This is a genomic window from Pseudomonas simiae (assembly GCF_900111895.1).
GTDB classification, from domain to species: domain Bacteria; phylum Pseudomonadota; class Gammaproteobacteria; order Pseudomonadales; family Pseudomonadaceae; genus Aquipseudomonas; species Aquipseudomonas simiae.
The window spans coordinates 1-55,074 of record NZ_FOKB01000016.1 but is presented as its reverse complement, the minus strand read 5'-3'; the positions used below and the strand labels follow the sequence as shown (position 1 = coordinate 55,074).

At 60.5% G+C, this 55,074-nt stretch carries 57 protein-coding genes and 1 pseudogene (1 of these 58 only partly in view); 36 read left to right on the top strand and 22 right to left on the bottom strand.

The genetic code is table 11. The features are described 5' to 3' along the window. The 4 genes from BMZ57_RS28655 to BMZ57_RS28640 form a co-directional block, all read right to left on the bottom strand. Positions 1-30, bottom strand: the beginning of a protein-coding gene (locus BMZ57_RS28655) for a sigma-70 family RNA polymerase sigma factor (protein WP_010209776.1). The gene continues 483 nt to the left of window position 1, outside the view; 30 of the gene's 513 nt are visible here — the first part of the coding sequence; it begins with the start codon at positions 28-30; the stop codon falls past the left edge of the window. Positions 31-282: 252 nt separating this feature from the next. Further along, positions 283-708: a GNAT family N-acetyltransferase gene (locus tag BMZ57_RS28650; RefSeq protein ID WP_010209779.1), complete on the bottom strand. Its 426-nt coding sequence runs from the start codon at positions 706-708 to the stop codon at positions 283-285. A gap of 2 nt (positions 709-710) precedes the next feature. Then, on the bottom strand, positions 711-1,202 hold the full coding sequence (locus BMZ57_RS28645) for a GNAT family N-acetyltransferase (RefSeq protein WP_010209781.1): 492 nt from the start codon (positions 1,200-1,202) through the stop codon (positions 711-713). 207 nt (positions 1,203-1,409) lie between these two features. Then, positions 1,410-2,012: a LuxR C-terminal-related transcriptional regulator gene (locus BMZ57_RS28640; protein WP_010209782.1), complete on the bottom strand. Its 603-nt coding sequence runs from the start codon at positions 2,010-2,012 to the stop codon at positions 1,410-1,412. 116 nt (positions 2,013-2,128) lie between these two features. Between BMZ57_RS28640 and BMZ57_RS28635 the strand changes: the two genes are divergently transcribed. Further along, positions 2,129-3,742, top strand: a complete 1,614-nt coding sequence (locus BMZ57_RS28635; RefSeq protein ID WP_021492309.1) for a hybrid sensor histidine kinase/response regulator — start codon at positions 2,129-2,131, stop codon at positions 3,740-3,742. On the opposite strand, the gene BMZ57_RS28630 is transcribed toward BMZ57_RS28635, so the two are convergent. The 3 genes from BMZ57_RS28630 to BMZ57_RS28620 form a co-directional block, all read right to left on the bottom strand. Beyond that, the gene (locus BMZ57_RS28630; protein ID WP_010209787.1) at positions 3,732-4,067 is read right to left on the bottom strand and encodes a hypothetical protein; all 336 of its coding nucleotides are present in this window, start codon (positions 4,065-4,067) and stop codon (positions 3,732-3,734) included. The genes BMZ57_RS28635 and BMZ57_RS28630 overlap by 11 nt on opposite strands. 387 nt (positions 4,068-4,454) lie before the next feature. After that, entirely contained in the window at positions 4,455-5,660 is a 1,206-nt protein-coding gene (gene chrA / locus BMZ57_RS28625; protein WP_069673421.1) for a chromate efflux transporter, read from the bottom strand. A 214-nt stretch (positions 5,661-5,874) separates the two neighbouring features. Beyond that, entirely contained in the window at positions 5,875-6,801 is a 927-nt protein-coding gene (locus BMZ57_RS28620; RefSeq protein WP_021492307.1) for a universal stress protein, read from the bottom strand. A gap of 255 nt (positions 6,802-7,056) precedes the next feature. On the opposite strand from BMZ57_RS28620, the gene BMZ57_RS28615 reads away from it, so the two are divergent. After that, the gene (locus tag BMZ57_RS28615) at positions 7,057-8,130 is read left to right on the top strand and encodes an NAD(P)-dependent alcohol dehydrogenase (RefSeq protein WP_010209790.1); all 1,074 of its coding nucleotides are present in this window, start codon (positions 7,057-7,059) and stop codon (positions 8,128-8,130) included. A 76-nt stretch (positions 8,131-8,206) separates the two neighbouring features. Continuing rightward, positions 8,207-9,445, top strand: coding sequence for an MgtC/SapB family protein (locus tag BMZ57_RS28610; protein WP_069673422.1), 1,239 nt, complete (start codon positions 8,207-8,209; stop codon positions 9,443-9,445). On the opposite strand, the gene BMZ57_RS28605 is transcribed toward BMZ57_RS28610, so the two are convergent. After that, entirely contained in the window at positions 9,387-10,346 is a 960-nt protein-coding gene (locus BMZ57_RS28605; RefSeq protein ID WP_010209792.1) for a GGDEF domain-containing protein, read from the bottom strand. The genes BMZ57_RS28610 and BMZ57_RS28605 overlap by 59 nt on opposite strands. 200 nt (positions 10,347-10,546) lie before the next feature. Between BMZ57_RS28605 and BMZ57_RS28600 the strand changes: the two genes are divergently transcribed. After that, entirely contained in the window at positions 10,547-11,461 is a 915-nt protein-coding gene (locus tag BMZ57_RS28600; protein ID WP_045791972.1) for a universal stress protein, read from the top strand. Between the two features lie 111 nt (positions 11,462-11,572). On the opposite strand, the gene BMZ57_RS28595 is transcribed toward BMZ57_RS28600, so the two are convergent. Both BMZ57_RS28595 and fnr read right to left on the bottom strand, forming a co-directional pair. Then, complete coding sequence (locus BMZ57_RS28595; RefSeq protein ID WP_021492304.1) at positions 11,573-12,136, bottom strand: GNAT family N-acetyltransferase; 564 nt, start codon at positions 12,134-12,136, stop codon at positions 11,573-11,575. Between the two features lie 239 nt (positions 12,137-12,375). Next, positions 12,376-13,122: a fumarate/nitrate reduction transcriptional regulator Fnr gene (gene fnr, locus BMZ57_RS28590; protein ID WP_069673423.1), complete on the bottom strand. Its 747-nt coding sequence runs from the start codon at positions 13,120-13,122 to the stop codon at positions 12,376-12,378. A gap of 319 nt (positions 13,123-13,441) precedes the next feature. Between fnr and BMZ57_RS28585 the strand changes: the two genes are divergently transcribed. Beyond that, positions 13,442-14,344, top strand: coding sequence for a universal stress protein (locus tag BMZ57_RS28585; protein WP_069673424.1), 903 nt, complete (start codon positions 13,442-13,444; stop codon positions 14,342-14,344). A gap of 36 nt (positions 14,345-14,380) precedes the next feature. Here the strand turns inward: BMZ57_RS28585 and BMZ57_RS28580 are convergent, their stop codons facing one another. Next, positions 14,381-14,890: an HIT family protein gene (locus BMZ57_RS28580; protein WP_069673425.1), complete on the bottom strand. Its 510-nt coding sequence runs from the start codon at positions 14,888-14,890 to the stop codon at positions 14,381-14,383. 125 nt (positions 14,891-15,015) lie between these two features. Here BMZ57_RS28580 and BMZ57_RS28575 point away from each other — a divergent pair, with 125 nt between their 5' ends. Next, entirely contained in the window at positions 15,016-15,345 is a 330-nt protein-coding gene (locus BMZ57_RS28575) for a DHCW motif cupin fold protein (protein WP_021492301.1), read from the top strand. A gap of 71 nt (positions 15,346-15,416) precedes the next feature. Here BMZ57_RS28575 and BMZ57_RS28570 read toward each other — a convergent pair whose 3' ends face one another. Further along, positions 15,417-15,884, bottom strand: coding sequence for a copper chaperone PCu(A)C (locus BMZ57_RS28570; protein ID WP_010209803.1), 468 nt, complete (start codon positions 15,882-15,884; stop codon positions 15,417-15,419). Continuing rightward, a complete protein-coding gene (locus tag BMZ57_RS28565; RefSeq protein WP_010209804.1) occupies positions 15,884-16,492 on the bottom strand; it encodes an SCO family protein in 609 nt (202 codons plus the stop codon). Before BMZ57_RS28565 ends, BMZ57_RS28570 begins: the two co-directional genes overlap by 1 nt. 164 nt (positions 16,493-16,656) lie before the next feature. Between BMZ57_RS28565 and BMZ57_RS28560 the strand changes: the two genes are divergently transcribed. The 11 genes from BMZ57_RS28560 (at position 16,657) to ubiT (ending at position 25,938) form a co-directional block, all read left to right on the top strand. Then, positions 16,657-17,040, top strand: a complete 384-nt coding sequence (locus tag BMZ57_RS28560; protein WP_021492300.1) for a DUF2946 domain-containing protein — start codon at positions 16,657-16,659, stop codon at positions 17,038-17,040. A 62-nt stretch (positions 17,041-17,102) separates the two neighbouring features. Next, on the top strand, positions 17,103-17,648 hold the full coding sequence (locus BMZ57_RS28555; RefSeq protein ID WP_010209806.1) for a putative natural product biosynthesis protein: 546 nt from the start codon (positions 17,103-17,105) through the stop codon (positions 17,646-17,648). Between the two features lie 195 nt (positions 17,649-17,843). Then, positions 17,844-19,160: an OprD family porin gene (locus BMZ57_RS28550; RefSeq protein ID WP_010209807.1), complete on the top strand. Its 1,317-nt coding sequence runs from the start codon at positions 17,844-17,846 to the stop codon at positions 19,158-19,160. Positions 19,161-19,235: 75 nt separating this feature from the next. Continuing rightward, on the top strand, positions 19,236-19,679 hold the full coding sequence (locus tag BMZ57_RS28545) for a membrane protein (protein ID WP_010209808.1): 444 nt from the start codon (positions 19,236-19,238) through the stop codon (positions 19,677-19,679). A gap of 43 nt (positions 19,680-19,722) precedes the next feature. Beyond that, positions 19,723-20,898, top strand: coding sequence for an NnrS family protein (locus tag BMZ57_RS28540; protein ID WP_069673426.1), 1,176 nt, complete (start codon positions 19,723-19,725; stop codon positions 20,896-20,898). Positions 20,899-21,068: 170 nt separating this feature from the next. Then, entirely contained in the window at positions 21,069-21,716 is a 648-nt protein-coding gene (gene pdxH / locus BMZ57_RS28535) for a pyridoxamine 5'-phosphate oxidase (RefSeq protein WP_010209810.1), read from the top strand. 83 nt (positions 21,717-21,799) lie between these two features. Continuing rightward, positions 21,800-22,354 (top strand): molybdenum cofactor biosynthesis protein B, encoded by a 555-nt coding sequence (gene moaB / locus BMZ57_RS28530; RefSeq protein ID WP_021492296.1) that lies wholly within the window; start codon positions 21,800-21,802, stop codon positions 22,352-22,354. Then, positions 22,351-23,577: a molybdopterin molybdotransferase MoeA gene (locus tag BMZ57_RS28525; protein ID WP_021492295.1), complete on the top strand. Its 1,227-nt coding sequence runs from the start codon at positions 22,351-22,353 to the stop codon at positions 23,575-23,577. The genes moaB and BMZ57_RS28525 overlap by 4 nt, the downstream gene beginning before the upstream one ends. A gap of 9 nt (positions 23,578-23,586) precedes the next feature. Next, the gene (ubiU, locus tag BMZ57_RS28520) at positions 23,587-24,582 is read left to right on the top strand and encodes a ubiquinone anaerobic biosynthesis protein UbiU (RefSeq protein WP_021492294.1); all 996 of its coding nucleotides are present in this window, start codon (positions 23,587-23,589) and stop codon (positions 24,580-24,582) included. A gap of 10 nt (positions 24,583-24,592) precedes the next feature. Continuing rightward, entirely contained in the window at positions 24,593-25,483 is an 891-nt protein-coding gene (locus BMZ57_RS28515; RefSeq protein WP_010209815.1) for a U32 family peptidase, read from the top strand. Next, complete coding sequence (ubiT, locus tag BMZ57_RS28510) at positions 25,477-25,938, top strand: ubiquinone anaerobic biosynthesis accessory factor UbiT (protein WP_010209816.1); 462 nt, start codon at positions 25,477-25,479, stop codon at positions 25,936-25,938. Before BMZ57_RS28515 ends, ubiT begins: the two co-directional genes overlap by 7 nt. 73 nt (positions 25,939-26,011) lie before the next feature. On the opposite strand, the gene narL is transcribed toward ubiT, so the two are convergent. Together narL and BMZ57_RS28500 are read right to left on the bottom strand one after the other, a co-directional pair. Next, positions 26,012-26,659, bottom strand: coding sequence for a two-component system response regulator NarL (gene narL, locus BMZ57_RS28505; protein WP_010209820.1), 648 nt, complete (start codon positions 26,657-26,659; stop codon positions 26,012-26,014). After that, positions 26,656-28,458 (bottom strand): HAMP domain-containing protein, encoded by a 1,803-nt coding sequence (locus BMZ57_RS28500; protein ID WP_069673427.1) that lies wholly within the window; start codon positions 28,456-28,458, stop codon positions 26,656-26,658. The genes narL and BMZ57_RS28500 overlap by 4 nt, the downstream gene beginning before the upstream one ends. Positions 28,459-28,766: 308 nt before the next feature. On the opposite strand from BMZ57_RS28500, the gene BMZ57_RS28495 reads away from it, so the two are divergent. The 12 genes and pseudogenes from BMZ57_RS28495 to BMZ57_RS28435 all read left to right on the top strand — a co-directional run bounded on the left by BMZ57_RS28495 (position 28,767) and on the right by BMZ57_RS28435 (position 45,172). After that, positions 28,767-30,017, top strand: coding sequence for an MFS transporter (locus BMZ57_RS28495; RefSeq protein WP_069673428.1), 1,251 nt, complete (start codon positions 28,767-28,769; stop codon positions 30,015-30,017). A 2-nt stretch (positions 30,018-30,019) separates the two neighbouring features. Next, entirely contained in the window at positions 30,020-31,417 is a 1,398-nt protein-coding gene (locus BMZ57_RS28490) for a NarK family nitrate/nitrite MFS transporter (RefSeq protein ID WP_069673429.1), read from the top strand. A gap of 57 nt (positions 31,418-31,474) precedes the next feature. Continuing rightward, complete coding sequence (locus BMZ57_RS28485; RefSeq protein WP_069673430.1) at positions 31,475-35,248, top strand: nitrate reductase subunit alpha; 3,774 nt, start codon at positions 31,475-31,477, stop codon at positions 35,246-35,248. 1 nt (position 35,249) lies between these two features. Continuing rightward, positions 35,250-36,788, top strand: coding sequence for a nitrate reductase subunit beta (narH, locus tag BMZ57_RS28480; RefSeq protein WP_010209830.1), 1,539 nt, complete (start codon positions 35,250-35,252; stop codon positions 36,786-36,788). A gap of 3 nt (positions 36,789-36,791) precedes the next feature. Further along, positions 36,792-37,547, top strand: coding sequence for a nitrate reductase molybdenum cofactor assembly chaperone (gene narJ / locus BMZ57_RS28475; RefSeq protein ID WP_010209831.1), 756 nt, complete (start codon positions 36,792-36,794; stop codon positions 37,545-37,547). Then, entirely contained in the window at positions 37,540-38,220 is a 681-nt protein-coding gene (gene narI / locus BMZ57_RS28470) for a respiratory nitrate reductase subunit gamma (protein ID WP_010209832.1), read from the top strand. Before narJ ends, narI begins: the two co-directional genes overlap by 8 nt. Before the next feature lie 10 nt (positions 38,221-38,230). Continuing rightward, positions 38,231-39,046 (top strand): peptidylprolyl isomerase, encoded by an 816-nt coding sequence (locus BMZ57_RS28465; RefSeq protein ID WP_010209833.1) that lies wholly within the window; start codon positions 38,231-38,233, stop codon positions 39,044-39,046. Position 39,047: 1 nt separating this feature from the next. Next, positions 39,048-40,034, top strand: a complete 987-nt coding sequence (gene moaA, locus BMZ57_RS28460; protein WP_069673431.1) for a GTP 3',8-cyclase MoaA — start codon at positions 39,048-39,050, stop codon at positions 40,032-40,034. A 175-nt stretch (positions 40,035-40,209) separates the two neighbouring features. After that, a pseudogene (locus tag BMZ57_RS28455) lies at positions 40,210-42,417 on the top strand (ribonucleoside triphosphate reductase). Next, positions 42,414-43,109, top strand: coding sequence for an anaerobic ribonucleoside-triphosphate reductase activating protein (locus tag BMZ57_RS28445; RefSeq protein WP_021492289.1), 696 nt, complete (start codon positions 42,414-42,416; stop codon positions 43,107-43,109). The pseudogene BMZ57_RS28455 and the gene BMZ57_RS28445 overlap by 4 nt, the downstream one beginning before the upstream one ends. A gap of 70 nt (positions 43,110-43,179) precedes the next feature. Then, the gene (locus BMZ57_RS28440) at positions 43,180-44,799 is read left to right on the top strand and encodes a methyl-accepting chemotaxis protein (protein ID WP_021492288.1); all 1,620 of its coding nucleotides are present in this window, start codon (positions 43,180-43,182) and stop codon (positions 44,797-44,799) included. Between the two features lie 163 nt (positions 44,800-44,962). Continuing rightward, positions 44,963-45,172 carry a DUF3079 domain-containing protein gene (locus BMZ57_RS28435; RefSeq protein ID WP_042572200.1) on the top strand — a complete coding sequence of 70 codons (210 nt, stop codon included), beginning with the start codon at positions 44,963-44,965 and terminating at the stop codon, positions 45,170-45,172. Here the strand turns inward: BMZ57_RS28435 and BMZ57_RS29660 are convergent. Together BMZ57_RS29660 and BMZ57_RS28425 are read right to left on the bottom strand one after the other, a co-directional pair. Beyond that, positions 45,161-45,439 (bottom strand): hypothetical protein, encoded by a 279-nt coding sequence (locus tag BMZ57_RS29660; RefSeq protein ID WP_031290936.1) that lies wholly within the window; start codon positions 45,437-45,439, stop codon positions 45,161-45,163. The genes BMZ57_RS28435 and BMZ57_RS29660 overlap by 12 nt on opposite strands. A 65-nt stretch (positions 45,440-45,504) precedes the next feature. Continuing rightward, the gene (locus BMZ57_RS28425) at positions 45,505-45,981 is read right to left on the bottom strand and encodes a PA2171 family ribosome-binding persister protein (protein ID WP_010209845.1); all 477 of its coding nucleotides are present in this window, start codon (positions 45,979-45,981) and stop codon (positions 45,505-45,507) included. Between the two features lie 266 nt (positions 45,982-46,247). On the opposite strand from BMZ57_RS28425, the gene BMZ57_RS28420 reads away from it, so the two are divergent. Beyond that, positions 46,248-46,454: a PLDc N-terminal domain-containing protein gene (locus BMZ57_RS28420; RefSeq protein ID WP_010209848.1), complete on the top strand. Its 207-nt coding sequence runs from the start codon at positions 46,248-46,250 to the stop codon at positions 46,452-46,454. 62 nt (positions 46,455-46,516) lie between these two features. Here BMZ57_RS28420 and BMZ57_RS28415 read toward each other — a convergent pair whose 3' ends face one another. Further along, positions 46,517-47,077: a type 1 glutamine amidotransferase domain-containing protein gene (locus BMZ57_RS28415; protein ID WP_069673432.1), complete on the bottom strand. Its 561-nt coding sequence runs from the start codon at positions 47,075-47,077 to the stop codon at positions 46,517-46,519. A gap of 199 nt (positions 47,078-47,276) precedes the next feature. Here BMZ57_RS28415 and BMZ57_RS28410 point away from each other — a divergent pair, with 199 nt between their 5' ends. The 3 genes from BMZ57_RS28410 to BMZ57_RS28400 are packed head-to-tail and all read left to right on the top strand — an operon-like array spanning position 47,277 to position 48,657. After that, positions 47,277-47,489 (top strand): hypothetical protein, encoded by a 213-nt coding sequence (locus tag BMZ57_RS28410; protein WP_010209852.1) that lies wholly within the window; start codon positions 47,277-47,279, stop codon positions 47,487-47,489. A 2-nt stretch (positions 47,490-47,491) separates the two neighbouring features. Beyond that, positions 47,492-47,923: a DNA methylase gene (locus BMZ57_RS28405; protein ID WP_069673433.1), complete on the top strand. Its 432-nt coding sequence runs from the start codon at positions 47,492-47,494 to the stop codon at positions 47,921-47,923. Beyond that, on the top strand, positions 47,920-48,657 hold the full coding sequence (locus BMZ57_RS28400; RefSeq protein ID WP_010209856.1) for a DUF72 domain-containing protein: 738 nt from the start codon (positions 47,920-47,922) through the stop codon (positions 48,655-48,657). The genes BMZ57_RS28405 and BMZ57_RS28400 overlap by 4 nt, the downstream gene beginning before the upstream one ends. On the opposite strand, the gene BMZ57_RS28395 is transcribed toward BMZ57_RS28400, so the two are convergent. After that, positions 48,622-49,407 carry a DeoR/GlpR family DNA-binding transcription regulator gene (locus BMZ57_RS28395; RefSeq protein WP_021492284.1) on the bottom strand — a complete coding sequence of 262 codons (786 nt, stop codon included), beginning with the start codon at positions 49,405-49,407 and terminating at the stop codon, positions 48,622-48,624. The two genes, BMZ57_RS28400 and BMZ57_RS28395, sit on opposite strands and share 36 nt — an antisense overlap. A 121-nt stretch (positions 49,408-49,528) precedes the next feature. Between BMZ57_RS28395 and BMZ57_RS28390 the strand changes: the two genes are divergently transcribed. Continuing rightward, positions 49,529-50,689, top strand: a complete 1,161-nt coding sequence (locus BMZ57_RS28390; RefSeq protein WP_010209859.1) for an alpha-hydroxy acid oxidase — start codon at positions 49,529-49,531, stop codon at positions 50,687-50,689. 191 nt (positions 50,690-50,880) lie between these two features. On the opposite strand, the gene BMZ57_RS28385 is transcribed toward BMZ57_RS28390, so the two are convergent. Further along, positions 50,881-51,807 (bottom strand): alpha/beta hydrolase, encoded by a 927-nt coding sequence (locus tag BMZ57_RS28385; protein ID WP_010209861.1) that lies wholly within the window; start codon positions 51,805-51,807, stop codon positions 50,881-50,883. A gap of 163 nt (positions 51,808-51,970) precedes the next feature. Here BMZ57_RS28385 and BMZ57_RS28380 point away from each other — a divergent pair, with 163 nt between their 5' ends. Next, positions 51,971-52,828 carry an SDR family NAD(P)-dependent oxidoreductase gene (locus BMZ57_RS28380; protein ID WP_010209863.1) on the top strand — a complete coding sequence of 286 codons (858 nt, stop codon included), beginning with the start codon at positions 51,971-51,973 and terminating at the stop codon, positions 52,826-52,828. A gap of 11 nt (positions 52,829-52,839) precedes the next feature. Then, positions 52,840-53,427, top strand: a complete 588-nt coding sequence (locus BMZ57_RS28375; RefSeq protein ID WP_010209865.1) for an NUDIX domain-containing protein — start codon at positions 52,840-52,842, stop codon at positions 53,425-53,427. Between the two features lie 196 nt (positions 53,428-53,623). Here BMZ57_RS28375 and BMZ57_RS28370 read toward each other — a convergent pair whose 3' ends face one another. Together BMZ57_RS28370 and BMZ57_RS28365 are read right to left on the bottom strand one after the other, a co-directional pair. Next, complete coding sequence (locus BMZ57_RS28370; RefSeq protein WP_010209867.1) at positions 53,624-54,013, bottom strand: hypothetical protein; 390 nt, start codon at positions 54,011-54,013, stop codon at positions 53,624-53,626. A 3-nt stretch (positions 54,014-54,016) separates the two neighbouring features. Further along, a partial coding sequence (locus BMZ57_RS28365) for an RHS repeat-associated core domain-containing protein (protein WP_175497159.1) occupies positions 54,017-55,074 on the bottom strand: 1,058 nt, incomplete at its 5' end.

Below are 55,074 nucleotides of genomic sequence, written 5' to 3'. Positions count from 1 at the left end.
GCCGTAGAGGTGGGTAAAAGAAGTCGACACACTGCCCGTCCAGCTCAAAAAAGCATGCAAATAAGAATTGGTCGCGATTAAAGCAAAGCGTCGGGCTGCGTGCAAATGATTAAAACCGCTCAGCCAAGCCAATGATGCCCTTTGAAGGCGCGAGCTTGCTCGCGAAGAACGTGAGAGATGACGCAGCGCTATCGGGCTGCCCGGGGTGGCCTATTGGTTATTCGCGAGCAAGCGCGCTTACCAAAAAACAATCCGCGCTGCTATTGCCGCTGCAAGCGGCAGTCACAGCGGTTTAGACAGAAACACCCGGCTGCTGCCTTCAGGTGCGCAGGGCACTTCACCGAATTTCAGCCACCCGTGCTTCTCGTAGAACCCTGGCGCCTGGAAGCTCAGGGTGTAGAGCACCGCATTGCGACAACCCCGCCGCCGGGCTTCGTTTTCGAAGGCTTGCAACAGTTGGCTGCCCAGGCCCGACCCCCGCAGGTGTTCGGGCAGGTGGAAGAGGTCGAGAAAGGCCATGCCTAGCGTGGTTTTACCGGTGATGCCGCCGACGATCTGCTGGGTGGCAGGGTCTTTGATCAGCACCGTCAGCGGCTGGCGATCGTTGTAGCCCGTGATGCTTTCGTTGAACGCCGCCAGGCCGCTGCCGAGGAGGCGCTCGACTTCGGGGTTGGGCTGGTCGCTGATTTCAATCAACGGTATGTCCATCGTCAGAGCGCCCTGACCATTTCATGCCACGCCATTCCTCCGTGATCCGATGGCGAAGGGCGCACATAGTCATAACCCATGCGCTCGTACAACGGCACGTGCTGTTCTTTGCACATCAAGTGAATCGTCTGTTTGCCCATCCCGCGCATACGCTGCACGAACTCAGTCATCAACGCCTTGGAATAACCCTTGCCCTGATGCGCCGGGTCGACCACCACCGACATGATCACGACGTTTGGCGCCTCGGCGCAGTGGCCTACCAACTCCTTGAACGCCTCGTCCGACATCACCACCTCATGGGCGCACCCACAGTTGATGAAACCCACCACTTCGCCCTCGGCTTCCAGGATCAAAAAACCTTGCGGGTATTGCGCAATACGCGTGGCGATCTTCTCCAGCGTCGCGGCTTCGTCGCCTTCGTAGGCGCTGATTTCGATGTCAAAGCAACGCGCGGCATCGGCGGGGAGGGCGGTGCGGAAGGTGAGGGCGGGCATGGTATTTCCTGAGGCATTGAGCGAAAGGCCCCATCATAGAGAAACATCCTGTGCCTGGCACTGAAACGCTCTCTCCCAATACTCGATAAGCTGAAGGCGATACCCTGCTGGCCGGTTTCGGCGCAAATCCATCCGGTGTGCCAGCGCTCGGCAATACGGCCGCGCTCCAGTACCGCTGCGCAGGGTGAGGCGTGCTTCCCGCTCCCCCTAGAACTCCCCGGAATACTTCACCGCTGCTGCCGCCCGCGACGGCACATCCAGCGTGCGCAACAACGACGACACATGGATGCGCACCGTAAACGGCGAGATTTCCAGGGCCTTGGCGATTTCTTTGTTGGTCTTGCCCTGCGCGATCAGGCGCAGCACGTCCTGCTGACGGGCGGTGAGGGCGTAGGTGTCCAGTGGCAGCAAACCGGAAGGGGCAAACTTGACCAGCACTTCGCCTTCGCGGATAGCCAGCAGCGCCTGGCCGATCTCGTCGGGGGCGATGTTCTTGCCGATGAAGCCGTCCGCGCCCAGGGCCATCACCTGATCGATCAATGCCGGGTCATCCACCATCGACACCACGATCAGTGTAGTGCGCCGCAGTTGCTGGCGCAGTTCGACCAGTTGGCTCATGCAGGTCAGGCCGGGAAAGCGCAGATCGAGGATCAGCGTATCGACCTCGCCGCCTTCATGGATCAGTGCGAGCACCCCGTCAAGGTCCCCGGCTTCCTGCACCACGGCGTCCGGCAACAAGCGCTGCACCGTGCGCAGCATGGCTTCACGAAACATCGGATGGTCATCAGCGATGATGATGCGACTGCTCATGTGGGTGCTCCTTCCTGGGGCAAGGGTGTGCAATTGCATGCTACCTTACCACCGCGCCCAGGGCCTGCCTGTGGTGTGTGAAGGAATTGATCACTGCCGCACAAGGACGTAACCCCATGAGTCTTGAGACCAACTCCGAACTCGACCAAGCCAACCTGCGCATCGTGGTGGCCAGCATTGCGATTGTCTACATCGGTGCATTGGGCTTCCTGCCCGGACAGTCGGTGGACACCTACCTGCCGGTGATCCTGTATATCTTTCTGTTCCTGCTGGCCTCCATCGTGTTGCGCCAGGTGATCGCCCGATGGCCCGGACATTACCCGGCGCGGCGGATCTTCGGCATGCTTCACGACTACACCGGCACCTCGTTCGGCATGGTGGTCGGTGGTGAGGCGGCATTGCCGCTGTATGCGGTGATGGTGTGGGTCAACCTCGGCAACGGCATGCGTTACGGCTCGCGTTACCTGGCGATTGCCACGGCGTTGGCGCTGCTGGCACTGCTGATTGTGTATCGATTGACGCCGGTGTGGCAGGCACAACCCTTCATGGTGCTGATGCTGATGATCACCAGCACGGTGATCCCGGTGTATGCGCACATTCTGCTGGAGCGCACGCGCAAGGCGTCGGAGCAAGCCATCGCCGCCAACCTGGAGAAATCCCGTTTTCTCGCTCAGGCCAGCCACGACCTGCGCCAACCCATCCATTCCATCGGCCTGTTCACTGCCTGCCTGCGCGAAGCCCGGCTGGGCGACGAAGAACGGAGGCTGGTGGACAATATCGACCGCTCCCTGCTCAACGTGTCGCAACTGTTCCGTTCGATTCTCGACCTCTACACCCTCGACAACGGCCGCCTGATGCCCAAATACCAGGCGGTGCACCTGGGCGAGTTCCTCGCCGACCTGGTACGCCAGAACGCCGAAGCTGCGCGCTGGGCCGGCGTGGAGCTGCGCCTGCGGCCGTGCGCGCACTGGGTGCTGGTCGACCCGGCGCTGCTGGCGACCATGGTGCAGAACGTGCTGTCCAATTGCTTCAAATATGGCGCGCATCGTCCGGTGCTGATCGGCGTGCGCGTTCGCGACGGCGGCTTGGCGGTGGAGATTCATGACCGGGGGCGGGGAATTGCCGAGGAGCATCTGTCAAAGGTCTTCGAGGAGTTTTATCGGGTACGCCACCTGCGTGACAAAGACGTCGAAGGCGTGGGCCTCGGGCTGTCCATCGTCAAGCGCCTGGGGCAATTGATGGGCGTGCAAGTGAGCCTGCGCTCCCGGGTTGGCCATGGCACCTCCGTGTGCCTGTATGGCCTCACTTTGGCCACTGCACCGCGGACTACGGCACCGCGTGACGACACGCGCCAGGCCGGGTTGCTCACGGGTTTGAAGGTGTGCCTGGTGGAGGATGACCACAACGTGCTGCTCGCCACCCAGGCGCTGCTGGAGCGCTGGGGGTGCGAGGTGCAGGCGGAGTCGTCTGGGCGTGACCTGGTCAGCGACTGCGACATCATCGTCGCCGACTATGACCTGGGTAATCATGCCACCGGTATCGAATGCATCGACGCCCTGCGCGCGCAACGTGGCTGGGCGGTCCCGGCGCTGATCCTCACCGGGCACGATGTGGAGAAAATCCAGGCCGCGTTGCACGACCGTCAGATCGCCATTCTCTCCAAACCCGTACGCCCCGCTGAACTGCGTGGCAGCCTGCGGGACCTGAGCCAGGAGTCCGTTACTGGGTGAAGCCCTGCAGTGGGTTGCCGCGTGCGCCTTTGGGCTGGCAGTAGGCGGCAGGCTTCATCAGGCCAAAGCTTGCGACCGCAAACGCGCCGCCGCTGGCACCGCTGGGCACCGAGCAGTTGTACTCGCCAGACGCCGCGGTGGCCACGTAGTAGGTGGTCATCGAGTCGCTGCGTACGTTGGAGATACGCTTGACCGGCTCGCCCAGGTTGGTTTCCGACAGGGTCTTGAGGTGGTCTTCAGTAGGCTTGATGTTGCTGCAGCCGGCCACGCCGATGATCAAGGCACCCAACAGGGTCAGGCGAGTAACAGAGGATTGCAGTTTCATGGTGATTCTTCCTTGGGGTTGTTATGGTTTTTCCAGCGCACAACACGCCCACGCGCAAGAAATGCACGGTGCCGGAGGAGCGTTGGAAGTGTCGGGGAATATAGCGCCGCAGGGGGGAGGGGTCGATTAGCACAGGTGTACTAATGGCACGATGACTTCATGGAAATCGCGTGAAGGGCTGAAGATAAAACCGGCCACTCCAAAGGATGCCCAGGTAGCGTTCGCTACCCGTTTGCAAGCCGTTCGCACTTCCGGCAGGCGCTTCCTGACATGGATCTCACGTCGCAGCCGTAAGAAAGCGTTTTCACCGTTAAATGATAAAGCCGTCCCGGATGGCTTTCGGTTCAACAGAATCGGCCAATAGCGCAGTTCAGCATGAGTTTTTGCTTATAAAGCGATACTCAACAGCCCGCCCATGACGCCGCTGCCGAGTACCACCAGCCACGGCGCAACTTTCCAGAACATCAACGCAACCAGCGCCACAAGGGCCAGGGCAAAGTCCTGCGGGGCGTGAATCGCACTCGTCCATACCGGCTGATAAAGCGCCGCGAGCAACACACCGACAACCGCCGCATTGATGCCCATCAGCGCCGCTTGCGTGCGGATGTTGTGCCGCAGATGCTCCCAGAACGGCAAGGCGCCCAGGACCAACAGGAAAGAAGGCGCAAATATCGCCAGCAGGCAAACCAGGCCCCCAAGCCAACCGTTGGGCGCTTGGTTCATCGACGCGCCGAGAAATGCAGCGAAGGCGAATAGCGGCCCAGGGATGGCTTGCGCGGCGCCATAGCCCGCCAGGAATGCATCGTTGCCGACCCAGCCAGTAGGTACGACTTCAGCCTGCAACAGCGGCAGTACCACATGTCCGCCACCGAAGACCAGCGAGCCAGCGCGGTAGAACGCATCCACCCTCGACAACATTTGACTTGGAAACCACGTTGCCAGGAGCGGCAGCCCGAGCAACAGAGCACAGAACAGAACCAGCCAAAACATGCCGGCACGACGCCGGATGCGAATGGGCAGCGGATCACGGGCTTCGCTCGGCTCGGGCTTGAAGAGGCACAAGCCAATGATCGCACCCATCGCTATGACCCCGACTTGCCCCAACGCGGAGGGTACGAGCAGCACGAAGCAGGTTGCTGCTGTCATGATGGATCTACGCGGTGTATCGGGACACAGATTGCGCGCCATCCCCCATACCGCCTGCGCGACCACCGCCACGGCTACCACCTTTAACCCGTGCAATACGCCAACGGGTATGACATCGCCATAACGGGCTATGCCCAACGCAAAGAGGATCAGGGCAATCGCGGAAGGTAAAGTGAACCCCATCCACGCCGCCAGCGCGCCACCGTAGCCTGAGCGAGAAAGCCCAAGCGCGATGCCGACCTGACTGCTTGCAGGCCCTGGTAGAAACTGGCAAAGGGCGACCAGATCCGCATAACTGCGCTCGCTGAGCCACTGTCGACGCACCACGAACTCGTCTCGGAAGTAGCCCAGGTGGGCGATTGGGCCACCGAAAGAGGTCAGGCCCAGGCGCAGGAAAATTAGGAAAACTGTCCAGTGGCGGCGGTCAGTCTGGCGGGTGTCGGTCATGTTGATTGATTCATCATCGGCCTATTCAACAGACATTAATCGAAAATTGTTAACGAAAGACAATACTCAAGCTGCGCGCATCACAGGATGCAGAGGCCTGCTGAGTCTTCACCGAGCGGATTGAGCCCGAACGTGGCACGAGTGATGCGACGGATGAACTCGCTAACAGAGCAGCAAAGGCCAACGACAGACCGAAAGACCACTCCATTCATTTTCAGTCGGCGACGTCTTCCGGCGAAACCACCCAAACACTGCAAGGCATTTTGTATAACAGGTGTTCCACGGTGCTGCCGATCAACTGACCGATCCCTCGATGGACGACGCGTCCCATGACAATAACGTCAATGTCATAAGCATCCGCATAGCTGGAAAGCACCTTGGCCGGGTTACCCATGATCATGTGCTGGTTTTCCGCCGGGATGTTATTGCGCTTGGCCAGCTCATGGAAAGCATCGCTTTGTGCATCGAACAGCGCCTTGGCGGCGCTTGGAGAGAAGAACGCGGAGGCATTGTTGAAACCGAACTCGGCGGCGCTGATCGAGGACAGGTCGTGGGCGTAAATAACGTCCAGCTCAGCATTACAGTTGCTCGCCAGTTTTGCCGCTTCGTGCAGAATTCTGTCGTTAAGGCCTTCGTAGTGGTCATTGCGATGGAACGGGTCGACCGCAGCAACGATTCGCCGTGGAAGGGCGTGGTGCAGATGACTGACAAAGTGCAGGGGCACCGGGCATTCGCGTAGCAGATGAATATCCAACGGAGTGAACATCAGGCGTGACAGGACTGACTCGTGCTCCAGAGCTTTCACCAGTGCTGTCATGGGTTGTTCCCGGAGGTGGATGAGAATCTCTTGCAGGGGGCTTTGCACCCACACCACTTCAGTGGTCACGTGCACGCCGAGCTTGCGCAAGGGGCGGGCCTGATCCTCTAGCCATTGGTGGTGGCGCTCGACATATCCCAAGCGCATCTGTTCCAGAGCTTGCTCATTGACCAGGCCAGCAGTCGCCAGCCCCTCCAGATAGTCGAATGCCACGATGTGCAAGGCGGCGTCCGACGCCTTGGCCAGAGCGGCAGCGCGCTCGAAGGCCGGGCTGTTTTTCATGAGGGGCGAAACAACCAGCATGAAACGTGATTGCGCAGACATGGCAAATCTCCCATTGGTAATCGCTCAAACGCTCGCCAGTCGAACGTCCGGGCAGTGAGCCTTGCGCCTAGGGTGGCGCTGGCTACGCCAACGGGCTTGATTTTTGTCAAAGAGACGAGTGAGAGCGCCAAACGATCTGCGGCAGGCGCTTTGATTCTCTGATTGTTGACCATTATCAATCTGCGGTTGGTCGCCCTGGCGCAGTCTCGGGTGAGTGCAGCACTCACGAACTCGATCTGCGTAGGAGAACCGATGATGGCCACCATGAAAGCCGCAATATTCGTTGAGAAGAACCGCATCGTGCTCGAGGACAAACCGATCCCCGAGGTCGGCCCGCTGGATGCTTTGATTCGCATCACCACCACGACCATCTGCGGCACCGATGTGCATATCCTTCGCGGCGAGTACCCGGTGGCCAAAGGCTTGACCATCGGTCACGAGCCAGTGGGCATCATCGAACGGCTGGGTTCGCAGGTGCGCGGTTTCGTCGAGGGACAACGGGTCATCGCTGGGGCAATTACCCCAAGTGGCCAGAGTTATGCCTGCCTGTGCGGCTGCGCCTCACAGGATGGCCCCGACACCCGGCACGGATTTCGCGCCACGGGTGGCTGGAAATTCGGCAATATCATCGACGGCTGCCAAGCCGAATACGTGTTGGTACCAGATGCACTCGCCAATTTGTGCCCAATCCCCGATGGTTTGAGCGATGAACAGGTGCTGATGTGCCCGGACATCATGTCCACCGGGTTCTCTGGGGCGGAGCGCGGTGAGATCAATATCGGTGACACAGTCGCCGTATTTGCCCTCGGGCCGATCGGTCTGTGTGCCGTGGCCGGTGCACGACTTAAAGGGGCCACCACCATCATCGGCGTCGATGCCGTGGCGCAGCGCATGAGCGTCGCCCGTCAGTTGGGCGCGACCCACGTGGTGAATTTCAAGGAGGCAAATGTGGTCGAGCAAATCATGGCCCTGACCGATGGCCGGGGAGTCGATGTCTCGATCGAGGCTCTGGGCACCCAAGGTACGTTTGAGTCGGCATTGCGCGTGCTGCGCCCCGGCGGCCGGTTATCCAGCCTGGGGGTGTACTCCAGCGACCTGCGCATCCCGCTCGATGCCTTTGCCGCCGGCCTCGGTGATTACAGCATCGTGACGACGCTGTGCCCCGGTGGCAAAGAGCGGATGCGCCGGTTGATGGCAGTGGTGCAAAGCGGTGCCGTCGATTTGTCGCCGCTGGTGACTCACCATTTCAAGCTCGATGACATCGAGGCGGCCTATGAGCTGTTTGCCAATCAGCGTGACGGTGTGATGAAAGTGGCGATAACGCCTTGAGAACGTCTTTCGCAGGTGTTCATGAACTTCGAGATCACGCACTCACAACCCGCTCATTACTGGGATCAGGGCCACCATGATTGAAACCATTGGCATGGCGGGGGCGGCCGCCGCGCTGGGGATCGGCATGTTGATCGGTCTGGAGCGCGAGCGCCACAAAGGGACCGGAGATACCCGCGACTCCGCCGGATTGCGGACCTTCGCGATCACCGCACTGCTGGGATATGCGGCGATGCAGGTGGGAGGGGCGTTGCTGGTCGGGATGGTCGCGATCAGTCTAACCGCGCTGGCGACTGTCGCCTATTGGCGAAGTCTGAGTGACGACCCCGGCGTGACTAGCGAAGTGGCTTTGCTCACCGTGCTGATCCTGGGCGCGCTGTGCAGTACCGCTCCCGAACTGGCCGTCGCTATGGGTGTGGTGGCGGCGGGGCTGCTGACGTATCGGGAGACACTGCATCATTTCGCCAAAAGCCAGTTGACCGAGCCTGAGATGCGCGATGGACTCGTCTTGCTGATTACGGCGCTGGTGGTGCTGCCATTGCTGCCGGATCGTTACATCGGCCCTTATGCAGCCCTCAATTTGCGCACCGTCTGCAGCTTGACTGTTTTGTTGATGCTGGTGGGCGCCGCGGGGCATATTGCGGTGCGTACGCTGGGAACTCGCTACGGCTACGCTATCAGTGCGATCGCCTCCGGATTCGCCTCCAGTACCGTGACCATCGCCTCGATGGGACATCGCGTCGCCACGGAGCCTGGCAATATCCGCGCCCTGAGTGCTGCGGCGATATTGTCCAATTTGGCCACCGTGATTCAGGTCGGGCTGATTTTTGGCCTGGTTGATCCCGCACTGTTGCGCAGCATATGGGGGCCATTGGCCTGCGGATTTGCTGTTACGGGGTTATATGGCGCATGCCTGATGTTTCCCGTCCAGAGCGGGGGCGCCAACGGGCCGATCAAGGTGGGGGGCGCATTCGATCTCAAGCTTGCCTTGATTGTGACGTTGAGCATGACCGGTATCACCCTGGTTTCATCAGCCATGCTGAGCCACTTCGGTCAGGTCGGGATAATGTTGACTGCGACCTTGACCGGTTTTGCCGACGCGCATTCCTCCACAGCGTCCATCGCCTCCCTCGCCAAGGCCGGCTTGTTGCCGTTCGATGCCATCGTCGGCCCTGCGCTGGTTGCTGTCAGCAGCAACTCTTTGAGCAAGTGCCTGATGGCCTGGGTCAGCGGTGGCAGACGATTTGCCGCCTATGTTATCCCGGGCCAGGTGTTGCTGACGCTGGCCATGTGGGCGGGCACCTTGCTGCATTGAGTTCGGCCGGTATGTCCAGAACGCTGAAACGGCAACCGTTGCCACCGTTTCTCTTGGCCTGGTACATCGCGCTGTCGGCTTGGGCGAGCAGATCATCCACACTGCTTCCATCGCCGTGAAACAGGCTGATACCGATGCTTATAGCGGTTTCGATCCGATGATTGTCCACCATGAAAGGCTGATGGATAGCGGCGACCAATTTGTTCGCCAAGGGCTCAAGTTGGTCAATCTGGTCCACGCCGGAGATCAGGATCGCGAACTCGTCACCGCTCAGGCGGGCGACCACGTCGGAGCGGCGCACTGACTGGCCCAGGCGTTCAGCCACCGCGACCAACAGCCTGTCCCCGCAAGCGTGGCCGAGGGTGTCGTTGATGGATTTGAAGTGATCCAGATCGATAAACATCAGCGCCAATGGCTGCTTGTATTTGATCGCACCATTGATTGCCTGGTTGAGCAGGTTCAGGAACAGCAAGCGGTTGGGCAACCCCGTCAGAGCGTCGTGGAATGCCAGTTGCTGCATGGCGGCGCGCTCTTCGTCTATGAGACTGAAGTTGTGCAGGATGGCGATGAAGTGCGTCACCACACCGTCCTGGTCGAGCACCGGCGTGATGATCTGATTGACGGTGCAGGTGCCTCCGTCCTTGCGCCTCTCGACCATTTCGCCTTGCCAGCTCAGCCCCGCCATAATCGTCATCCACAAATTGCGATAGAACGTAGTGCTTTGTCTGCCTGAAGACAGCAGATGCGGGGTCTTGCCCACCAGCTCTTGCTTGGAATAGCCGCTCATCAGGCAGAATGCTTTGTTGAGCCACACGATGCTGCCACTGCGTTCGGTGATTAGCACCGGGTTTGTTGCAGCGTCCAATGCCCTTACCAACACTTGCTGGTCATTTTCGATCATTGCCTATTCTCTCTGCAGACACAGGACGCTTTGGTTCAGGCTATGAGGGTGCGAGGGGGTACTTGTTGATCAATATCAACTTTATTCGGGGCGATGTTCACCCTTACGACTGGCATACCTGACAAATATCAAACAGCTGAAGCCTGTAACGCTCAACCTTGAGCAATAGCCATCCAGATGGCCCCGTCCCGAGGTGCCCCATGTCACAGATCCAGCGTTTATTATTGATTGCCCCTCCAGCCATGATCCGCACTCCAGCCTTTGAGCGTGCCACGGCTCTGGCTCGGGCGATGCAACTGCCGTTGCACATCGTCGCGTTTGATTATCTGCAGGCACTAGCGGTGGCAGGCCTATTTGCCCCCGAACAGATGGGTGTAGCGCGGGAAGGGTATTTGCAAACTCATCGACAGTGGCTTTCGGAACAGGCCGAGCTGATGAGCAAACATGGCGTTGCAGTCTCCAGTGAGGTGGTGTGGGTACAGCATCCTTATGAAGAAATCCTGCATTTCGTCAGCGAGCTGCCGTTGGCACTGATCATCAAGGATGCTCACGAAGAGTCGGCGTTGAAACGGATATTTTTCACCCCGCTGGACTGGCAGTTGCTGCGTGATTGTCCAGTGCCGGTGCATCTAGTGATCAATGACCTGCATGCTCGACCTCGCCAGATCCTGGCTATTGTCGATGTCCTGCGCAGTGAAGAGCAGGATCAGGTATTCAACGATCAGATTATCGATGCCGCCGTGAAGCTGGCCGAGCAATGTGGTGCCACATTGGAGTTGGTGCATGTCTATGACTGGATGGCGGTGTATGCGACGGACATGGGCGTTGGTGCGTTACCGCTGGCCACGGGTCTCTATGAGGCGTTGGGCAGCGCAGAGCGTGAGGCGTTTGCGGCGCTAGCCGAGCGCCATCATGTGGCACCGCAGAACCGTCACTTTATCGAAGGTGCGGCGGTTCCAGGCATTTGTGAGTTCGCGACTAAACACGCTACGGACGTGATCGTCATGGGGACGGTGCAGCACCATGGCTTGAGTAAACTGTTAGGCACAACCGCCGAACAGCTCTTGCATAGGGCGCCTTGCAGCGTATGGGCGATCAAACCGTCGCGCGACTGATACGTGGCCCAGCCGGCAGGGCAGGCCGGCACTCCACGCCTACGGCGTGTCCCCTACCTTTAATGACGCGGCGCCCTTGAGCAAAGGCGCGCGTTATCGCGGGGCAACTGTTTACAGGTGAAGACGATGGATAACCTGAGATGAGTTGTCGGGGTCGCTAGACGTGTCGAACCCCAAGCTTCTTGCCAGGTCACGCATCGGCGTATTGCTTGCCGCGTCAATCGAGTACATCTGGGTGAAAGCGTTGCGACGCGCCGCCTTGATCAAATGCGTCATCAGATGCGTGCCCAAACCCAGATGCTTCCACTCATCAGCAACGGTGACTGCGCATTCACATACATGTTCTCCGGTGGCGGCATACCGACTGATACCGATCTCGGTAAGCTTGCCGTTATCGTGAGTCAGTGCGATGTAGGCCATGCGCTGGTCGTTGTCAGTGTCCATCAACTGATCCAGCATCGCTTTGCTCGGCTCATTGATCTGGGCAAGAAATCGCATATGCCGCGACTCGGGAGACAGGCGCTTGATAAACGCATACTCACGCTCGCGGTCTTCATCCGTGAGCGGCCGTATCAGCACATGGCGGCCGTCTTTAAGGGGTTCGATCCAATGGTGGCCGGCCACTTTGGCGTAGACATCAACGGCGCGTTCATTGTGTTCTTTGACGGTTTGCATGAAAAACCTCCATCCAGTTCAGATCGGCGCGCCGTGATTACCGCGCGGGTCATACCTTTCTACGTCGATGGGGCAGCCTGATTCTGATCTGGATCAGAAACCCGTGAGGCCGGTGCTCAATCGTGAGGTACTTATTCAAACTGTCGTCGTGATGACAGTCGGGGGAATGCGCCTGATTGCAACGTTTTCCACGGCGCTGGCTGCCGCGCGTACGCGATGGGGCGCCAAGTGTGCGGGCGTTAGAGGACGGTCGGACGATTGCAGCCTGATACCAGTTGTTTAAGGCCCTCCATGTCCTGAATCTTGACGTTCCGGCCGGCAATATCCAGCAGGTTCAGGTCTCGCAGGTGCGCGATACCCCGGCAGATGGTCTCCAGGCGTAGTCCTAAGTAGGAACCGATTTCCTCTCGGCGCATTTTCAGAACAAAGTCCTTGGGGGAATAACCGCGAATGCTCAAACGTTGTGAAAGGTTGAGCAGGAAGGCCGCTAGGCGCTCGTCCGAGTTCATGTTGCCCATGAGCATCAGCATTGTCTGGTCACGCACGATTTCCCGGCTCAACAGGCGGTTGAGGTTGTGTTGCAGCGACGGCAGGCTCTGCGAGAGTTTTTCCAGTTGCGCAAAGTGGATGGGGCACACTTCGCTGTCTTCCAGGGCAAACGCGCTGCACGCATGTATGTCGGCACTGATAGCGTCCAGGCCCAGCATCTCGCCAGGTATCTGAAAGCCGGTGACCTGCTCACGACCGTCGACTGACACCATGCTGGTCTTGAATGAACCAACTCGCACGGCGTAAAGCGAGCGCAAGGGGTCGCCGGTGCGGTACAACGCCGTACCTTTTTTGATCTTGAAGCGCTGGACGATCAGTTTGTCCAAGCGCTTCACTTCATCGCCCGATAGCCCTATTGGCAGACAAAGCTCTAGAACACTGCACTGTGAGCAGGCTGATTTGAGGCTCTGGACTTGTAACGGACGGGTTCCAGTCATCGGGTCTCGCTCCGCCAGGTATCTCCTGAGCATAGCGGGGGGGCGTGTGGGTCCGCACTTAATTTGCCCTTTTTCAGGTTAAAGGTGACGAGTGGAGAAGAACGCTATTCGAACGAATAGTCCTGCCGTTCCATGCTCCCCAAATTGATGGGTGCATCTGAACCGGCAGCGCGCCTTGCTGGCGGCCCGTTATTTACTTGATAAAGATCAGAGTCTGCCGTGGGCCGAATCCGATACTGCAGTCACAGCGCCGCCTGCAGTCCGAACAGGATGTCGGGTTTGCAGTTGGGTACAACGCTGTTGTCAGGAGATCGCGGTGATGCAGAAACTTAAACGTATTTTATTGATCGTACCGACCGAAATGACCCGTACTCCAGCATTCGACCGCGCGCAGGCGCTGGCCTGCGCCACCGGAGCGTCGTTGCACATGGTTGCGTTCGATTACGTCCAAGCCTTGGCGGTAGCAGGCTTGTTCGACCATGAAGCCATGACGCGTGCCCGAGAGGGTTATTTGCAAGTGCATCGGCATTGGTTGGAGCAGCAGGCGCGCCTTGCGGGAGGACAGGTGACCAGTGAGGTCGTCTGGGCTAAAGCAAGCCCTGGCCATGTACTCGATTATGTGAACGACTTCCATGCAGATCTCGTGGTCAAGGATATTCACCACGTGCCTGCACTGGGGCGGGCCTTTCACCAGCCACTGGACTGGCGGTTACTGCGCGAGTGTGAAGCGCACTTTCATCTGGTGACCGAAGCCAGGCACCCCAACCCTCTGAAAATACTCGTTGCCATCGACCTGTCCCACCTTGAAGAGTTGACTCAAGGTGTCAATGAGCAAGTGCTTGAACTGGCGTCGACGCTGGCAGCCTCCTGCGGTGCCAGGTTGCACCTGCTCAGTATCAGCAACTGGTCGGTTGTGGGAGACACATCGACGAGTGTGTCCACGCTGAGTCTGAATGAAAGCCTTAGGGACGCGGTCAATGACGCGCAGGAGGAGGCGTTCGAGGTGCTTGCGTCACGCTACGGGATTGACGGCCACCGCCGTCACCTGCTGACGGGCGTCCCCCACGCGGTCATTGAGCGGTTCGCCCTGCAGAATGAATTCGATATCGTGGTGCTAGGCGCCAGCCATGCTCGTGGCGGCGACATGTTCATCGGCAGCACAGCCGAGCGCTTACTCAATCACCCGCCGTGCAGCCTGTTGGTTGTGCAACCGTTAGCCTGAGCATGCACGTGCGTCAAATTTCGTTGCATCGACGCTTTATCGCCGTTCTCTGCCGCTCATGTCTCGACTAAAAGCGGCGCGCAATCGCGCTATCACGTGCAGGACTGACTCTCCTTGAACCTGCGGTGGTGCCGCGCTTTCTCCAAACTCACGCCATACAAACAGCGTCAATTCGGCCCCGTCGGTCAATGTCTGCGTCAGTTGCTGTGTGCCAAAACCTTGCAGCAACCGATAACGCTCATCTTGCCAGAACGCGTCCTCCACCCAGTCGTACACCGGAATGAAATGAAAGTGCAGCGCAAATCCCGGCATGTGCCCATAACGGCTGATATACAGCCATTTCGGTTTGAGCTGCGCCTCCATCACTCGCTGGGTTTTTGCCAGCAGCCCACCCAACTCGGCCAGCGCCGCTTCCGGCATGTCGGCCAGGGAGTGAATCGGCGCCTTGGCGCCTAGCATCAGGTAGCCGGGCAAGGATGAAGCTAGGTGATGGTTGAGCAGCCAGTGTTCGGTTTCGTGAAGGACATAGGCGGGGTCGATCTGCATAAGCGAATCCCTGTTAGCGATGCGGGGAGGATACCTGTATCCCTGAAAAGTGATGGATCTGTGCCTATCGCCCGCGGGTCCAGATGGATAGCCTCAAGCCCCGCTAATCAACCACCGAGCCCACCATGGACCTCACTGCCGTCCCCTTTGGCACCACTGACTGGACCACGGTCGAATCCGTGACTTACCCAGGCATTACCGGCAACGCTTTATGGCGCACCTGCCACTTCGGAACCACCCGCGTGCGCATGGTTGAGTACACCCCCGGCTACTTGGCTGATCACTGGTGCTGGAGAGGGCATATTCTCTTGTGCCTGGAAGGCGAGTTGCATACGGAACTGGAAGACGGCCGCCAGTTCACCCTGACGGCCGGAATGAGTTACCAGGTGGGCAATGACATGGAGGGCCATCGCTCGTCGACGAGCGTAGGGGCGAAGCTGTTTATTGTGGATTGAGGCGGTATAACGGGTTGTTCAGCCAGTTGCGGATGCAAGCGCAGGCCGCTCACCACAGAGCTCCCATGCCCTCAATGCATCTTGCTGTGGTCCATCCCATCCACGCCACGGGCCGGGGCCTTCACTTCAATCGCCTGCTTCTCACCCTTGGCGTTTTGCACGGTGAGGGTCAGCGGCACCTGGTCGCCTTCCTTGATCTGGCCGGTCAGGCCCATCAGCATCACGTGGTAGCCGTTGGGGTCGAGGGTCACGGCCTTGCCGGCGGGCAGGGCCACCGAGTCCACCGGGCCCATGCGCATCACGTCGTCCTTCATGCTCATCTCATGGATCTGCACGTCCTTGGCCACCGGCGAGGCCACGCTCAGCAGTTGGCTGTCGCTGTCGGCGGTGACGGTCATGAACGCGCCGCTGGACGGCTGGCCCGGCACAGTGGCGCGTACCCACGCGTCGGTTACTTGCACCTGGGCACTGGCGTGGGCGGCAAGGCCCAGCAGGGTCAGGCCGATAAGGGTACGTTTGAGGTGTTGAACGGCAGTCATTAGCAGACCTCCATGACGGTGAGCAGGTCTTCTGCGCACTCTTTAGCGGTAAGGGATGCCTGCAGGCCCAGGCGCAGGTTGCCACGGGTGTCGAACACGAAGCTGGTGGCGGTGTGGGACAGGGTGTAGGTGTCGCCGGCAGGGATCTTTTCATAAAAGATCCCGAATTCCTTGGCGGCCACGGCGATTTCTTCCGGGGTGCCGTACAGCGCTTCGAAGCTGGGGTCGAAGGCTTTGACGTACTTGTTGAGGATCTCGGGGGTGTCGCGTTCCGGGTCCAGGGTGATGAACACCACCTGCATGATTTCGCCGTCGCGACCCATCAGTTTCTTGGCCTGGGCGGCGCGCGCCAGGGTGGTCGGGCACACGGCCGGGCATTGGGTGAAACCGAAGAACACCACCGGCATCAGGCCACGGTACGAGCTCAAGGTGACGGTTTCGCCGTCGGTGTTCTTGAGCTTGAAGGTACGGCCCATGATCTTGTCGCTCAGGTCCTTGCCGTACTTGAAGTTCAGCTTCGGGCTGTAGTCACAGCCGCCCAGCAGGCTGCCCAGGCCCAGCAGGCCCATTCCGGTCAGCACTTTGCGGCGGGTGAATAAGGTACTCATCAACTGTGCATCCTGTGAAACGCCTGCATTGCTCTGGATCAATACGTCAGGCTTTGAGGGCGTCCAGTCTACCAACCCTGGGAAGTGCACGTAATCTGCGACGTTCTGCCACAGGGGCAGGCGGCACTTCATCCTTTGGCGGCTCTGGTGGTAGAGTCGCCGCCATGAAATTGAGCCACCCCGACCGTTCCCTGATTGCCTGGGCCCTGTACTTCTGCGTGCTGATGAACCTGTTCGTCTGCGGTTTGGGGCATGGTCAGATGATGGGCCAGACACTGAATGGCATCGGTGGGGCGTTTTGTTCGGTGGACGGCAAGCAGGCGCCACTTTCCGACAAAGGGTTGGGCAGCCCGTCTTCCAGCAACATCTCGAACTACTTTGCCTGCCCGGTCTGCAACGCCTTGACGGTTGCCCTGGTGTTCTTGGTCGGTCTGGCCTGGTTGCTGGGGCTGGGGCAAACTCCACGGCCCGCCCATGAACGTCGCAACAAGGCGCCGCCGCGTTATTCCTGGCCTTCGGCCAACCCCCGCGCTTCCCCTGCATTCTGACGTTTGCCTTGGGCTTCCTGAGACCAGGAGGCATTCCATCGTCATGACTGTGAGTGCGTTTCATGAACCACCTGTTGCCCGCAGGCGCCAGCCGCCTAGTCAGCAAGGCGTCCCGCCGCCTGCACGCGGTACCGACGCCGCCTGAATACCCGAGCAATTCCCGCAACTTCGTGCACCTGGATGCACGGTTATTGCCGTATTGGCACACCCTGTTCGATATCTGCCCGGCGCTGCTCAAGCTGGATCCGCCCGAAGGGTTGAACCTGTTCCGCAGCTTCATGACCTGGGCCTACCGCAACCGGCCGCCGCAGGACTGGACCTATCACCTGAATGTCTGCCGCTGGCTGCTGGGCTCGCCGTATCGGTCGCAGATCGACGACGAGCCGATCGAGGCATTCATGGCGGCGGCCGCCGCGTGTTGGGTCAATACGGACGAAAGCCAGGCCCAGGGCGTGGCGCTGGCCTGGCAGTCGTCGAGGGTGGTCGATTGGAAAGACGCCCGGAGTGCCGGGGTCGAACAGCAGGCGCTGCCGCCGCCACCGTGGGATTTCGCCTGGTGCCCGTTGAAGGCGCCGGGTGGGTTCAGTGGGTGGTTGGCGGTGCCTTGACATGCGGCTGAATACCTTGAAGTGACACGTGGATTGTTACGCAAACTGAAAAAGTGAATAGCGGTTTTGACGGCTTTTTCCCGTGGGACCAAGCCTATACCGTGCGCGCTCCCGTCGAATGTCACACGTTAGAGGCCTGCAACAAGAACAGGCTGAACGCCGACGGTGTCGCCTCAATCACTTCTCGGAGCCTTCATGAACCACAAGACTTGCCTGGCGCTCGCCGTCTCCCTCGGCGCTGCGCAGCAGGCGGCTGCGTCGGGTTTTATCGACGACAGCAAAGCCAGTCTCGACCTGCGCAACTTCTACTACAACCAGGACACCCGCAACGCCAAGGCCGCCTCGGACAAGGAGTGGGGCCAGGCCTTCATGTTCAATTACCAGTCCGGTTTCACCGAGGGCACGGTCGGCCTGGGCCTGGATCTGCAAGAGTGGTACGGCCTGCGCCTGGACGCCTCGGGCCGGGCCGGCAAGGCCGGTGCAGACAACACCCCCGGCAGCGTTTTCCCGCTGGACGACGGCAAGGCCGTCCATGATTTCAGCAAGACCGGCGTCACCGGCAAACTGCGTATCGCCCAGACGCAACTCAAAGCCGGCAACCTGATGCCCAAGCTGCCGGTGCTGACCACTGAGGACGGTCGCCTGTTGCCCCAGACCTTTCGGGGCTATCAGGTGGAGTCCAAGGACTTCAGGGACGTCAATCTGATCGCGGGCAAGATCGAGCAGGTGATGGACCGGAACTCCAGTAACGGCCAAGGCTTGTCGATTGCTGGGGCCAATGACCCGGTCAAGGGTAAGGCCAGCAACCAGTTCTACTACGGCGGTGTGGATTACGCCGTGAGCAAACGGCTGCAGGTGCAGTACTACTACGCCAGCCTGGAGAACTTTTACCAGCAGCATTTCCTCGGCTTGGTGCATAACTGGCAACTGCCGGTGGGCCAACTCAAGAGCGACCTGCGGTATTTCTACAGCACCGCCGACGGCAAGAATGGCAGCGTTGCCGGGCGCGGCGAAGGTTATGTCAGCTCGGGCTACTACGGGCCTGGCGTCAACGCCGGCAAAGTCGACAACCGCTTGTGGAGCGCCATGTTCACCTATGCCTTGAGCGGGCATTCGCTGAGCTTGGGCTACCAGAAAACCACCGGGCAAAGTGACTTCCCGCACATCAACCAGGGCCAGGGCCGCTCGCTCTACCTGATCACCAATTCCCAGTCGCTCAAGTTCGTGAATGCCGGTGAGCAAGCCACGGTTGGCAGCTATGCCTATGACTTTGCCGGCCTGGGCGTGCCGGGGTTGCGCTCCAGCGTGACGTATATCCACGGCAGCCACATCCGCACTGTCGGCCGCGACAACAGTGAGTGGGAGCGTGACCTGCGCCTGGATTACGTGATCCCCACCGGCACCTTGAAAGGCCTGGGCTTTACCTGGCGCAGCGCGGTGCTGCGCGGCAACGACACGGCGGACAAGGACGAGACGCGGCTGATTGTCAGCTACAGCATCCCGTTGATGTGATGGGTTGACCGGAATCAAGGTGTGCACGCTGGCAGGTCGTCACACTGGTGTTCCGGTACCCCCCGCGAGGCCATCATGCCTTACCTACTGTTTCTGCTGGCGCACCTCTTCGCTGCGTTGATTTTTATCGGCACAGTGTTTTTCGAAGTGCTGATCCTGGCACGCCTGCACCACCAATTGCCTGCGCGGGTGATGGTGCTGGTGGAGCAAGGCGTCGGTCAACGCGCCAGGGTGATGATGCCCTGGGTATTACTGGTGCTGTTCGGCGCGGGGCTGGGCATGGTCTGGCTGCGTTACTTGCCAGTGCTGACCGCGCCTTTCGCTTCGTCCTTCGGGACTTTGCTGACCGTTAAGTTGACCCTCGCCGCCAGTGTGCTGCTGCACTTTCTGCTGACAATGCTGCGTATGCGCCTGGGGCGTGTAGGGCCGCGCTATCTGCGGTTTGTGCACTTGAGTTTGTTTGCGCATATGGTTGCGATTGTGGTGTTGGCCAAGGGCATGTTTTACCTCACTTGGTAAAACCCTCGATAGATAGACCGATAATGAGTTGAGGAGCCGTGGCATGCACGTACTGGATCGGCGCAAGGCAATGTCGATTACCCCGTTGTTGCGCCTGGCCTTCCGGCCATTTTTTCTCGGCGCGTGCCTGTTGGCGGCGCTGGTGGTGCCGTTGTGGCTGTTGGCCCTGGGCGGGCTGACTGGCGAGTGGCAACCGGCCGGCGGCTGGCTGGCCTGGCATCGGCATGAGTTGCTGTTCGGCTTTGGCCTGGCGATCATCGCCGGTTTTTTGCTGACGGCGGTGCAGACCTGGACCGGGCGCGCCGGCCTCAGCGGGACGCCCTTGGCGGTGTTGGCGGCACTGTGGCTGGCGGCTCGCGTGGGCTGGTTGCTGAATGTTCCGATGCCGTTGCTGGCCGTGCTGGAGTTGAGCTTCCCATTGGCAGTTGCCGGGGTGATGGGGTGGACGCTGTGGAAGGTCCGGCAGACGCGCAATTACCCGATTGTGCTGGTGTTGGTGTTGCTGGCCTTGGCTGACGGGCTATCGCTGTCCGACCCAGCGTTGCAGCGCCAGTCGGTTCTGACCGGCTTATGGCTCGTCGCGGCGATGATGGGCCTGATCGGTGGCCGTGTGATTCCGTTTTTTACCCAGCGTGGCCTGGGCCGGGCCGAAGCCGTCAAGCCCTGGCCGTGGTTGGACCACCTGTTGCTGAGCGGGTCGATTCTGGTGGCGCTGCTGTATGCCAACGGATGGGCCTTGATGCCTAATCTCTGGGTTGGCGTGCTATTCGCCGCGTTGGGCCTGGGCCATCTGCTGCGCTGGCTGCGCTGGCAGGATCGCGGCCTGTGGCGAGTACCGCTGCTGTGGTCTCTGCACCTGGCCTATGCCTGGCTCGCGCTGGCGTGCCTGGGCATGGCGCTGTGGCATTTCGGTGCCGCCTTCAATCCAAGCCTGGCGGTGCACGCGCTGACCATTGGTGCGATGGCTGGGTTGATCCTGGCGATGATCACACGGGTCAGCCTGGGCCATACCGGTCGACCGTTGCAGCCGCCACCAGGCATGACGCTGGCTTTCGCGTTGCTGAACCTGGCGTGTGTATGCCGCGTGTGGTTGGTGCTGGTTTGGCCCTTGGTAGCCCTGTGGTTGGCAGGACTTTGCTGGTCCATTGGGTTGGGCCTGTACCTGTGGCGCTATGGACCGATGCTGTGGCAGGCGCGGGTCGATGGGCATCCGGGCTAGGAGAGGTCAATGTCTTCTGTGTTGTGGATGGTTCATCGGTTGACGGTCCTCGCCAAGTCGTTGTGGTGAACCGCGATGCGGCGTCATGCCGCGGCGGAGTGTTGACCGCGGTCAAGGGATAGCGGCGCGGCAGTTCCCACACTGTGGCGAACTTTCTGGAGGACCGCGCCATGCCCCTGTCCCTTGCGCAATTGCGCCGCAACTACACCCTTTACGGTCTTCGCGACGATTGTGCGCAGGCCGACCCGTTGGCATTGTTTGGCCAGTGGCTGGACCAGGCACGCAAGACCGAAGTGCCCCCAGCGGAAGCCAACAGCATGGCTCTGGCCACGGTGGACAGCCACGGGCATGCCCATTGCCGCATCCTGTTGCTCAAGGGGTTCAGCGTCGACGGGTTTTTCTTTTTCGGTAATTACCAGAGTGCCAAGGGCCAGGAGTTGGCGGACAACCCCCATGCTGCCATGACGTTTTTCTGGCCGGGCCTGGAGCGTCAGGTCCGTATCGAAGGCCCGGTGGTGAAGGCCGCTGCGCAACTGTCGGACGACTACTTCGAGGCGCGTCCGACCGCTAGCCAACTGGGCAGCTGGGCCTCACCCCAGAGTCAGCCGCTGGCCCATCGCAGCGAGTTGGAAGGACGCCTGCGTGAGGTCACCGAGCGCTTCGCCGGGCGCCAGCCGCCTCGGCCCGAACATTGGGGTGGTTTCTGCCTGCAACCCCGGCGCATCGAGTTCTGGCAGGGCCGTCCCAACCGTCTGCATGACCGCCTCGACTACCGCCTGTTGGACGGCGAGTGGCAGCGCACGCGCCTGGCTCCCTGACGGCATACCTCCTTCGAGGAATAGGCCCTGCGCTCATTGCGGCGCAGGCTGGATGCATCTTTTCAATACCTGGAGCCTGGACCATGGCCCATCTGACCCAACGCAGTTTTGTCTCCCTGCATATCGCGGTGCTGACCATCAGCGATACCCGCACCTACGACACCGACACCTCCGGGCAAACCCTGGTGGACCGCCTGAAAGACGCTGGACATAGGCTGATCGACCGTAGCATCGTGATGGATGACATCTACCAGATCCGCGCACGGGTCTCCCAGTGGATCGCTGACCCTCACGTACAAGTTGTACTGATGACCGGCGGCACTGGCTTTACCGCCCGTGACAACACCCCTCAGGCCGTGCTGCCGTTGCTGGACAAACAGGTGGACGGGTTTGGCGAGTTGTTCCGGCAGGTGTCTTTGGCGCAAATCGGCATGTCCACCTTGCAGTCCCGCGCCCTGGCAGGGGTCAGCAATGGCGTGCTGGTGTGCTGCATGCCCGGTTCGCCGGGCGCCTGTCGGACTGCCTGGGACCAGATCCTGGTCGGCCAACTGGACAGCCGCACCGGCCCGTGTAACTTCGCGCCGCATCTCAAGCCGCAACTCGATCAACCGCTTCAAGCCTGTGTGGTACGGTCATGAGCCTGTGCGACAGCGGCGACCTGCTGCCGGTGGAGGAGGCCATCGACCGGTTGCTGGCTCAGGCACCGCCGCCACCGCCCACTGAGGTGATTGCGTTGACCGAGGCCCTCGGGCGTGTCACTGCCGAAGAGGTGTTTTCACCGATCGACCTGCCCGGTTGGAGCAACAGCGCCATGGACGGCTATGCGCTGCGCGCGTTCGATGTGCCGGAGCAGGGCGGTCATTTGCAAGTGGTTGGACGGATCGCCGCGGGGCATAGCAGTGACGTGCCGTTGCAGCCGGGGCAAACCGTGCGGATCTTTACCGGTGCGCCGCTGCCCCCAGGTGCCGACAGCGTGGTGCCCCAGGAGCGCTGCCGCGTTTACGGTCAGCGCATCTGGTGTCCGCCGGTGCGCCTGGGCGAACACGTACGCAGGCGCGGCGAAGAGTTGCAACGCGGGCAGCGTGTGATGAGTGCCGGTAAACGCCTGCGTGCCCAGGAAATCGGCTTGCTGGCGGCCGCGGGCATACCGCGGGTCAAGGTCTTCCGGCCACTGCGCGTGTGCCTGCTCAGCAGCGGTGATGAACTGCGCGAGCCGGGTGAGTCCCTGGCGCCAGGGCAGATCTACAACAGCAATCGCTATCTGGTCGCGGCGCTGCTGCGCGGCTGGGGCGTCACGGTTCACGATTACGGTGTGATGGCAGACGCTCTCGCGGCCAGTCGTGATGCGCTGCTGCTGGCCTCTTCCGAATGCGATTTGCTGCTGACGACTGGCGGTGTGTCGGTGGGCGAAGAGGACCACCTCAAGCAAGCGATCCAAGCGCTGGGCAAGATCGAGTTCTGGCGCTTGGCAATCCAGCCCGGCAAGCCGCTGGCGTTCGGTCAGGTGGCGGGTAAACCCTGGATTGGCCTGCCGGGTAACCCGACGGCTGCGCTGGTGACCACGCTGATCGTAGTGCGCCCATTCCTTTTGCGTGCTCAAGGCGCGGAGCGAGTGTTGCCAGTGCCCATCAGCGTGCCCGCCGCGTTTGAATGGGTGAAACCCAACAAGCGCCGCCAATACCTGCGCGCACGGCTGAGCCCCGGCAGCGACGGGCAATTGCGCGCCGTCCTGCACCCCCAGCAAAGCTCGGCGATGCTCGTCGCCGCCTGCTGGGCCGATGGTCTAGTGATCATCGAGCGCGAGCAGCAAGTATCCAAGGGAGCGGCAGTGTCTTTCCTGCCCTTCACCGGTTTTGAATAAGGAGCGGTCATGCAACTGGTTTGTCCGGCGGGTAACCTGCCTGCGCTGAAAGCCGCCGTGCGCCAAGGCGCCGATGCGGTGTACGTAGGGTTTCGCGATGACACCAATGCTCGGCACTTTGCGGGGCTGAACATGGACGACAAGCAGTTCGATGCCGCTGTCGCCCATATCCGCCAGCACCAGCGCAAGCTCTATGTGGCGGTCAACACCTACCCGCAACCGAAGATCTGGCCGCGCTGGCAACGCGCAGTGGACCGTGCCGCCGATCATGGCGTCGACGCCTTGATCGCGGGCGACCCTGGCGTACTGGGCTATGCCGCGCGACGCCATCCGCACATGGCGTTGCACCTCTCGGTGCAAGGCTCGGCCACCCATGCGGCAGCATTGAAGTTCTACGTCGAACACTACGGCATCCGCCGTGCCGTGCTGCCACGGGTGCTGTCCCTGGCCCAGGTCAAACAGGTGGCGGCCAGCGGCACCGTGCCCATTGAGGTGTTCGGTTTTGGCAGCCTGTGCATCATGGCTGAGGGGCGTTGCCATTTGTCGTCGTATATCACCGGCGAGTCGCCCAACCTCTGTGGCGTGTGCTCGCCGGCCAAGGCCGTGCGCTGGAGCGACGACGCCGACGGCCTCAGCGCACGGCTCAGCGACGTGCTGATCGACCGCTATACCCCGGACGAACCTGCTGGCTACCCGACCTTGTGCAAGGGCCGTTTCCTGGTGGGCGGCAAGCGTTTCCACGCGCTGGAAGAACCCACCAGCCTCGACACCCTCGACCTGCTGCCCGAACTCAGCGCCATCGGCGTGGAAGCGGTAAAGATCGAAGGCCGGCAGCGCAGCCCGGCCTATGTGGAGCAAGTCACCCGTGTGTGGCGTGCGGCCCTCGACGCCCACCGCGCCAACCCCGCGAGCTTTGTGGTCAAGGCCCCATGGCGCCAGGTGCTCGCCGGGCTTTCCGAAGGCAGCCAGACCACCTTGGGTGCTTACCATCGTGCGTGGCAGTGAGGAGACACAGATGAAACTCAGCCTGGGACCGGTGCTGTTTTATTGGGACAAAGATCACCTGGGGCGCTTCTATGCCGACATGGCCGGCTTGCCCCTGGATGTGATTTACCTGGGGGAAACGGTGTGTTCCAAACGCCGCGCGTTCAACCTGGATCAATGGCTGGGCCTGGGCCGCGAATTGCAAGCGTGCAGCTCGGCGCAGATCGTATTGTCGAGCCTCACCTTGATCGAAGCCGCCTCCGAACTGTCCAGCCTGCGACGGCTGTGTGACAACGGCGATTTTTTGGTGGAGGCAAACGACATGGGCGCCGTGCAGTTACTGATCGAGCGCAAATTGCCCTTTGTCGGTGGCCCGGCACTCAATCTCTACAACGGCCACGCGTTGGTGCAGTTGCTCGATGCGGGAATGCAGCGTTGGGTGCCGCCAGTGGAGTGCTCCCACGATCTGATCGCCGATGTGCTGGAGCAAGTGCGTGAACTGGGGAGGCCATTGCCCGAAGTGGAGATCTTCGCCTACGGGCATCTGCCCCTGGCGTACTCGGCGCGTTGTTTCACTGCGCGGGCGGAGAACCGGCCGAAGGATGATTGCCAGTTCTGCTGTATCAACTATCTGGATGGCATGGCGTTGACCAGTCAGGAAGGGCAGGCGTTGTTTACCTTGAATGGGATTCAGACGATGTCTGCCGATGTGACCAACTTGCTGGCTGACTATCCCGGTTTGGTTTCGTGTGGTGCCGATTTACTGCGCCTGAGCCCGCGGGCTGAAGGGATGGCTGATGTGGTGCGTGCCTTTGATCAAGTGCGCCAGGGAGCCCTGCCGCCGTTGTTTGTGGACGGGTGCAATGGTTATTGGCATGGGCAGGCAGGAATGTTGCGGGTTGAGGAGGTGGTGGGGTGTTGAGTCGCAAGCAGTGGGTGCTCAAGGGCGTGGATCGGGTGTTGCCGTTGATTCGGCGGGTGCCGTTTGCCGCGCAGCGGTTGGTGTTGGAGCAGGGGCTTAATCGGTGTTTGGCGGAGCCTTTGCGCGATGGAGGTTTCGATCTGCTGCGTGGGCGTTGGATGTGCCTGCGTGTTGCGGATTTGGGGGTGTGTTGGTATCTGACGTTGGGACGGGAGGGGTTGCGGGTGGCTTCGAAGGCTGCTGCCGAGGTGACGATCAGTGGGAATTGGCGGGAGTTTTTGTTGTTGGCCAGTCGGCAGGAGGACCCGGATACGTTGTTTTTTCGGCGGCGATTGGTGATTGAAGGGGATACGGAATTGGGGTTGGGGTTGAAGAATCTGATTGATAGTCTGGATTCGGATGTGTTGCCGGGGTGGTTGTGGTGGGGGTTGGAGAGGGCTGGGTTGGCTGTTTGACTGTGGGCATATCCGTTGCTGCGGAACCCATACCCGCGATCACCCCAATAACGGATATGCCCACAAGCCCCTGTCACCCCGCCTGCCTCAGATGCTCCATCGCCCAAACCGCCGCCTCCACCCGCGACCTCAACCCCAGCTTATGCAGCACATTCTTCACATGCACCTTCACCGTCCCCTCGGTAATCCCCAGCTTATGCCCGATCACCTTATTGCTGTACCCCCCGGCAATGGTCCTCAACACCTGCCGCTCCCGCTCAGTCAGCTCCACCGCCGCATGCGGCTGCGGCGAACGCAATGCCTGGGCCAGTACGCGGGTCAAGCCAGGGCTGATCACCAAGGCTCCCTGCAAGGCATCACGGATGAACTCCACCACCAACTCCGGTTCCATGTCCTTGAGCAGATAACCATTGGCATCCAGTCGTAGCGCATCACGAATATCGTCCTCCGCGTCGGACACGGTAAACAGCAGCACCTTCCCCGCATAGTTCATGGCCCGCAGGCGACGCAGTGTCTCCAGGCCGTTCATGTGCGGCATGTTGTTGTCCAGTAACACCAGGTCCGGTTGCAACGTAGCGATCTGATCAAGGGCCTCCTGGCCGTTACCGGCCTCACCAACCACGTGCAAATCGTCCTCCAGTTCAAGCATCTGACGCATGCCGTGACGCATCATCGGGTGGTCGTCGACCAACAGGATTCGGTGGCGAATAGCGGTGTTCATGAGGCGGTGCCTTGTAGAGAGTGGCCAAGAAATTCCGGCTGGAAACGCAATTGCACCCGCGTGCCCTGGGGCTCACGCTGGCTGATGTCGAGATGGCCGTGCAGGCTGCGTGCGCGCTCGTCCATGATGGTCAGGCCGTGGTGTTCGCGTTGGTCGACGTCGCCGCCGAAGCCACGCCCATCGTCTTCGATGCAAAGGCTCACGGTCTCACCAACCTGGCGCAGTTGCAGCCAGGCATTTTGCGCATGAGCGTGGCGCAGGCAATTGGACAGGGCTTCGCGGGTGATCTGCAGCACGTGGATCTGTTCACTGGCCGACAGCTGGAATGCCAAGGCGTCCACGTGCAGGTGTACCTGGAACTCGCCACGGCGGGAGAACTCTTCGGCGGTCTCCCGCAGCTCCTGCACCAACCCGGCGTCATGGATCTGCAAGCGGAAGGTGGTGAGCAGTTCGCGCAGTTGGCGGTAGGCGTTATTGAGGCCGTCACGCAATTCACTGGTGACGCAGGCCAGGGTTTCCACGGGCTCGCCACGGCGGATCAGGGTCTGCATGCGGCTCACTTGTAGCTTCATGTAGGACAGTGCCTGGGCCAGGGAGTCGTGCAGTTCGCGGGCGATGATGGTGCGCTCCTCCAGCAGTAACAGGCGGTGGTCCTGTTCCCGCTGGCGCTTGAGAGACAGCGAGGTGCCGATCAGGTTGGCCAGGGCCTGGATCAGTTGTTTTTCCCAATCCTGCGGGGGGTGGCCGTCGAGGAAGTGCGCCTTGAGTTCGCCCAGTTCTGCGCCCTGGTTGCTGATGCTGAATACCTCTGGCGGCGCCGCGTGGTGGCGTTCGCACGTCGCGCAGTCGCCGATCGCGCAGACGTTGCGGCTGTGCTCGCCATGCAGCGCCAGCATCTGCTGCGCCGGTGCGAGGAAGTGACCTTGCAGGCACAGCGACAGGCGCAAGCCCGGCAGGCGTTTCTGGAAGCGCCGGATCAGTTCATCCAGGCCTTCGGCATTGGCCAGGCGCGTGGCCAGGCTGCGGCTGCTCTGGTAAAGCAATTCCAGGGCGGCATTGGCTTGTTGCAGGTTGAGAGTTTTGAGCTGCACCTGGGCTTCCAGAGTGCGGTGGGAGGCCTCGATGGTCTCGGCCATGGCGTTGAAGCTCAGGGCCAGTTGGCCCAGTTCGTCCTCGGAACGGTGGTTGACGCGGGTCTGGTAGTTGCCATCGCGAAAGCGCCGAGTGGCGTGCACCAGTTCCTGCAAGGGCGTGACCACGCCGTACTGCAACTCGTAGAGGCCGATCAGCAGGATGATCAAGGTGCTGAACAACGCCAGTCCCTGGATCGCTTGCTGCCAGCTTTGCTTGTGCTCGCTCTGTTGCTGCAACAGGCTGACGAACTGGTTCAGTTGCTCGACGAACGCCGGCGCGCTGGCCTGGAACAGCACCGCATCGCCGCGCATCACCGCCGGGCGCAGCTCGTCGTTCCAGCGCCGCTGGATCTGCTGGTAGCTCTGTAGCAGGGCGCTGTGGGGGCCGTCTTCGAGCACCGCCTTGAGCGACTGGCTGTCGAGGCGCCGTTGCAGGCTCTGGCTGACCTCGGCGACCTCATCCGGGCGTGCACCGGCCGCCAGTTTCCAGCTGAGGTGATAGGTCTCCATGCGCACCGAGCCCGCGGTGTTGATCGCGGCGGCGTCGCCCTGGCTGAACCAGGCGATCAGCCCGGCGCTGAGGGAACTGGCCAGGGCCAGGATCGCAATCAGGATCACCGCCAGACCGGCGCGGGCGGGCAGGGAGCTGCGCAGCCAGTCAAACATGACGGCACAGTTGAAGGGGGCAGCAGAGCAGCATGGTCGCACCTGGAGCGGGAAAGGGGGGGAGATGGCCTTCCCTGGCGCACTACCTCTAAAGAATTGCCGGCGAACCCTCCCACGGACAAAAGCCGGCACAAGAGAACAATCCATTGATAAATAAAGGCTTTCTCTTGTCTTGCGGGCTACCTCCTTGGAGGTAGACGGGGCCAGCATAGCGCCATACCCAACCGGCCCACGTTGATCTGGGTCAAGTTCTGCGAGGGGGTCGCCCCTAACCTGCGCTCATGGAATCACTTTCTGGAGCGCATACCGTGACTCAACCCCGTATGAGACAAGGCCTGGTGCTGGGCATGAGCACCCTGGCCTTCACCGTCTGCTTTATGGTGTGGATGATGTTCGCCGTGCTCGGCGTGCCCATCAAGGACCTGCTGCAACTCAACGAAACCCAGTTCGGCCTGTTGGCCGCCACCCCGGTATTGACCGGTTCCCTGGTGCGCCTGCCCCTCGGGTTGCTGACCGACCGTTTCGGCGGGCGCATCGTGTTCTTTGTGTTGATGCTCGCCTGTGTACTGCCGCTGTACCTGATCACCTACGCCACTGCGTATTGGCAGTTCCTGGTGCTGGGCCTGTTTGTCGGTTTGGCCGGCGGCTCGTTTTCAGTAGGCATCGCCTATGTCGCCAAGTGGTTCGATAAAGAGAACCAAGGGTTTGCCATGGGCGTGTTCGGCGCGGGTAATGCCGGCGCTGCCGTCACCAAATTTCTGGCCCCGGCGCTGATCGCCCTCGGCACCTGGCACCTGGTGCCCAAGGTGTTCAGCGCGATCCTGTTTGTCACCGCGCTGTTGTTCTGGTTCCTCACCCGCGAAAACAAGGCCCACCGCAGTGCTGGCGGCGCCACCCTGCGTCAGCAACTGCTGTGCCTCAAAGACCCGGCTGTGTGGCGCTACTGCCAGTACTACTCGATTGTGTTCGGCGGCTACGTGGCCCTGGCGTTGTGGATGACCAAGTACTACGTGCAGGAATACGGCTTCAGCCTGCAAAGCGCCGCACTGCTGGCCGCGTGTTTTTCCTTGCCTGGCGGTGTGTTGCGGGCGGTGGGCGGCTGGATGTCCGACCGCTGGGGCGCACACAGCGTGACCTGGTGGGTGCTGTGGGTGAGCTGGATCTGCCTTTTCCTGCTCAGCTATCCGCAGACGCAGTTGCAAGTGATGACCGTCAACGGGCCCGTCTATTTCCATCTCGGCCTCAACGCCACCCTGTTCACCGTGCTGCTGTTCGTGATGGGCATCGCCTTCGCGTTCGGCAAGGCCTCGGTGTTCAAGTACATCGCCAATGACTACCCGCAGAACATGGGCGCGGTGTCCGGCATCGTCGGCCTGGCCGGCGGCCTGGGCGGCTTTGTACTGCCGATTCTATTCGGCGCCCTGGTGGACCTCACCGGTGTGCGCTCCTCCTGCTTCATGTTGATGTACGGCGTGGTCTGGGTCTCCCTGACCTGGATGTACGTCAGCGAGATCCGTAAACAGCCGTTGCTCGGCAAACAAGCGCTCCAAGGAGAATGATCATGTCTATCGCGCAAAAGCCCGATTCGGGGCCGGTGATCCACGACTGGCGCCCTGAAGACCCGGCGTTCTGGGGCGCCAGCGGCAAGAAGACCGCCACCCGCAACTTGTGGATTTCGATCCCTGCGCTTTTGCTGGCCTTTGCAGTGTGGATGGTGTGGAGCACGGTGATTGTGCGCCTCAACGCCATTGGCTTCAGCTTCACCACTGACCAGTTGTTCTGGTTGGCGGCGCTGCCGGGTTTGTCCGGCGCGACGTTGCGGGTGTTCTACTCGTTCATGGTGCCGATCTTCGGCGGGCGCCGCTGGACCGCCCTGAGCACCGCGTCGCTCTTGCTGCCGTCACTGTGGATGGGCTTTGCGGTGCAGGATCCGAACACGCCTTACAGCGTCTTCGTGTTGATCGCCTTACTCTGCGGTTTTGGCGGCGGCAACTTTGCCTCCAGCATGTCCAACATCAGCTTCTTCTACCCTAAGGCCCAGCAGGGCACCGCCCTGGGGTTGAACGCCGGCCTGGGCAACCTGGGCGTTTCGGTGATGCAGTTCTGCGTGCCGTTGGTGATCACCTTTGGGGTATTCGGGCTGATCGGCGGGCAACCGCAAACCCTGGCGGACGGTAGCCAACTGTGGCTGCAGAACGCCGGCTTCATCTGGGTGCCATTCATCATCCTCGTCACCGTGGCGGCGTGGTTCGGCATGAATGACCTATCCAGCGCCCGCGCGTCGTTCAGCGACCAGGCGGTGATCTTCAAGCGCAAGCACAACTGGCTGATGTGCTGGTTGTACCTGGCGACTTTCGGTTCGTTCATCGGCTTCTCGGCGGCGTTTCCGCTGCTGATCAAGACCTCGTTTCCGGACGTGGTAGCGCTGAAGTTCGCCTTCCTCGGCCCACTGGTTGGCGCACTGGTGCGGCCACTGGGCGGCTGGCTGGCCGACAAGCTGGGCGGCGCGCGAGTGACCCTGTGGAACTTCGTGCTGATGATCGTGATGGTGTTCGGCGTGCTGCACTTTTTGCCGCAGAACCAGCAGGGCGGCAACTTCTACGGTTTTCTCGGCCTGTTTATGCTGCTGTTCATCACCACCGGCATCGGCAACGGCTCCACCTTCCGCATGATCCCGGTGATCTTCCGCACCCTCCACGAAAAAGCCAGTGTCGGCAAACCCGCCGCCGTGCGTGAACAGGCCTTGAAGGACGCCAGCAAGGAATCCGCCGCCGTGCTCGGGTTCAGCTCGGCCATGGGCGCGTTCGGCGCGTTCTTCATTCCCAAATCCTTCGGCAGTTCCATGGCCGCCACCGGCAGCCCGGCCATGGCCTTCTACCTGTTTGTCGGTTTCTACCTGAGCTGCATCGTCGTGACCTGGTGGTGGTACGCCCGCAAAGGCTGCGCCACACCCTGCTAGTCCGACCCGAATTCGCGGGGCAACGCACCCCACGGCACGCCTGATGAGGAAAGCATCATGAGTCACCTACTGGATCAACTGCGGTTCTTCAACCGCAAGCAAAACGAGTTCTCCGAGGGCCACGGCGAGACCCGCAAAGAGTCCCGCGATTGGGAGAACGTCTACCGTTCGCGCTGGCAGTACGACAAGATCGTGCGCTCCACCCACGGGGTGAACTGCACCGGTTCCTGTTCGTGGAAGATCTACGTGAAAAACGGCCTGATTACCTGGGAAACCCAGCAGACCGACTACCCGCGTACCCGCAACGACTTGCCCAACCACGAACCCCGAGGCTGCCCGCGTGGCGCCAGCTACAGCTGGTACATCTACAGCGCCAACCGGCTCAAGTACCCGAAAATTCGCAAACCACTGCTCAAACTGTGGCGTGAAGCGCGCCTGACCCTGGCCCCGGTAGACGCCTGGGCGAGCATTGTCGAGGACAAGGCCAAGGCCGAGTCCTACAAGAGCAAGCGTGGCATGGGGGGATTCATCCGCTCCAACTGGGACGAAGTGAACGAGATCATCGCTGCTTCCAACGTCTACACCATCAAGCAGTACGGCCCGGACCGCATCGTCGGCTTCTCGCCGATCCCGGCCATGTCCATGGTCAGCTATGCCGCCGGCTCGCGTTACCTGTCACTGCTCGGCGGGGTGTGTCTGAGCTTCTATGACTGGTACTGCGACCTGCCACCGGCTTCGCCGATGGTGTGGGGCGAGCAGACCGACGTGCCGGAATCGGCCGACTGGTACAACTCCAACTACATCATCGCCTGGGGTTCCAACGTCCCGCAGACCCGTACACCGGACGCGCACTTTTTCACCGAGGTGCGCTACAAGGGCACCAAGACCGTGGCCATCACCCCCGATTATTCGGAAGTGGCCAAGCTCACTGATCTGTGGCTCAACCCCAAGCAGGGTACCGACGCCGCGTTGGCCCAGGCCTTCAATCACGTGATCTTCAAGGAGTTTCACCTCGACCACCCAAGCCCCTATTTCACCGACTACGCCAAGCGCTTCACCGACTTGCCGGTGCTGGTGATGCTCAAGCCCGTGACCGGTTTTGCACCGGGCGCCGGCTTCCAGCCTGACCGCTTCCTGCGTGCCTCGGACCTTGTGGGCAACCTTGGCCAGGACAATAACCCGGAATGGAAAACCATTGCCCTTGACGAAAGCGGCGAGCTGGTCTCGCCCCAAGGTTCCATCGGCTATCGCTGGGGCGAGAAGGGCAAGTGGAACATCCTCGCCAAGGAAGGCGGGGAAGGTCGCGCCATCGACCTCAAACTGAGCCTGATGGGGGCGGACGTAGCGGAGGTGGGCTTCCCGTACTTTGCCGGCGAGTCCCACGAGCACTTCCAGCACGTGGCGGGCGATGCCGTGCAGTTTCGCCGCGTGCCGGTGCACAGCGTGACGTTGGCCGATGGCAGCGTGGCGAAGGTCGCCACGGTGTTCGACCTGTCGGCCGCCAACCTGGCCATCGACCGTAGCCTGGGCGGCAGCAACGTTGCCAAGGACTACGACGACGCCAGTGTGCCCGGCACCCCGGCGTGGCAGGAAGCGATCACCGGCGTCAGCCGCGAGAAAGCCATCCAGATCGCCCGTGAGTTCGCCGACAACGCCGACAAGACTAAGGGCCGCTCGATGATCATCGTCGGTGCGGCGATGAACCACTGGTACCACATGGACATGAACTACCGCGGGCTGATCAACATGCTCATGCTCTGCGGTTGCGTCGGCCAGACCGGCGGCGGCTGGGCCCACTACGTCGGCCAGGAAAAACTGCGCCCGCAATGCGGCTGGCTGCCCCTGGCGTTCGGCCTGGACTGGAGCCGCCCACCCCGGCAGATGAATGGCACCAGCTTCTTCTACGGCCATAGCTCGCAGTGGCGCCACGAAAAAATGAACATGCACGATGTGCTCTCGCCCATGGCGGACAAGTCGCAGTTCCCCACCCACGCGCTGGACTACAACATCCGCGCCGAGCGCGCCGGCTGGCTGCCGAGCGCGCCGCAACTCAACACCAACCCGTTGCACATCTGCCGTGAGGCGGCTGCTGTTGGCATGGATCCCAAAGACTATGTGGTCAAGGCCTGGCAGGACGGCACCCTACGCTTTGCCTGCGAGCAACCGGACAGCCCGGCGAACTTCCCGCGCAACATGTTTATCTGGCGTTCCAACCTGCTCGGTTCGTCGGGCAAGGGCCATGAGTACATGCTCAAGTACCTGCTGGGCACCAAGAACGGCGTGATGAACGAAGACATCGGTTTTGGCGGCGAAAGCAAGCCCACCGAAGCCGAATGGGTGGACGATGGGGCCATCGGCAAACTCGATCTGGTGACCACGTTGGACTTCCGCATGTCGTCCACCTGTGTGTATTCCGACATCGTCTTGCCGACCGCCACCTGGTACGAAAAAGACGACATGAACACCTCGGACATGCACCCGTTCATCCACCCGTTGTCGGCAGCTATCGACCCGGCGTGGGAGTCGCGGTCCGATTGGGACATCTACAAGGGCATCGCCAAGGCGTTCTCGGCCATGGCGGTCGGCCACCTGGGTGTCGAGAAGGACCTGGTCACCGTGCCGCTGATGCATGACAGCGTCGGCGAGTTGGCCCAGCCTTTCGGCGGCACTGACTGGAAAAGTGCCGGTGTGGCACCAGTGCCGGGCAAGAACGCGCCGAACATGGCGGTGGTGGAGCGCGACTACCCGAATATCTACAAGAAATTCACCTCCCTTGGCCCGCTGCTGGAAAAACTCGGCAATGGCGGCAAGGGCATCAACTGGAATACCGATGAGGAAGTGAAATTCCTCGGTGAACTGAACCATCACGAAGGCGACGCGGGCATCAGCCTGGGGCGGCCGAAAATCGACACGGCCATCGACGCCGCCGAAGTGATCCTGTCCCTGGCTCCGGAAACCAACGGCCACGTGGCTGTCAAGGCCTGGGCTGCGCTGTCGGAGTTCACCGGCATCGACCACAGCCACCTGGCATTGCCCAAGGCTCACGAGGCGATCCGCTTCCGCGACATCCAGGCGCAGCCACGCAAGATCATTTCCAGCCCCACCTGGTCGGGCCTGGAAGACGATCACGTGAGCTACAACGCCGGCTACACCAACGTCCATGAAAACATCCCATGGCGCACCCTCACCGGGCGCCAGCAGTTCTACCAGGATCACCCGTGGATGCAGGCATTCGGCGAGCAGTTGATGAGCTATCGACCACCGGTCAACACCCGCACCATCGAAGGGGTGAAGGGCAAGCGCAGTAATGGCGAGACCGAGATCGTACTGAACTGGATCACCCCGCACCAGAAATGGGGGATCCACAGCACCTACAGCGACAACCTGCTGATGCTCACCCTGAGCCGTGGGGGGCCGATCGTGTGGCTCTCGGAAGTCGACGCCCAGCGCGCCGGTATCGAGGACAACGACTGGATTGAGTGCTTCAACGTCAACGGCGCGCTCACCGCCCGTGCGGTGGTGAGCCAGCGGGTCAAGGAGGGCATGGTGATGATGTATCACGCCCAGGAACGCATCGTGAACGTGCCGGGTTCGGAGACCACCAAAACCCGCGGCGGCCACCACAACTCGGTGACCCGCGTGGTGCTCAAACCGACCCATATGATCGGCGGTTATGCCCAGCAGGCCTACGGCTTCAACTACTACGGCACGGTCGGCTGCAATCGCGATGAGTTCGTCGTGGTGCGCAAGATGGCCAAGGTCGATTGGCTCGATGGCTCCGACGGCGATGATCTGCCACGCCCATTGCCGACCGATATCGAGGAGAACTGAGATGAAAATTCGCTCACAGATCGGCATGGTGCTGAACCTGGACAAATGCATCGGCTGCCACACTTGCTCGATCACCTGCAAGAACGTGTGGACCAGCCGCGAAGGCATGGAATACGCCTGGTTCAACAACGTCGAATCCAAGCCCGGCATCGGCTACCCCAAAGAATGGGAGAACCAGGACAAGTGGAAGGGCGGCTGGATCCGTAACGCCAATGGCACGATCAACCCGCGTATCGGCGGCAAATTCCGCGTGCTGGCAAACATCTTCGCCAACCCCGACTTGCCTAGCCTGGACGACTACTACGAGCCGTTCGACTTCGACTACCAGCACCTGCACACCGCGCCCCTGGGCGAACACCAGCCCACCGCGCGCCCGCGTTCGGTGGTGTCGGGCAAGCGCATGCAGAAAATCGAGTGGGGGCCCAACTGGGAGGAGATCCTCGGCACTGAGTTCGCCAAGCGCCGCAAGGACAAGAACTTCGACCAGATCCAGGCCGATATCTACGGCGAGTACGAAAACACCTTCATGATGTACCTGCCGCGCCTGTGCGAGCACTGCCTCAACCCGGCATGCGCAGCGTCATGCCCCAGCGGTGCGATCTACAAGCGTGAAGAAGACGGCATTGTGCTGATCGACCAGGAAAAATGTCGCGGCTGGCGCATGTGCATCAGCGGTTGCCCGTACAAGAAAATCTACTTCAACTGGAAGAGCGGCAAGTCCGAAAAGTGCATCTTCTGCTACCCGCGCATCGAAGCCGGCATGCCCACGGTGTGCGCCGAAACCTGTGTCGGCCGTATCCGCTATCTCGGTGTTCTGCTGTACGACGCCGACCGCATCAGCGAAGTCGCCAGCACCGCCAACGAGCACGACCTGTACGAGAAACAGCTGGAGATCTTCCTCGACCCGAATGACCCGGCTGTGATCCGTCAGGCCCTGGCCGATGGCGTGCCGCAGTCGGTGATCGACTCGGCGCAGCGCTCGCCCGTCTACAAAATGGCGGTGGACTGGAAGCTCGCGCTGCCGCTGCACCCGGAATACCGCACCTTGCCGATGGTCTGGTACGTGCCGCCGCTGTCGCCGATCCAGAACGCCGCCGCTGCCGGCACCGTGGGCATGAATGGGGTGATCCCGGATGTGGACAGCCTGCGCATTCCTTTGCGTTACCTGGCCAACATGCTCACGGCGGGCGATGAAAAGCCGGTCAAGCGTGCCCTTAAGCGCCTTCTGGCAATGCGCGCCTTCAAGCGTTCCCAGCAGGTGGACGGCGTCCAGGACCTGCAAGTCCTTGAAGACGTGGGCTTGAGCGTGCCGCAAGTGGAAGAGATGTATCGCTACCTGGCCATCGCCAATTACGAGGACCGCTTTGTGGTGCCAAGCGCCCACCGCGAGGACGCCATGAGCGATGCCTTCGCTGAGCGTTCGGGCTGTGGTTTCAGCTTTGGCAGCGGCTGCAGCGGCAGTTCCGACACCAATATGTTCGGCGCGAAGAAGGCCAACCGCCGCGACGTGTTGAAAACTGTACAGATCTGGGAGGACTGAACCATGCGCATTCTTAAAGTGATCTCGCTGCTGCTGGACTATCCCACGGAACACCTGGTGAGCGGCCGCGATGAGCTGGAGCAGGCGATTATCGAGTCACGGGAAATCAGTCCCAAACAACGCGGCGCCTTGTTCGAACTGCTGGAGCTGATCTGCGCCAACGACCTGATGGATGGCCAGGAACACTACGGCGCGTTGTTCGGCCGCGGGCGTTCGCTGTCGTTGTTGCTGTTCGAGCATGTGCACGGCGAATCCCGCGACCGTGGTCAGGCGATGGTCGACATGATGGCCCAGTACGAGGCGGCTGGTTTTGCCATCGGCGTCAAGGAGCTGCCCGACTTCATCCCGCTGTACCTGGAGTTCCTCTCCACCCGCGAGGACATCGAGGCCCGCGAGGGCCTGGCGGATGTGGCGCACTTGCTGGCGTTGCTCGCGGCCCGCCTCGAAGAACGTGAAAGCGCCTATGCCAGTTGCTTCCGGGCACTGCTGCAAATCGCCGGCGCCGAGCCGCACCAGGCGGTGGCCGAAGTGCGCGCCCAGGTCGCTGCCGAGCCGCGTGACGACTCCCTCGAAGCCCTTGACAAGGTGTGGGAAGAAGAGGCCGTGGACTTCATGCAGGCCGAACAGCAGGACCGTTGCAGTGCGCTGCCGAGCGCTCCGGGCAAGGCGCGGGAAGAAAGCGCCGTGCCGTTGCACTGGGTGGATTTTCAGCAGGAAGGGCGGGCCGTGCTGCCTGCCGGGGAGGTGGGTAATGTCTAAGTGGAATTTGCTGGTATTCGGGGTGTACCCCTATGTGGCCCTGGCGATCTGCCTGTTGGGCAGTTGGGCGCGGTTCGACCTGTCGCAGTACACCTGGAAGGCCGGCTCCAGCCAGATGCTGAACAACCGTGGCATGCGCGTGGCGAGCAACTTCTTCCATATCGGCGTGCTGTTTGTGCTGGCCGGGCACTTTGTCGGCTTGCTGACGCCCGCGTCGGTGTACCACCACGTGATCAGCACGGAAAACAAGCAACTGCTGGCAATGGTCTCCGGCGGTTTTTTCGGCCTGCTGTGCCTGGTGGGGTTGCTGATGCTGATCAAGCGTCGCCTGAGTGACCCGCGTGTGCGGGCTACGTCGAGCGCGTCCGACATTCTGATCCTGCTGGTACTGCTCGCGCAGTTGCTGCTGGGCTTGCTGACCATTGTGGCCTCCACCGGGCATATGGACGGCTCGGTGATGGTGATGCTCGCCGATTGGGCGCAGAACGTGGTGTTGCTGCGGCCAGTGCAGGCGGCGGAGTCGATTGCACCGGTGTCGCTGATCTACAAGGCCCACGTGGCGCTGGGTCTGACCCTGTTCGTGCTGTTCCCGTTTACCCGCCTGGTGCACATGGTCAGCGCGCCGGTCTGGTACCTGGGCCGTCGTTATCAAATCGTGCGGCAGAAGTCGTGAGGAACACATGATGACCCAGCCTGAATTGATTGCCAGCAGTGAACAAGAATGGCCCATCGTCAGCGTCAACGGCGTGTCGATCACGCCCGAGGCGATGGCCCTGGAGCTGCAATACCATCCTGCCGAAAGCCGCGAAGCGGCGGTGTACCTGGCCGCTCGCGCGCTGGTGATTCGCGAGCTGCTGCAACAGCGCATCACCGAGTTGGGCCTGGCGGTGGACATCGCCCCCGGCGAGAACGAAGAAGAAGCCGCCACGCGCTTGTTGCTGGAGCGCGAGATCACCGTGCCGCAGTGCGACGAGGCGACCTGCCGGCATTATTTCGAAAGCAATCGAGGGCGCTTCCACAGCGCACCGTTGCTGGCGGTGCGGCACATCTTGCTCGAATGCGCGCCGGACGATGCCGAGGCACGGCAGATGGCCCATGTGCAGGCAGAAATCCTGCAGCTGAGCCTGGCGCAGACACCCGCCAGCTTCGCCGAACTGGCGCTCAAGTATTCGGCGTGCCCGTCCAAGGCCCAGGGTGGCTCATTGGGCCAGATCAGCAAGGGCCAGACCGTGCCGGAGCTGGAGCGCCAGTTGTTTACCCTGGCGCCCGGCCTGGCCGATAAGCCCTTGGAAAGCCGTTACGGCTGGCATGTGATCAGCGTCGACCAGCGCATCGAAGGCCAGCCGTTGCCTTACGAAGCAGTGGCGGGCGCCATTCGCACCCAGTTGCAGCAGGGGGTGTGGCAGAAGGCGCTGGTGCAGTACCTGCAAACCCTGATTGGCGCCGCGGACATCCGTGGTCTCGCGCTGCAAGGCGCCGACTCGCCGTTGGTGCAGTGACATGAGCCTGGTGGATGGGCTCGGCCGTTCAATCGATTACCTGCGTCTGTCGGTGACCGACCGTTGTGATTTTCGCTGTGTGTACTGCATGGCGAAAACCATGACCTTCCTGCCGCGCCAGCAGGTGTTGAGCCTGCAAGAGCTGGACCGCCTGGCCCGGCTGTTTGTGGGCCAGGGCGTGCGCAAGATCCGCTTGACCGGCGGTGAACCTTTGATCCGTCCTGGCATTGTGGGGTTGTGCCGCACTATTGCTGCGTTGCCAGGCTTGCGTGAGTTGGTGATGACCAGCAATGGCTCACAGTTGGCGCGGCTGGCGCAGCCGCTGGCGGCGGCGGGGGTCAAGCGCATGAATATCAGCCTCGACAGTCTGGATCCCGTGCGGTTTCGGGCGATCACGCGCAACGGTGATTTGCGCCAGGTGCAGGAGGGGATAGAGGCGGCGCGGGACGCCGGGTTCGAGCGGGTCAAGCTCAATTGCGTGGTGATGAAAGGGCGTAATTTTGATGAGGTGCCCGCGTTGGTGCGGTATGCGATCGAGCAAGGGATCGATATCAGTTTCATCGAAGAAATGCCTTTGGGGGATGTAGGGCGTTCGCGGGGGGAGACGTTTTGTGCCAGTGATGAGGTGCGGGAGGTGATCGCTCGTGAGCATCTGTTGCTCGACACTGCGGAAAGCAGTGGGGGGCCGGCGCGGTATGTGCGTTTGGCGCGTTACCCCGACACGCGCATCGGGTTTATCTCGCCCAATTCACAGAGTTTTTGTGGGAGTTGTAATCGGCTAAGGATGACGGTGGAGGGGCGGCTTTTGTTGTGCCTCGGGCAGGACGACGCGCTGGATTTTCGTGATTTGCTCAGGCGGTCTCCGTTGGATGATCGGCCGTTGGTTGAGGCGTTGCATCGGGCGTTGAGGGGAAAGCCAGCGCGGCATGATTTTTCGGGGGCGGGGGAGGTTCAGGTGGTGCGCTTTATGAGCATGAGCGGTGGGTGAGGTTGGGGGGCACCGTAAGGGCGGAACCATGGATAGCCGTGACGGAATAAAGGGATATGCCCCGATCAGAAAACGTTGATCCCGATCAAGGGTTTCCAACGCTTCTCTCCGTAATATCACTGCATATTGTGTTTTATGTTATCGGATTGTCTATATGTAGTGTTTGGAGCTCCCAATGCAAAGCACGCTCACCCCGCTCACCAGCACCCACCTCCACAAACGCGACGGCAGCCTGGCCCCCTTCGACGCCGAAAAAATCCGCCAAGCCCTGATCGCCGCCGGCACTGCCACCGCGGAGTTTCAAGCGAACGACGCCGACCTGTTGCTGGGCGCAGTATTGGCACGCCTAAGGGGCATCGAACAACTGGACGTCGAACTCATCCAGGACAGCGTCGAACGCGTGCTGATGGACGCCGGTTACTTCCAATCGATGCGCGCCTACATCGTCTACCGCGAACAACACGGCCGCATGCGCCGTGACCGCAAGACCCTGGTAGAGGTCGCCACCTCCATGAACGAATACCTCGATCGCGAAGACTGGCGCGTGCAGGCCAATGCCAATCAGGGCTATTCCCTGGGCGGATTGGTGCTCAATGTGGCAGGCAAGGTCACTGCCAATTACTGGCTGGACGAGGTCTACAGCGAGCAGATCGGCCGCGCGCACCGCGAAGCGGATCTGCATATCCATGACCTGGACATGCTTGCCGGCTACTGCGCCGGTTGGTCACTGCGTTCGCTGTTGCACGAAGGCCTAAACGGTGTGCCGGGCCGGGTCGAAGCGGGCCCCCCCAAGCACTTGAGCAGCGCCCTGGGGCAGATGGTCAACTTCCTCGGTACCCTGCAAAACGAATGGGCCGGCGCCCAGGCCTTCAGTTCGTTCGACACCTATCTCGCGCCCTATGTGCGCAAGGATCAACTGAGCTACCCGCAAGTGCGCCAGGCCGTGCAGGAGTTCATCTACAACCTCAACGTGCCGTCGCGCTGGGGCACCCAGACACCGTTTACCAACCTGACGTTCGATTGGGTCTGCCCAGAAGATTTACGTGAACAGGTGCCGGTGATCGGCGGTGAAGAAATGCCGTTTGCCTACGGCGACCTGCAAGCCGAAATGGAGATGATCAACCGCGCCTACATCGAGGTGATGCAGGCCGGGGATGCCAAGGGCCGGGTGTTCACCTTTCCGATTCCCACCTACAACATCACCCATGATTTCCCCTGGGACAGCGACAATGCTGACCGCCTGTTCGAGATGACGGCGCGCTACGGTTTGCCGTATTTCCAGAACTTCCTCAATTCCGATATGCAACCCAACCAGGTGCGCTCGATGTGCTGCCGCCTGCAACTGGACGTGCGTGAATTGCTCAAGCGCGGTGGCGGGCTGTTCGGTTCGGCGGAACAGACGGGCTCCCTGGGGGTGGTGACAATCAACTGCGCACGCCTGGGCTACCTGTTCAAGGGCGACACCTCAGGCTTGCTGCAACGCCTGGACAGCCTGATGGAAATGGCCATGGAAAGCCTGGAGGTCAAGCGCAAGGTGATCCAACACCACATGGATGCGGGCCTGTATCCCTACACCAAGCGTTACCTGGGCACGCTGCGCAATCACTTCTCCACCATCGGCCTTAATGGCATGCACGAGATGCTGCGCAATTTCAGCGCTGACGAGGAGGGCATGCACACCGAACAGGGCCGCGCCTTTGCCCTCAAATTGCTCGACCATGTGCGCGCCACTTTGCTGCGCTTCCAGGAAGACACCGGCCACCTCTACAACCTTGAAGCCACCCCGGCGGAAGGCACCACCTACCGTTTTGCCAAGGAAGACCGCAAGCGCTACCCAAACATCCTGCAAGCGGGCAGCGACATCGCGCCGTATTACACCAATTCCTCGCAACTGCCGGTGGGCTTTACCCAGGACCCCTTCGAAGCCCTGGAGCTGCAAGACGAACTGCAATGCAAATACACCGGCGGCACTGTGTTGCACCTGTACATGGCCGAGCAGATCTCGTCGACCCAGGCCTGCAAGCAATTGGTGCGCAAGGCGCTGGGGCGTTTCCGGCTGCCGTACCTGACGGTGACGCCGACATTTTCGATCTGCCCGGTGCATGGCTACCTCGCCGGTGAACATGAGTTCTGCCCCAAGTGCGATGAAGTCCTGGCCCTGTAGGAGCGAGCTTGCTTGCTCCCGTATGAAGCCATTCAACTCAACTCCACCCCAAGGAGATTCACCATGCAAACCTCCCAGCCACAACGCCAGCGCTGCGAAGTCTGGACCCGAGTAATGGGTTACCACCGGCCGGTGTCGGCGTTCAATCCAGGCAAGCAATCCGAGCACAAGGAGCGTGCGCACTTCACTGAAACGGCCGCTGCGGCCGGTCGCCAATGAGTCGAGCGCTGCGGGTCGGGGGCCTGGTGCCCCTGACCACCCTCGACTACCCCGGCATGCTCGCCTGTGTGCTGTTCTGCCAGGGCTGTGCCTGGCGTTGCCGTTACTGCCACAACCCGGACCTGATCCCGCCGCGCGCGAGCACGCAAATGGATTGGCGCCGGGTGTTGCTGTTTCTGCAACGGCGCCGAGACCTGCTCGACGCCGTGGTGTTCAGCGGCGGCGAGCCGACCTTGCAAGAGGGTTTGCCGGCGGCGATGGATGAAGTCCGGGCGATGGGTTTTCACATCGGCCTGCACAGCGCGGGGATCAAGCCGGCGGGGTTTGCCCATGCTTTGCGGCATGCCGACTGGGTTGGTTTTGACGTAAAGGCCCTGGCCGAAGACTGCCAGTCGATCACCCAGGTCAAGGGCAGCGGCGCCGCCAACTGGCGCAGTCTCGATATTTTGCTCGCCAGCGGCATGGACTACGAATGCCGTACCACGGTGCATTGGCACCTGATCGACCCAGCCCGCCTGCTGCGGCTGGCCCAACGTTTGCAAGCCCGTGGCGTGCAGCGCTTCGCCGTGCAGATGGTGCGCACTGCCAGCATGCTCGACACGCAACTGCCGAGTTCCCCGGCACAGGCTGCGTTACCGGAGCTCTGGGGCCGCTTGCGTGAGTTGTTTCCCGCGTTTGTATTACGAGGGTGACCCGCGCCCTCAACCGCGTTTTTATCGATGCTGCCCCTGGTGGGCAGGTGTTCATCAAGGAAGGTTCAGAATGAAGCAGTTAACCACGGCACAACGCATTGTCATCGGTTTCGCGATTGCGCCGCTGGCTCTGGTCGGTTTGGTGTTCTACGCCCTGCACGACCTCGCAACCCTCAAGCAACAATCCGAACAGATTGTGCAGCAGGACTGGCCGAAAATAGCGCCGATCATGGTGATCGCCACCGGCGTACGCGATAACGGCCGCAACACCCGTGACTTGCTGATCGACCAGGACAACCAACAAGCCCAGGAAGCCATCGGCACCACCCGGCAACGCATCACCGAGGCGTTCGCCACCCTTGAGCCGCTGCTCGATACCGCCGAAGGCAAGGCCGCCTATGCGACCTTGAAAACCCATCGGGAAGCCTATGTGGCCGCTTTCACCCAGGTGCAGGCGCTGATCAAGCAAGGCGCTCGCGAACAGGGCCTGGCCCAGCTCAAGCAACAGGTGATGCCCGCCGAGCTTGCGGTGTTCAAGAGCCTGGACGCGTTGATGGCCATGCAGGGACGTCTGTTCGCTGAACGCGAGCAGGCGGCGCAGGTCCTGTACGACGAGGCCCGGCGCAACATGATCGGGTTGTTCCTGTTGTGTTTGGCCCTGGTGGTTGCCGCCGCGATTATCGTCACCCGCAGCGTGATTCGCCCATTGGGCGGCGAGCCGGACGAAGCCGCGCGCGTGCTGAGCCATATTGCCCAGGGCGACCTGACCATCGTGGTACCGGTGGGCAACAGCGCCGAAGGCAGCGTGATGCGCAACCTGCACCAGATGCAGCAGAACCTGAACCAGATGGTGCGGCACATTGCGACGTCGGTGGACGGCGTGGCCAGTTCCTCCGAAGAACTGAGCGCGGTGAGCAGCCAGACCAGCAGCAGCTTGCAGTCCCAGGGCCAGGAGATCGAACAGGCGGCGACGGCGGTGAATGAAATGACCGCTGCCGTGGATGAAGTGGCGCGCAACGCGGTGAGCACCAGCGAGGCTTCGCGTCTGTCGGAACAGACCGCCCAGCGCGGCCGTGCCCAGGTGCAGGAAACCGTGGCGTCGATCAACACCCTGGCCACCGGCGTAGTGGAAACCTCCGAACGCATCCAGCAACTGGCGGGCCGCGTACAAGACATCAGCAGTGTGCTGGAAGTGATCCGCAGCATTGCCGACCAGACGAACCTGCTAGCCCTCAACGCCGCCATTGAAGCAGCGCGGGCTGGGGACGCCGGGCGTGGGTTTGCGGTGGTGGCTGATGAAGTGCGGGCGTTGGCCCATCGCACCCAGGCTTCGACCCAGGAGATCGAGCAGATGATCGGCAATATCCGCCAGGATACCGAGCATGCGGTCGCGGCCATGCACAGCAGCAGCGAGCGCGTGCAGGCGACACTGAGTGTGGCGCAGCGTTCGGGTGAAGCCTTGGATGAGATTACCCGGTCTATTTCGCAGATCAACGAGCGCAACATGATGATTGCCAGCGCCACCGAGGAGCAGGCGTTGGTGGCGCGGGAAGTGGATCGCAATCTGGTGGGCATTCGCAATCTGTCGCAGCAGGTGCTGCAAGGGGCGTTGCATACCGAGACGGCGGGGCATGACCTGGCGGGGATGGCGGGGGCGCTGCACCAGACCGTGGCGCGCTTTAAAGTCTAGCCAGATACCGGCAAAAAACTGCACTTCGCCAGGGCGTGAATAGCGGCGGCGAGCATCGAAACAGTGCGTGATCGAGAGTGAGGCTGGGCGCTTGATTTCGGTCAAGGCAGCATGGGTGTTTTAACACTAGGGTGTGAACACCGTCTCCAACAAGGCAAATGCCATGGCCAAGCCTTTTCCGCTGCACCCCAAGCATCCCGAGCGTATCTGCTGGGGGTGTGATCGCTACTGCGCTGCGAGCGACCTGGCCTGTGGCAACGGAGCCGACCGCACCATGCACCCTGCGGAGATGCTCGGTGATGACTGGTATGAGCACGGCGACTGGGGCGTTACGCCCGAGCCGCCGGATAAGGATGAGCCGTCAGCTGCTTGAGCGGGGTTTATCTTTACTGGGCTTATGGGTATCAGCAGGCTTGGCCGGCCTGGGCGGCTGCTTGTCGGTGTCTTTGGTCTTCTTACTGCTGTCGGAGGGGCTGCTGGGGTAGGTCCCCGGCGGCAGGGCAGAACCGGCGGCACCGTTACCATTCAAGGCGTTCGCGGCTGGCTCTGGGTTATCGCCGAACGCGGCGAGGGCGGGGCCAGTGAGCAAAGCGGACAGGCCGACAATGAGTAAAATCCTTTGGGACGATCTGGTCTTCATGACGCAATCCCCTCGTGTGATGGTTCCAGAGCCTGGATTACTCTCAGGCCCTGGTCATGCCTCGATCAAGCCGCCATGGGCTTGGTCGACTGCAACTTCTTGTGCGCTGCTTTCATCGCTTCCATTTCGGCGCCCAGTTCTTCCAGCAGCGCTTTGCCCAGCAGCTTTTTAGCTTGCGGGAACATCTCGGTTTCCTCTTCCTCGATATGGTGCTCCAGCAATTCCTTGACCACTTTGACGCGGCCGGAAAACTCTGTTGTCGAAGGCTCGGTTTGCTTCAGGTCCGGCAGTACCAGGGTGTCAACGGTGCGATGCTCTTCCTTGGCCTCGTGGTACATGATGTCTTGTTCCTTGCCACCAGCCTTCCTGAACGCCGGGTAGAGGATTTCTTCTTCCAGCCTGGTATGCAGGCTGATTTCGGCTTCCAGCTTGGCCAACAACTCAGTGCGTTTTTTCACCCCACGTTCGGTGGATTCACTCAACTGAGTCAACAGGGCCTTTACGCGTTCGTGGTCGGCTTTGAGCAGGTCAATCGCATTCATGGGTGACACCTCACGGGGAAATCAGGGCGTGTCGACATGCACACCTCGTCCATGACAGGAGTGCATCAGTTGTACCAACTTGAGCTGTTTTTAATTCGTGAGGAAATTCAAAGGCCTACGATGACATGGCGACTGAACCTGTCGTGCAGGTTGCATGGTCGGTGCGGTTGCACGTTGCATTCCACAACCCCGGGACATTCGCGCAAATTTTAATGAACCCTCGCGCTAAACACTTGACCTAACGTGTACGACCTAGGAGGTGAAGCATGGAAATTCAATATATCTGGATCGGTTTGGCGGTGGTTCTACTGCTACTGGAATTGTGGGCGATCAATATCGTATTGCGCAGCACTGGGGGCTGGGAGACCAAAGGATTGTGGGTGGTGGTGCTTATCTTTGTGCCACTTTTGGGCCTAATCGCTTGGGCGATGTTCGGGCCGAAACGCGAAATGCCGCAGCAGCATAAAAGCTGAGGCAGAAGTAGATAGAGAACAGGCGCCGTCGAGGCGCCTGTTTTCGTTGCGCGGTAGGCTTATCAGCCTGCCAATGCCTTGGCGATCGCCTCATTGAACGCCGGCAGATCATCCGGGGTGCGTGAGGTAATCAGGGTCCAGCCATTGGCTTTGCAGACCTTGACCTCTTCATCGACCCATCCGGCGGCGCCGGCGTTTTCCAGATCGATGCGCACGCTCTTGTAGGAGGTCAGGGTCTTGCCTTTGATCACACCGGCATCGATCAGCGCCCAGGGGCCATGACAGATTGCCGCCACGGTTTTGCCTGCCTCGACGAACTCGTTGATCAACTTCTGCGCCGCTGCATCCTGGCGCAATGTGTCAGCGTTGACGGTGCCGCCAGGGATCACCAGTGCATCGAAATCACTGCCCGACAGCTCGGACAGCTTCGCATCGGACTCAACCGTCGTGTCCTTCTCGGTATCGCCGACGAAGGTCTGGGTGATGCCGCCTGTGCTGGAGCCGTGGGTCACTGTCGCGCCATAACCGCGCAGCGCTGCCAATGGTTTGAGCAGTTCATCGCGCTCGATACCGGTGTTGGACGTGATGACCAGAATCTTCTTGCCGTTAAGGTTTGAACTCATGATCGAGTGTCTCCTGATGGGTGTACGAAGGATGGGATATGGGAGAGTTGATCCGGGTCGGGTGGCAAAGGTTTAAATTAATTTTCAGCAAATTTGCACCGTGTTGGCGCGGGCAATTTCGTTGAACTATCCAGGGCCGCAGGCTTCTGCTGCATAGGCGCTCGCTATTTTTACCCGCGCCATTGATTGGAGAACCACCATGACTGCCGATAAGACCCCAGCCCCCATCAGTTCCGAAGAAACTCAGAAGGGCACTGATAAAGCCACAAAAGGCCAGACCCTGGAACGCCCGAATCCCAAGACCGAAACCGTCGATAAAGTGCTGACCCCCACCTCGATCAAGGACACCGAGCGCCAGACCGATGCCATCAACGAACAGGCCGCCAAGGCCGAGCGCAAGCTGGGCCACTGAACATGGCCCGTTCTATCTCTGCGTCGGAGTTGGGCATCGAGCTCAAACCTGGCGATGACGGCAGCCTGTTCAAGTGGTTTATCGCCAGCTTCCTGATGGGCAAGCGGATCCAGGCACCGATTGCCGCACAGGCCTACAAGGTGATCGTTGAAGAGCAAGGCCGCGATACCGCGCGCAAGCTGCAGCACTGCACGTCGCGTGAGTTGGTAGCCATGCTCGGACGCGCGCATTACGTGCGCTATGATGAAACCACTGCCCAACGTTTACTCGACCTCAGCGCCAAGTTGAACGCCGAGTATGCCGGCAAGATCACTCATATGCGCAGTGCCAGCGAGAGCCGAGAGGCCTTCGAAAAACGCCTTGGGGCGTTCGACGGGGTCGGGCCCAAGACCATCGAGATTTTCATGCGTGATGCCGTCAAGGTGCTGTTTTGACGGCAACGCTGTTTGTGGGCTGTGCCGGCTGGAGTTTGCCGCGTGAGTACTGGGCAGCATTTGCCGAGGAGGGCACGCATTTGGAGCGTTATGCGTCGCGCTTCAATGCGGTGGAAATCAACAGTTCCTTCTATCGCCCGCACTTGGCGAAGACGTACGCGCGGTGGGCGCATTCGGTGCCGTCGGGCTTTCGTTTTTCAGTCAAGGTGCCCAAGCGCATCACCCATGAATTGCGCTTGCATGGCTGCCAGGCCGCACTGGATGCGTTTCTTGGACAATGTCTGCAACTGGGTGAAAAGCTGGGTTGCCTGCTGGTGCAATTACCGCCTTCGTTGCAATACGAACCGAGTGTTGCCGACGCATTCTTCACGGCGTTGCGCCAACGTTTTACCGGTGACGTGGTGCTTGAACCACGGCACGCGAGCTGGTTGGCGGCTGAAGAGATGATGCAGGCTCTGCAGATCGGGCGGGTGGCTGCCGACCCGCCGGTGATCCCGGCGGGAGAGGTGCCGGCCGGTTGGCAAGGCGTGCATTATTGGCGTCTGCACGGAACACCGCGTGTCTATCACAGTGGCTATGGGGCTTCACGCGTTCAGGCGTATGCGCGTGTGTTGAGCGCGTCCGTAGCGGCTGGTATTCCTACCTGGTGCATCTTCGACAATACTGCCAGCGGCCTGGCTACGCCTGATGCGCTGTCGCTACTCGACGTCCACTCGCAGCACTTCCAACCCTAGCTGCTCATACGCCTCTACACTGGGCACATGCCATTCGGTGATCAGTGTGTGAATGCGGCTGCACGGCGCCACCACAAAGGGCTCCACGGCGCCGAGTTTGTCCGCCATGGTCACCGCCACCACGTGGGACGCACTGTCGAGCAAGGCTTGCTTGACCGCCACCTCATCGAAGTGCAACGAGCTGATGCCCACTTGCGGATGCAGTGCGCACACGCCGGTGAATAGCACGTCGGCCTTGATGCCCTGGATCATGCGCACGGTTTCATGGCCGCTGGTAGACAGCGTCGCCGGGTTGAGCTGGCCGCCCGTGAGGATCACCTTTACGTCAGGGTGGTCGGCCAAGGCGATGGCGATCATGGGGGATGTCGTGACCACAGTGAGACGCATCGAGCGTGGCAACGACTGGGCAATCTGCAGCGTGGTAGACCCCGAGTCGAACAGTACGATTTGCCCCTCTTCCACGCGGTCGGCAGCGAGCCGGGCGAGGTGACGCTTGGCCTCGTTAGTCTCGCCGACACGGGTGAAGAAGTCTTTGCCGGTGTCCTTGGGCCGGGGCAGGGCGCCGCCGTGTACGCGTTGCAGCAGGCCGGCGGCGGCGAGTTCGCCGAGGTCGCGGCGGATGGTGTCCTGGGACACTGCAAAGTGGTCCACCAGCTCCGAGGCGGTGACTTTGCCGTCACGTTCCAGCAGCAACAAAATCTTCTGCTTGCGCAAAGAAGGCAGGTCGATGGCTTGATGAGTGGTGTGCATGGTTTTGCGTCTTTTTGCGTGTTTGTGCGAGATTAGTCGCGCTGCGATCTAAACGCAATGGCTGGTTGTGCGGCTGATGGGCGGTTACTCTCAGCATTCAGTTCAGGGAGAGGTGACCTAGATGCCGTTGATCACAACCATCGAAGATTTACGCAAACTCGCGCAAAAACGTGTCCCACGGATGTTCTACGACTACGCCGATTCCGGCTCCTGGACTGAGAGCACTTACCGGGCAAATGAAAGCGATTTTGCCTCTATCAAGTTCCGCCAGCGGGTGGCGCGCAACATTGATGAACGCTCGATCCGCGCCACGATGATCGGCCAGGAGATGGCCATGCCGGTGGCGCTCGCACCCACCGGGTTGGCCGGCATGCAGCACGCCGATGGCGAGATTCTCACCGCCCGCGCCGCCGCCGCGTTCGGCCTGCGCTACACCTTGTCGACCATGAGCATCTGCTCCCTGGAAGACATTGCCGAGCACGTCGGCCAGCCGTTTTGGTTCCAGTTGTATGTGATGCGCGACCGCGCCTTTATCGAACAACTGATCGAGCGCGCCAAGGCTGCCGGCGTGGATGCGCTGGTGCTGACCCTCGACCTGCAGATCCTCGGCCAGCGCCATAAGGATCTGATCAATGGCCTGTCCGCGCCGCCGAAGTTGACCCTGCCGAATATCCTCAACATGGCCACCAAACCGCGCTGGGTGATGGGCATGCTCGGCACCCAGCGTCGTGGCTTCGGCAATATCGTCGGGCACGTGAAAGGTGTGGCGGACATGAGTTCGCTGTCGTCCTGGACCGCCCAGCAATTCGACCCGCGCCTGAGCTGGGACGATGTGGAGTGGATCAAGAAGTGCTGGGGCGGCAAGTTGATCATCAAGGGCATTCTCGATGTGGAAGATGCGCACCTGGCCGCGAATGCCGGTGCCGACGCACTGGTGGTGAGCAACCACGGCGGTCGTCAACTCGATGGCGCGCCTTCGAGCATCAGCCAGTTGCCGGCGATTGTCGAAGCGGTGGGCGAGCGCATTGAGGTCTGGCTCGACGGTGGCATTCGTTCCGGCCAGGACGTGCTCAAGGCGATGGCATTGGGCGCCAAAGGCACCATGATCGGTCGCCCGCATTTGTATGGTTTGGGGGCCATGGGCGAGGCAGGTGTAACCAAGGCGCTTGAGATTATCGCCCGAGAGCTGGACGTGTCGATGGCACTGTGTGGGTATAACGATATACGCGATGTGAATCGCGAGATTTTATTGCCGGGTACATTTCCCGAAAGCGTTTACTGAGCAAAAAAATCGTAAAAATATAAAAAGAGTTGTCCACGAAAACCGTGGGTATCTCTGTGGATAACTTTGCGAAGCCCCGGCAGGGTTGGCGATTTATGCAGAGATCATTATTTGATCAACTTCTGGTTTGGCCCCGCATGGGCTGGGTTTGCGCTTGACACGCAAGCGCGAACCCAGTGCCGGAAAGCGTTTTATGAGTCGCGATCACGGCCTGTGGAGTGCGTGACAACGTGGGGTGGTGCCTTCGCTTGCATCAGTTTGTCCAGCGCCTGGCCATAACTGCGACCGGCCAGGCTCATGCTGTTGTTATGGCTGGCACCGGGCACCAATAACAGCCGCTTTGGCTCCTGGGCGGCTTCAAACAGCTGCTGGCTGAAGCGCGGCGGCACGTAGCGATCGTCAAGGCCATGTACCACCAGCAGCGGCATACGGATATCGGCAATCTTGTCGATGGAATTGAATTTTTGCGACAGCAACCAGCGCACCGGCAACGACGTATTCGCCACGGCCGTGGCCACATCCGCCAGCGATGTGAAGGTGGACTCGATCACCAGGCCGCGCACCGGCAGTGGTGTTTGTCTGCCCAGTTCGGCAGCCAGGTCGATGGCCACCGCGCCGCCCAGGGAATGTCCGTAGATCAGGCGTTTGCTTGGGTCCGGTTGCAGTACCTGGAAACGCTCCCAGGCAATGCGTGCGTCTTCGTACACGGTGGTTTCCGACGGTAATTCGCCGCGGCTCTGGCCGAAGCCGCGATAGTCGATGGCCAGTACCGAATAACCCAGGGCGTGCAGTTGCTCGATGCGAAACAGTTGCCCGGTGAGGTTCCAGCGTACGCCGTGCAGGTAGAGGATGGCAGGTGCGTCCTTCTTGTCCGCCGGGTACCACCAGCCATGGATATTCTGTCCGGATTTGAAACTGGCCGGCTTGAGTTCGAACTCCTGCACCGCCTTGGGCAAGCCGCTGTACCAACTGGCGGTGCCCGGCTCGATGCGAAACACCAGTTCGCGCTCCTTGTGTTGCAGCACGGCGCAACCCACCGGCAGACCGACGATCAACAAGGCCATGCACACCATGGGAAACCAGCGCAGGCTCAGGCGCGAGAGGAAACGAGAGGACATGAAGGTTCCAGGAAAAAGATGAATCAGGGGTTTTACCAGATGGCCCAACCAGGCAGGAATTATTTCGACAGCCGTAAACGGGTATTCCTTGCAAAGTGTTACACCATTGAACAACGCGTGCCGGGGTTGTTAGGGTGGGCGGCCCGAACAGGAGAGCAAGCACATGGAATTCACAGGCAAAACCGCACTCGTCACGGGTGGCGCACGCGGGTTGGGGCTCAGCTATGCACGGGCTTTGGCCCAGGGCGGCGCGCGGGTGGTGATCAGCGATATCGGCGCCGATAATGCCGGCGTTGGCAGCGATGCTTCGGTGGTCCAGGCCGCGGCAGACACCTTGCAGGCCGAGGGCTTGAACGTGATAGGCCACGGTGGCGACCTGTCCACGAACACCGGCTGCCAGCAACTGATCGCGTACGCCATCGAAGCCTTTGGCCAACTCGACATTCTGATTCACAACGCCGGCTGGGTCGGTTACCAGAACATCGCCGACCTCGACGCCGCGTTCCTGCAACGCGCCATGGACATTAACCTCTATGCGCCGCTGTGGCTGTGCAAGCATGCCTGGCCGCACCTGCTGCGCTCATCCGCGCCGCGCATCATCCTCACCACTTCCGACCGCGCCATGTACACACAATATGAGCAGACTGGACTGGTGGCCTACAGCGCGGGCAAGATGGCGCAACTGGGGATCATGAACGCGTTGAGTCATGAAGGTGCTGAGGCGGGGATCAAGGTCAATGCGATCTCGCCGGTGGCCAAGACGCGCATGTGGGGCGTTACCGAAGAACCGGATGAACTCAAGCCCGACTGGGTGACGCCGGGGGTGGTGTTCCTCGCCTCTGAGCAATGCCAGGACAGCGGTTACATCCTGCGCGCCAGCAACGGGCAATTCACGGCCACGCGCTTCACCGAAAACCCCGGGGTGGACTACCCGCGGAACCTCGCACGGATCAAGGCGAGCAGCGCAGAAGCAGTCGCCGCCGCCTGGAACAGCATCAAACAAGCACAACCCCTTTCTTGAGAAACCCGAGCATGGACAACAGCCCCGTTCGCATGACCGCCGAAGAAACCCTCTCGGAAAACTGGTACCTGCTGAAAAAATACAGCTTCAACCTGCGCCGCCGCGACGGCAGCTGGCAAGCCCAGACCCGCGAGGTGTACGACCGCGGCAATGGCGCGACCATCCTGCTGTACAACCGCGAGCAGCGCACGGTGTTGCTGATCCGCCAGTTTCGCATGCCGACGTTCGTCAACGACTATCACGGCTACCTGATCGAAGCGGCGGCCGGATTGCTCGACAATGCCAGCCCCGAAGAACGTATTCGCCTGGAAGCGGAAGAGGAAACCGGGTATCGCGTGGGGCATGTGGAGAAGATTTATGCAGCATTCATGAGTCCGGGTTCGGTGACGGAGCGGATTCACTTTTTCATGGGTGAATATCAACCAGGGGATCGGGTGGGGAGCGGTGGCGGCCTGGAAGAGGAGGGTGAGGATATCGAGGTGTTGGAGTTGGGCTTTGATGAGGCGTTGGCAATGGTGCAAAACGGCGAGATTGTGGATGGGAAGACCATCATGTTGTTGCAGCATCTGGAATTGCGGATGTTGAAGGACGGCTGGTGAGTCAATTTTTGTCGTGAGAAGGCTTGCCCTGTGCCGGGCTGCGCAGCAACCCTAAAAACGGTCAACACGGGTTCACCTGAAAACACCCATCGTCTGGATCGGGGTTGTTTCGCTGTCCAGCGCAAGCAAGTAGATTGTTTAAATGGCGGATTATCGTAAGATCTAGTTAAATTCCTAGTGAGGCAGACGGTGGTTGTTAACGGGTTTGCAGAGACTCGGCCCACTTATTTCGATAAGCGATCTGCTCATTGATATCGTTTGTAAGATTGTTTTCTTCGTAATCGAATATACGAACGAGTTCCGCATCGGGCTCACTCATTGTTACGTCATAAGCAACTAATCCGCTTGACATCTGTGAGGCCATTGCGGAGGGGTAAACACTCACTTTTGAACCTTTACACAAAAAGGCTATTTCACTGAACTCTCTTCTTAATAATCCAAAGCATGTATATATATCTATGTCAGAGTATGTTTTTTTTGTGCCGTCGGTAAATGTTATGGAAAGTGTTGATGTCGCTCTGTCAATCCCAAGTGTAGCGGTTTCTCTTTGGGTGTTTTTGATTATGGTTATGTCGAGTTCTTTCATTGGTCATTTTCTATTTGGATTAATGAATGAGTAGCCTTTATGCGTTCCATCATCGTGGACGGGTGTGGCTCCTAGAATATCCTTGGTATCTATCCGGTTTGGTATGGCAATTTCGCGCTCCTTTTTATAGTCGGATAAAATGCCTAGTTCTTTGTTGACATCCCGACCCGGGATTTTCTTTAGGGTGTAAAGATAGCCTTCCTCAAACCCAAAGGATGTTGCGAACGTCAACCCTTGCTCCCTTGATATCGATGTGCTCACAAAATTGCTTGGTGGACTCGCATTGTTTTGCGAGTGTAAGTATAGGTCAGTGCTTTTTCCTCTGCTCTCAAAGCCTGTTTCAAAAATTTCGTCCGGGTGCCTTGAGTCCCCTCGATATAAATATTCTTGTTTTTTACTTGATGCTGGTAGCGAAGGAGTGCCGTCGTCTACGTTCAGCTGTTTATTTAAGTTTTCTGAGTTTGTGTGTGGTTTGCATCCGTCCCCGCCGGGACACGTGCTCAAACCCAGTGGATCAACCCAGCCCGTAGGGTTGGTCACGTACTGGTACGCATTGATCCCACCCGCCAGCTTCACCGGGTCCGGGGTCAGGTAACGGCCATTATCCGGATTGTAGTAGCGATGGCGGTTGTAGTGCAGCCCGCTTTCTTCATCGAAGTATTGGCCCTGGAAACGCAGCGGGTTGTCGACTTTTCCGATGTCGAGGCGGGTGATTTCACCGTAAGCGCGGTAGTGCGCGGACCAGACGATTTTGCCATCGGAGGCGGTGAGTTCCCGCGGCGTACCCAGGTGGTCGAGTTGGTAGTGGTAGGTCTCGGTTTCCTTTGGACCGAAACCTTCCAGTAGGACCAGCGGGCGAAAGGTGTTCGGCTCGTAGAGGTAACTGCGGTGGCGATCCGCGTGGTGCTCGGCGATCAGTGTGTCGCCCTGCCAGAAAAACTCTGTAGTGATGCCGTCAACGGTTTTGCTGATGCGCCGCCCAAACGGGTCATAGCGGTAGCTGGCGGTCTGGCCATTGGGTTTTTTAATGCCGATCAGACGGTGCTGGCAGTCGTAGCGGT

Excerpts from the sequence above, each read along its gene's own strand:
- BMZ57_RS28650 (WP_010209779.1), bottom strand. The coding sequence starts at position 708 with ATGGACATACCGTTGATTGAAATCAGCGACCAGCCCAACCCCGAAGTC.
- BMZ57_RS28645 (WP_010209781.1), bottom strand. The coding sequence starts at position 1,202 with ATGCCCGCCCTCACCTTCCGCACCGCCCTCCCCGCCGATGCCGCGCGT.
- BMZ57_RS28640 (WP_010209782.1), bottom strand. The coding sequence starts at position 2,012 with ATGAGCAGTCGCATCATCATCGCTGATGACCATCCGATGTTTCGTGAA.
- BMZ57_RS28635 (WP_021492309.1), top strand. The coding sequence starts at position 2,129 with ATGAGTCTTGAGACCAACTCCGAACTCGACCAAGCCAACCTGCGCATC.
- BMZ57_RS28630 (WP_010209787.1), bottom strand. The coding sequence starts at position 4,067 with ATGAAACTGCAATCCTCTGTTACTCGCCTGACCCTGTTGGGTGCCTTG.
- chrA (WP_069673421.1), bottom strand. The coding sequence starts at position 5,660 with ATGACCGACACCCGCCAGACTGACCGCCGCCACTGGACAGTTTTCCTA.
- BMZ57_RS28620 (WP_021492307.1), bottom strand. The coding sequence starts at position 6,801 with ATGTCTGCGCAATCACGTTTCATGCTGGTTGTTTCGCCCCTCATGAAA.
- BMZ57_RS28615 (WP_010209790.1), top strand. The coding sequence starts at position 7,057 with ATGGCCACCATGAAAGCCGCAATATTCGTTGAGAAGAACCGCATCGTG.
- BMZ57_RS28610 (WP_069673422.1), top strand. The coding sequence starts at position 8,207 with ATGATTGAAACCATTGGCATGGCGGGGGCGGCCGCCGCGCTGGGGATC.
- BMZ57_RS28605 (WP_010209792.1), bottom strand. The coding sequence starts at position 10,346 with ATGATCGAAAATGACCAGCAAGTGTTGGTAAGGGCATTGGACGCTGCA.
- BMZ57_RS28600 (WP_045791972.1), top strand. The coding sequence starts at position 10,547 with ATGTCACAGATCCAGCGTTTATTATTGATTGCCCCTCCAGCCATGATC.
- BMZ57_RS28595 (WP_021492304.1), bottom strand. The coding sequence starts at position 12,136 with ATGCAAACCGTCAAAGAACACAATGAACGCGCCGTTGATGTCTACGCC.
- fnr (WP_069673423.1), bottom strand. The coding sequence starts at position 13,122 with ATGACTGGAACCCGTCCGTTACAAGTCCAGAGCCTCAAATCAGCCTGC.
- BMZ57_RS28585 (WP_069673424.1), top strand. The coding sequence starts at position 13,442 with ATGCAGAAACTTAAACGTATTTTATTGATCGTACCGACCGAAATGACC.
- BMZ57_RS28580 (WP_069673425.1), bottom strand. The coding sequence starts at position 14,890 with ATGCAGATCGACCCCGCCTATGTCCTTCACGAAACCGAACACTGGCTG.
- BMZ57_RS28575 (WP_021492301.1), top strand. The coding sequence starts at position 15,016 with ATGGACCTCACTGCCGTCCCCTTTGGCACCACTGACTGGACCACGGTC.
- BMZ57_RS28570 (WP_010209803.1), bottom strand. The coding sequence starts at position 15,884 with ATGACTGCCGTTCAACACCTCAAACGTACCCTTATCGGCCTGACCCTG.
- BMZ57_RS28565 (WP_010209804.1), bottom strand. The coding sequence starts at position 16,492 with ATGAGTACCTTATTCACCCGCCGCAAAGTGCTGACCGGAATGGGCCTG.
- BMZ57_RS28560 (WP_021492300.1), top strand. The coding sequence starts at position 16,657 with ATGAAATTGAGCCACCCCGACCGTTCCCTGATTGCCTGGGCCCTGTAC.
- BMZ57_RS28555 (WP_010209806.1), top strand. The coding sequence starts at position 17,103 with ATGAACCACCTGTTGCCCGCAGGCGCCAGCCGCCTAGTCAGCAAGGCG.
- BMZ57_RS28550 (WP_010209807.1), top strand. The coding sequence starts at position 17,844 with ATGAACCACAAGACTTGCCTGGCGCTCGCCGTCTCCCTCGGCGCTGCG.
- BMZ57_RS28545 (WP_010209808.1), top strand. The coding sequence starts at position 19,236 with ATGCCTTACCTACTGTTTCTGCTGGCGCACCTCTTCGCTGCGTTGATT.
- BMZ57_RS28540 (WP_069673426.1), top strand. The coding sequence starts at position 19,723 with ATGCACGTACTGGATCGGCGCAAGGCAATGTCGATTACCCCGTTGTTG.
- pdxH (WP_010209810.1), top strand. The coding sequence starts at position 21,069 with ATGCCCCTGTCCCTTGCGCAATTGCGCCGCAACTACACCCTTTACGGT.
- moaB (WP_021492296.1), top strand. The coding sequence starts at position 21,800 with ATGGCCCATCTGACCCAACGCAGTTTTGTCTCCCTGCATATCGCGGTG.
- BMZ57_RS28525 (WP_021492295.1), top strand. The coding sequence starts at position 22,351 with ATGAGCCTGTGCGACAGCGGCGACCTGCTGCCGGTGGAGGAGGCCATC.
- ubiU (WP_021492294.1), top strand. The coding sequence starts at position 23,587 with ATGCAACTGGTTTGTCCGGCGGGTAACCTGCCTGCGCTGAAAGCCGCC.
- BMZ57_RS28515 (WP_010209815.1), top strand. The coding sequence starts at position 24,593 with ATGAAACTCAGCCTGGGACCGGTGCTGTTTTATTGGGACAAAGATCAC.
- narL (WP_010209820.1), bottom strand. The coding sequence starts at position 26,659 with ATGAACACCGCTATTCGCCACCGAATCCTGTTGGTCGACGACCACCCG.
- BMZ57_RS28500 (WP_069673427.1), bottom strand. The coding sequence starts at position 28,458 with ATGTTTGACTGGCTGCGCAGCTCCCTGCCCGCCCGCGCCGGTCTGGCG.
- BMZ57_RS28490 (WP_069673429.1), top strand. The coding sequence starts at position 30,020 with ATGTCTATCGCGCAAAAGCCCGATTCGGGGCCGGTGATCCACGACTGG.
- BMZ57_RS28485 (WP_069673430.1), top strand. The coding sequence starts at position 31,475 with ATGAGTCACCTACTGGATCAACTGCGGTTCTTCAACCGCAAGCAAAAC.
- narH (WP_010209830.1), top strand. The coding sequence starts at position 35,250 with ATGAAAATTCGCTCACAGATCGGCATGGTGCTGAACCTGGACAAATGC.
- narJ (WP_010209831.1), top strand. The coding sequence starts at position 36,792 with ATGCGCATTCTTAAAGTGATCTCGCTGCTGCTGGACTATCCCACGGAA.
- narI (WP_010209832.1), top strand. The coding sequence starts at position 37,540 with ATGTCTAAGTGGAATTTGCTGGTATTCGGGGTGTACCCCTATGTGGCC.
- BMZ57_RS28465 (WP_010209833.1), top strand. The coding sequence starts at position 38,231 with ATGACCCAGCCTGAATTGATTGCCAGCAGTGAACAAGAATGGCCCATC.
- moaA (WP_069673431.1), top strand. The coding sequence starts at position 39,048 with ATGAGCCTGGTGGATGGGCTCGGCCGTTCAATCGATTACCTGCGTCTG.
- BMZ57_RS28445 (WP_021492289.1), top strand. The coding sequence starts at position 42,414 with ATGAGTCGAGCGCTGCGGGTCGGGGGCCTGGTGCCCCTGACCACCCTC.
- BMZ57_RS28440 (WP_021492288.1), top strand. The coding sequence starts at position 43,180 with ATGAAGCAGTTAACCACGGCACAACGCATTGTCATCGGTTTCGCGATT.
- BMZ57_RS28435 (WP_042572200.1), top strand. The coding sequence starts at position 44,963 with ATGGCCAAGCCTTTTCCGCTGCACCCCAAGCATCCCGAGCGTATCTGC.
- BMZ57_RS29660 (WP_031290936.1), bottom strand. The coding sequence starts at position 45,439 with ATGAAGACCAGATCGTCCCAAAGGATTTTACTCATTGTCGGCCTGTCC.
- BMZ57_RS28425 (WP_010209845.1), bottom strand. The coding sequence starts at position 45,981 with ATGAATGCGATTGACCTGCTCAAAGCCGACCACGAACGCGTAAAGGCC.
- BMZ57_RS28420 (WP_010209848.1), top strand. The coding sequence starts at position 46,248 with ATGGAAATTCAATATATCTGGATCGGTTTGGCGGTGGTTCTACTGCTA.
- BMZ57_RS28415 (WP_069673432.1), bottom strand. The coding sequence starts at position 47,077 with ATGAGTTCAAACCTTAACGGCAAGAAGATTCTGGTCATCACGTCCAAC.
- BMZ57_RS28410 (WP_010209852.1), top strand. The coding sequence starts at position 47,277 with ATGACTGCCGATAAGACCCCAGCCCCCATCAGTTCCGAAGAAACTCAG.
- BMZ57_RS28405 (WP_069673433.1), top strand. The coding sequence starts at position 47,492 with ATGGCCCGTTCTATCTCTGCGTCGGAGTTGGGCATCGAGCTCAAACCT.
- BMZ57_RS28395 (WP_021492284.1), bottom strand. The coding sequence starts at position 49,407 with ATGCACACCACTCATCAAGCCATCGACCTGCCTTCTTTGCGCAAGCAG.
- BMZ57_RS28390 (WP_010209859.1), top strand. The coding sequence starts at position 49,529 with ATGCCGTTGATCACAACCATCGAAGATTTACGCAAACTCGCGCAAAAA.
- BMZ57_RS28385 (WP_010209861.1), bottom strand. The coding sequence starts at position 51,807 with ATGTCCTCTCGTTTCCTCTCGCGCCTGAGCCTGCGCTGGTTTCCCATG.
- BMZ57_RS28380 (WP_010209863.1), top strand. The coding sequence starts at position 51,971 with ATGGAATTCACAGGCAAAACCGCACTCGTCACGGGTGGCGCACGCGGG.
- BMZ57_RS28375 (WP_010209865.1), top strand. The coding sequence starts at position 52,840 with ATGGACAACAGCCCCGTTCGCATGACCGCCGAAGAAACCCTCTCGGAA.
- BMZ57_RS28370 (WP_010209867.1), bottom strand. The coding sequence starts at position 54,013 with ATGAAAGAACTCGACATAACCATAATCAAAAACACCCAAAGAGAAACC.